At 68.5% G+C, this 57,199-nt stretch carries 54 protein-coding genes and 2 pseudogenes (1 of these 56 cut by a window edge); 30 read left to right on the top strand and 26 right to left on the bottom strand.

The window, feature by feature from the left end; genetic code table 11:
* Positions 1-28 carry the beginning of a hypothetical protein gene (locus tag AB0H64_RS34110; RefSeq protein ID WP_357632843.1) on the bottom strand. It extends 143 nt beyond the left edge of the window, so 28 of the gene's 171 nt are visible here — the first part of the coding sequence; the start codon lies at positions 26-28; the stop codon falls past the left edge of the window.
* Between the two features lie 396 nt (positions 29-424).
* On the opposite strand from AB0H64_RS34110, the gene AB0H64_RS34105 reads away from it, so the two are divergent.
* Complete coding sequence (locus AB0H64_RS34105) at positions 425-721, top strand: hypothetical protein (RefSeq protein WP_357632841.1); 297 nt, start codon at positions 425-427, stop codon at positions 719-721.
* Positions 722-1,217: 496 nt separating this feature from the next.
* Here AB0H64_RS34105 and AB0H64_RS34100 read toward each other — a convergent pair whose 3' ends face one another.
* The 7 genes from AB0H64_RS34100 to AB0H64_RS34070 form a co-directional block, all read right to left on the bottom strand.
* The gene (locus AB0H64_RS34100; RefSeq protein ID WP_357632840.1) at positions 1,218-2,261 is read right to left on the bottom strand and encodes a serine hydrolase domain-containing protein; all 1,044 of its coding nucleotides are present in this window, start codon (positions 2,259-2,261) and stop codon (positions 1,218-1,220) included.
* Positions 2,262-2,310: 49 nt separating this feature from the next.
* The gene (fxlM, locus tag AB0H64_RS34095) at positions 2,311-3,537 is read right to left on the bottom strand and encodes a methyltransferase, FxLD system (protein ID WP_357632838.1); all 1,227 of its coding nucleotides are present in this window, start codon (positions 3,535-3,537) and stop codon (positions 2,311-2,313) included.
* Between the two features lie 111 nt (positions 3,538-3,648).
* A complete protein-coding gene (locus AB0H64_RS34090; RefSeq protein WP_357632837.1) occupies positions 3,649-4,914 on the bottom strand; it encodes a lanthionine synthetase C family protein in 1,266 nt (421 codons plus the stop codon).
* Complete coding sequence (locus tag AB0H64_RS34085; RefSeq protein WP_357632835.1) at positions 4,907-7,858, bottom strand: lantibiotic dehydratase; 2,952 nt, start codon at positions 7,856-7,858, stop codon at positions 4,907-4,909. The genes AB0H64_RS34090 and AB0H64_RS34085 overlap by 8 nt, the downstream gene beginning before the upstream one ends.
* Before the next feature lie 386 nt (positions 7,859-8,244).
* Entirely contained in the window at positions 8,245-8,562 is a 318-nt protein-coding gene (locus AB0H64_RS34080) for a hypothetical protein (protein WP_357632833.1), read from the bottom strand.
* A 1,038-nt stretch (positions 8,563-9,600) separates the two neighbouring features.
* Positions 9,601-10,476, bottom strand: a complete 876-nt coding sequence (locus AB0H64_RS34075; RefSeq protein WP_357632831.1) for an SAM-dependent methyltransferase — start codon at positions 10,474-10,476, stop codon at positions 9,601-9,603.
* A gap of 47 nt (positions 10,477-10,523) precedes the next feature.
* Complete coding sequence (locus AB0H64_RS34070) at positions 10,524-10,832, bottom strand: hypothetical protein (RefSeq protein WP_357632829.1); 309 nt, start codon at positions 10,830-10,832, stop codon at positions 10,524-10,526.
* A 174-nt stretch (positions 10,833-11,006) separates the two neighbouring features.
* Here AB0H64_RS34070 and AB0H64_RS34065 point away from each other — a divergent pair, with 174 nt between their 5' ends.
* The 9 genes from AB0H64_RS34065 (at position 11,007) to AB0H64_RS34025 (ending at position 19,343) form a co-directional block, all read left to right on the top strand.
* Positions 11,007-12,314, top strand: coding sequence for a hypothetical protein (locus AB0H64_RS34065; protein ID WP_357632827.1), 1,308 nt, complete (start codon positions 11,007-11,009; stop codon positions 12,312-12,314).
* A complete protein-coding gene (locus AB0H64_RS34060; protein WP_357632825.1) occupies positions 12,311-13,210 on the top strand; it encodes an aminoglycoside phosphotransferase family protein in 900 nt (299 codons plus the stop codon). Before AB0H64_RS34065 ends, AB0H64_RS34060 begins: the two co-directional genes overlap by 4 nt.
* Positions 13,211-13,387: 177 nt before the next feature.
* Entirely contained in the window at positions 13,388-13,642 is a 255-nt protein-coding gene (locus tag AB0H64_RS34055; RefSeq protein ID WP_357632823.1) for a hypothetical protein, read from the top strand.
* A gap of 355 nt (positions 13,643-13,997) precedes the next feature.
* A complete protein-coding gene (locus AB0H64_RS34050; RefSeq protein WP_357632821.1) occupies positions 13,998-14,927 on the top strand; it encodes a hypothetical protein in 930 nt (309 codons plus the stop codon).
* 266 nt (positions 14,928-15,193) lie between these two features.
* The gene (locus AB0H64_RS34045) at positions 15,194-16,198 is read left to right on the top strand and encodes a hypothetical protein (protein ID WP_357632819.1); all 1,005 of its coding nucleotides are present in this window, start codon (positions 15,194-15,196) and stop codon (positions 16,196-16,198) included.
* A 133-nt stretch (positions 16,199-16,331) separates the two neighbouring features.
* Positions 16,332-16,514 carry a hypothetical protein gene (locus tag AB0H64_RS34040; RefSeq protein ID WP_357632817.1) on the top strand — a complete coding sequence of 61 codons (183 nt, stop codon included), beginning with the start codon at positions 16,332-16,334 and terminating at the stop codon, positions 16,512-16,514.
* A 200-nt stretch (positions 16,515-16,714) separates the two neighbouring features.
* Positions 16,715-17,404 carry a hypothetical protein gene (locus AB0H64_RS34035; protein WP_357632815.1) on the top strand — a complete coding sequence of 230 codons (690 nt, stop codon included), beginning with the start codon at positions 16,715-16,717 and terminating at the stop codon, positions 17,402-17,404.
* Positions 17,405-17,428: 24 nt separating this feature from the next.
* A protein-coding gene (locus tag AB0H64_RS34030; RefSeq protein ID WP_357632814.1) for an IS3 family transposase occupies positions 17,429-18,603 on the top strand; the annotation gives its coding sequence in 2 pieces (ribosomal slippage) (positions 17,429-17,690 and positions 17,690-18,603; 1,176 coding nt in all).
* Positions 18,604-18,917: 314 nt separating this feature from the next.
* A complete protein-coding gene (locus AB0H64_RS34025; protein WP_357632812.1) occupies positions 18,918-19,343 on the top strand; it encodes a hypothetical protein in 426 nt (141 codons plus the stop codon).
* Between the two features lie 207 nt (positions 19,344-19,550).
* On the opposite strand, the gene AB0H64_RS34020 is transcribed toward AB0H64_RS34025, so the two are convergent.
* The 4 genes from AB0H64_RS34020 to AB0H64_RS34005 form a co-directional block, all read right to left on the bottom strand.
* Entirely contained in the window at positions 19,551-22,391 is a 2,841-nt protein-coding gene (locus tag AB0H64_RS34020) for a hypothetical protein (RefSeq protein WP_357632810.1), read from the bottom strand.
* A 334-nt stretch (positions 22,392-22,725) separates the two neighbouring features.
* The gene (locus tag AB0H64_RS34015) at positions 22,726-24,357 is read right to left on the bottom strand and encodes a hypothetical protein (protein ID WP_357632808.1); all 1,632 of its coding nucleotides are present in this window, start codon (positions 24,355-24,357) and stop codon (positions 22,726-22,728) included.
* A 154-nt stretch (positions 24,358-24,511) separates the two neighbouring features.
* A complete protein-coding gene (locus AB0H64_RS34010; protein ID WP_357632806.1) occupies positions 24,512-24,904 on the bottom strand; it encodes a hypothetical protein in 393 nt (130 codons plus the stop codon).
* 92 nt (positions 24,905-24,996) lie between these two features.
* Positions 24,997-25,188: a recombinase family protein gene (locus AB0H64_RS34005; protein WP_357632912.1), complete on the bottom strand. Its 192-nt coding sequence runs from the start codon at positions 25,186-25,188 to the stop codon at positions 24,997-24,999.
* Positions 25,189-25,331: 143 nt separating this feature from the next.
* Between AB0H64_RS34005 and AB0H64_RS34000 the strand changes: the two genes are divergently transcribed.
* Positions 25,332-27,716: a hypothetical protein gene (locus AB0H64_RS34000; RefSeq protein ID WP_357632804.1), complete on the top strand. Its 2,385-nt coding sequence runs from the start codon at positions 25,332-25,334 to the stop codon at positions 27,714-27,716.
* Between the two features lie 15 nt (positions 27,717-27,731).
* Positions 27,732-29,048 carry a hypothetical protein gene (locus AB0H64_RS33995; RefSeq protein WP_357632802.1) on the top strand — a complete coding sequence of 439 codons (1,317 nt, stop codon included), beginning with the start codon at positions 27,732-27,734 and terminating at the stop codon, positions 29,046-29,048.
* A 441-nt stretch (positions 29,049-29,489) separates the two neighbouring features.
* On the opposite strand, the gene AB0H64_RS33990 is transcribed toward AB0H64_RS33995, so the two are convergent.
* The 4 genes from AB0H64_RS33990 to AB0H64_RS33975 form a co-directional block, all read right to left on the bottom strand.
* Entirely contained in the window at positions 29,490-30,566 is a 1,077-nt protein-coding gene (locus AB0H64_RS33990; RefSeq protein ID WP_357632800.1) for a hypothetical protein, read from the bottom strand.
* Positions 30,567-31,187: 621 nt separating this feature from the next.
* A complete protein-coding gene (locus AB0H64_RS33985; protein WP_357632798.1) occupies positions 31,188-31,331 on the bottom strand; it encodes a hypothetical protein in 144 nt (47 codons plus the stop codon).
* Between the two features lie 278 nt (positions 31,332-31,609).
* A complete protein-coding gene (locus AB0H64_RS33980) occupies positions 31,610-31,843 on the bottom strand; it encodes a hypothetical protein (RefSeq protein ID WP_357632796.1) in 234 nt (77 codons plus the stop codon).
* A 182-nt stretch (positions 31,844-32,025) separates the two neighbouring features.
* Positions 32,026-32,937 (bottom strand): group II intron maturase-specific domain-containing protein, encoded by a 912-nt coding sequence (locus AB0H64_RS33975; protein ID WP_357632910.1) that lies wholly within the window; start codon positions 32,935-32,937, stop codon positions 32,026-32,028.
* A 32-nt stretch (positions 32,938-32,969) separates the two neighbouring features.
* Here AB0H64_RS33975 and AB0H64_RS33970 point away from each other — a divergent pair, with 32 nt between their 5' ends.
* The 8 genes from AB0H64_RS33970 to AB0H64_RS33935 all read left to right on the top strand — a co-directional run bounded on the left by AB0H64_RS33970 (position 32,970) and on the right by AB0H64_RS33935 (position 40,091).
* Positions 32,970-33,254, top strand: a complete 285-nt coding sequence (locus tag AB0H64_RS33970; RefSeq protein WP_357632794.1) for a hypothetical protein — start codon at positions 32,970-32,972, stop codon at positions 33,252-33,254.
* Positions 33,255-33,618: 364 nt separating this feature from the next.
* Positions 33,619-34,494 carry an alpha/beta hydrolase gene (locus AB0H64_RS33965; RefSeq protein ID WP_357632792.1) on the top strand — a complete coding sequence of 292 codons (876 nt, stop codon included), beginning with the start codon at positions 33,619-33,621 and terminating at the stop codon, positions 34,492-34,494.
* Positions 34,495-34,602: 108 nt separating this feature from the next.
* Complete coding sequence (locus AB0H64_RS33960) at positions 34,603-35,208, top strand: hypothetical protein (protein ID WP_357632791.1); 606 nt, start codon at positions 34,603-34,605, stop codon at positions 35,206-35,208.
* A gap of 515 nt (positions 35,209-35,723) precedes the next feature.
* Positions 35,724-36,248: a pyridoxamine 5'-phosphate oxidase family protein gene (locus tag AB0H64_RS33955; protein ID WP_090946971.1), complete on the top strand. Its 525-nt coding sequence runs from the start codon at positions 35,724-35,726 to the stop codon at positions 36,246-36,248.
* A gap of 343 nt (positions 36,249-36,591) precedes the next feature.
* Entirely contained in the window at positions 36,592-36,885 is a 294-nt protein-coding gene (locus AB0H64_RS33950) for a hypothetical protein (protein ID WP_357632789.1), read from the top strand.
* A gap of 118 nt (positions 36,886-37,003) precedes the next feature.
* Positions 37,004-37,222, top strand: a complete 219-nt coding sequence (locus AB0H64_RS33945; RefSeq protein WP_357632787.1) for a DUF4158 domain-containing protein — start codon at positions 37,004-37,006, stop codon at positions 37,220-37,222.
* A 446-nt stretch (positions 37,223-37,668) separates the two neighbouring features.
* Entirely contained in the window at positions 37,669-38,778 is a 1,110-nt protein-coding gene (locus AB0H64_RS33940; protein ID WP_357632785.1) for a MerR family transcriptional regulator, read from the top strand.
* Positions 38,778-40,091, top strand: coding sequence for an MFS transporter (locus tag AB0H64_RS33935; RefSeq protein ID WP_357632908.1), 1,314 nt, complete (start codon positions 38,778-38,780; stop codon positions 40,089-40,091). The genes AB0H64_RS33940 and AB0H64_RS33935 overlap by 1 nt, the downstream gene beginning before the upstream one ends.
* 110 nt (positions 40,092-40,201) lie before the next feature.
* Here AB0H64_RS33935 and AB0H64_RS33930 read toward each other — a convergent pair whose 3' ends face one another.
* Positions 40,202-40,651: a VOC family protein gene (locus AB0H64_RS33930; protein WP_357632783.1), complete on the bottom strand. Its 450-nt coding sequence runs from the start codon at positions 40,649-40,651 to the stop codon at positions 40,202-40,204.
* 441 nt (positions 40,652-41,092) lie between these two features.
* Here AB0H64_RS33930 and AB0H64_RS33925 point away from each other — a divergent pair, with 441 nt between their 5' ends.
* The 8 genes and pseudogenes from AB0H64_RS33925 to AB0H64_RS33890 all read left to right on the top strand — a co-directional run bounded on the left by AB0H64_RS33925 (position 41,093) and on the right by AB0H64_RS33890 (position 47,020).
* A complete protein-coding gene (locus AB0H64_RS33925; protein WP_357632906.1) occupies positions 41,093-41,443 on the top strand; it encodes a helix-turn-helix transcriptional regulator in 351 nt (116 codons plus the stop codon).
* Between the two features lie 5 nt (positions 41,444-41,448).
* The gene (locus tag AB0H64_RS33920) at positions 41,449-42,042 is read left to right on the top strand and encodes a hypothetical protein (protein ID WP_357632782.1); all 594 of its coding nucleotides are present in this window, start codon (positions 41,449-41,451) and stop codon (positions 42,040-42,042) included.
* Positions 42,043-42,280: 238 nt separating this feature from the next.
* A pseudogene (locus AB0H64_RS33915) lies at positions 42,281-42,718 on the top strand (S8 family serine peptidase); the annotation flags it as partial.
* Entirely contained in the window at positions 42,633-43,406 is a 774-nt protein-coding gene (locus AB0H64_RS33910; protein WP_357632780.1) for an AAA family ATPase, read from the top strand. The pseudogene AB0H64_RS33915 and the gene AB0H64_RS33910, both read left to right, overlap by 86 nt.
* A gap of 33 nt (positions 43,407-43,439) precedes the next feature.
* Positions 43,440-44,693 carry a YwqG family protein gene (locus AB0H64_RS33905; RefSeq protein ID WP_357632778.1) on the top strand — a complete coding sequence of 418 codons (1,254 nt, stop codon included), beginning with the start codon at positions 43,440-43,442 and terminating at the stop codon, positions 44,691-44,693.
* A 254-nt stretch (positions 44,694-44,947) separates the two neighbouring features.
* Positions 44,948-45,687, top strand: a pseudogene (locus AB0H64_RS33900) (transposase family protein).
* Between the two features lie 14 nt (positions 45,688-45,701).
* Positions 45,702-46,406 carry a hypothetical protein gene (locus AB0H64_RS33895; RefSeq protein WP_357632776.1) on the top strand — a complete coding sequence of 235 codons (705 nt, stop codon included), beginning with the start codon at positions 45,702-45,704 and terminating at the stop codon, positions 46,404-46,406.
* Between the two features lie 95 nt (positions 46,407-46,501).
* Positions 46,502-47,020, top strand: a complete 519-nt coding sequence (locus AB0H64_RS33890) for a pyridoxamine 5'-phosphate oxidase family protein (protein WP_357632774.1) — start codon at positions 46,502-46,504, stop codon at positions 47,018-47,020.
* Positions 47,021-47,178: 158 nt separating this feature from the next.
* On the opposite strand, the gene AB0H64_RS33885 is transcribed toward AB0H64_RS33890, so the two are convergent.
* From AB0H64_RS33885 to AB0H64_RS33855, 7 genes are all read right to left on the bottom strand, one after another.
* Positions 47,179-47,817: an alpha-ketoglutarate-dependent dioxygenase AlkB gene (locus AB0H64_RS33885; protein WP_357632772.1), complete on the bottom strand. Its 639-nt coding sequence runs from the start codon at positions 47,815-47,817 to the stop codon at positions 47,179-47,181.
* Positions 47,818-48,604: 787 nt separating this feature from the next.
* Complete coding sequence (locus tag AB0H64_RS33880) at positions 48,605-49,435, bottom strand: hypothetical protein (RefSeq protein ID WP_357632770.1); 831 nt, start codon at positions 49,433-49,435, stop codon at positions 48,605-48,607.
* Complete coding sequence (locus AB0H64_RS33875; RefSeq protein ID WP_357632768.1) at positions 49,432-50,181, bottom strand: ParA family protein; 750 nt, start codon at positions 50,179-50,181, stop codon at positions 49,432-49,434. The genes AB0H64_RS33880 and AB0H64_RS33875 overlap by 4 nt, the downstream gene beginning before the upstream one ends.
* Positions 50,182-50,478: 297 nt before the next feature.
* Positions 50,479-50,967: a GNAT family N-acetyltransferase gene (locus AB0H64_RS33870; protein ID WP_357632766.1), complete on the bottom strand. Its 489-nt coding sequence runs from the start codon at positions 50,965-50,967 to the stop codon at positions 50,479-50,481.
* A gap of 111 nt (positions 50,968-51,078) precedes the next feature.
* The gene (locus AB0H64_RS33865; RefSeq protein ID WP_357632765.1) at positions 51,079-51,945 is read right to left on the bottom strand and encodes a thermonuclease family protein; all 867 of its coding nucleotides are present in this window, start codon (positions 51,943-51,945) and stop codon (positions 51,079-51,081) included.
* 424 nt (positions 51,946-52,369) lie between these two features.
* Entirely contained in the window at positions 52,370-52,978 is a 609-nt protein-coding gene (locus tag AB0H64_RS33860; RefSeq protein ID WP_357632763.1) for a hypothetical protein, read from the bottom strand.
* Positions 52,978-53,892 (bottom strand): hypothetical protein, encoded by a 915-nt coding sequence (locus AB0H64_RS33855; protein WP_357632761.1) that lies wholly within the window; start codon positions 53,890-53,892, stop codon positions 52,978-52,980. Before AB0H64_RS33855 ends, AB0H64_RS33860 begins: the two co-directional genes overlap by 1 nt.
* 334 nt (positions 53,893-54,226) lie before the next feature.
* On the opposite strand from AB0H64_RS33855, the gene AB0H64_RS33850 reads away from it, so the two are divergent.
* On the top strand, positions 54,227-55,600 hold the full coding sequence (locus tag AB0H64_RS33850; RefSeq protein WP_357632760.1) for a pentapeptide repeat-containing protein: 1,374 nt from the start codon (positions 54,227-54,229) through the stop codon (positions 55,598-55,600).
* A gap of 306 nt (positions 55,601-55,906) precedes the next feature.
* Complete coding sequence (locus tag AB0H64_RS33845; protein WP_357632758.1) at positions 55,907-56,038, top strand: hypothetical protein; 132 nt, start codon at positions 55,907-55,909, stop codon at positions 56,036-56,038.
* 226 nt (positions 56,039-56,264) lie between these two features.
* On the opposite strand, the gene AB0H64_RS33840 is transcribed toward AB0H64_RS33845, so the two are convergent.
* Positions 56,265-56,588: a hypothetical protein gene (locus AB0H64_RS33840; protein WP_357632756.1), complete on the bottom strand. Its 324-nt coding sequence runs from the start codon at positions 56,586-56,588 to the stop codon at positions 56,265-56,267.
* A 143-nt stretch (positions 56,589-56,731) separates the two neighbouring features.
* On the bottom strand, positions 56,732-57,199 hold a 468-nt coding region (locus AB0H64_RS33835), incomplete at its 5' end, for a hypothetical protein (RefSeq protein WP_357632754.1).

Genomic DNA, 57,199 nt, shown 5'->3' with positions numbered 1-57,199 from the left:
CGAGGTCGATGTCGAACTCGGCGCTCACGACGACCGCCAGGGCATTGAGGTCGTCTTAACCGGCTCCCCAGTCGGCCCGGAGATCGTCGTCCAGGCCGAGGGGCGCCGCGGTGGCGGCCGGTCATGTCCGCCACGATGTCCAGCACTGTGCCGACCACCTCGTCTGCTCGGTCCTGGTCTGCCGGGCTCATGCTCATCGCTCTCCCTTGCGATCGGTGCCGCTGCCTGCGGTCACCAGCAGGTTCTTGCCGGACGGCAGGGCTGCCAACCGCAGGCGGCCAAGGCATTGCCCCCACGGCGAGGCCACCCGACGATGACCTCCATACGTGCCACGCCGTACGGCAGTGGCACTTCCCGGTGACGGGCTACTTTGCCCCTCGCCGTAGCTTCGGGAGTACTGGGCCGACGAAGTGGGGCTCTCCTGATGGCCGCCCCAGAACCCCCGGCCGATGCTGTGGACGCCGCGCGGGCCTGGCTGGAGGACGTGGCCGAGAGCCACGCCAGCGGAGGAGCTGCCGAGCCGGCCCCGGCCCAAGTCCGCGAAATCTGGGTCAGTCTCGGTCCTCCACCGGAGGAGAACGTGATCGTGCCGTCGACCACGTCGCCGACCGTGCTGGGCCGGGCGCGGCCGCGCCTGATCTTCGGGGCGATCCTGTACGACGGCCGGACGGTGAGCGTGGTGCGCGAGGCGACCGACGAGCGGATGGCGAGGCACCGCTGATGCCGTACGTGCAGGTTTCGCGTGTCCGCGTAGAGCGACCGCGCGAACACTGATATGCAGGTGGCGCGGGCCGGCTGCTGGAGGGGTCGCCGGCCCGCGTCCGGCGCGAGGCGTCCCGGATGGCTCACAATCATGGGACGCCCGCGCTCCTCGATGCTGGGACGCCGGCCATGCCGCATGCCCCCGCGGGATAACGAGCGCCTGGCCTGGGGCAGGCGCACAACCTCGACCAGGGTGGCCAGATTGCCGATGTACCGCTCCACCTGGGCCACGGTGCGGCAGTCGGCCACGACGATGCGCCGCCCGTACATGCTCCACCGGTAGACGGTGAGCACCTGCCGGTCATCGAGGATGCGGCCCTCCACTTCCAGGCCGTTCTCACCCACCCACAGGACCGGCATGCCGAAAATCGTACATAACGCCACACATGTCGCATGCCGCTGCCCGTTTGGGGACCGGCCGTCCTCCTGCTGGCTCGCGGCTCCGCGCCAGCGCGTCAGTCGAAGGCGAGGGTGCGGAAGATGTTGCGGATACTCATCAGCGGCTCGCGGTCCCGTCCGTAGAACAGCTTGTTGGTGAGCAGAACAGCCCAGCGCCCCAGCTTCGGGCAGATCCACATGCCGGTCCCGGTGAAGCCGTAGTGGACGTAGATGTCCTCCTCAGGGGTGGTGCCCGCGGCGGGGTGCCAGAGAAGGCCGCGGGCTGGCGTCAGCTTGCCGGTGTGGATCTGCAGGGACTCGGCGACCCAGGCGGGCCCGAATCGGACCTCAGCGGGGTCGGGGCCGGGGGACAGGAGATGCCGCAGGAACACGGCGAGATCGTCCATGGTGGAGAAGACGCCGGCGATGCCGCACACGCCGCCGAGCAGGCGGGCGGAGTAGTCGTGGGCCACGCCCCGGAGGTGGGCGCCGGTGTCGGGGTCGAGTTCTGTCGGCGCGCACCGGGATCGATCAGGGGCTGGCAGGGGGCCGAAGCGGGTGTTCGTCATGCCGAGGGGCTGCCAGACTCGTTCGGTAGCAAGCTGATCCAGCGGGAATCCGGAGAGGTATTCGGCGAGGAAGCCCAGGATGAGGGCAGCGCGGTCGGTGTATTCGACAGCCTCTCCCGGCGGTCGATGCAGATTCTCGTGCAGGACGCCGTCACGGATGTCCTGCGGGTCGGTGCCGTAGCGGGCCTTGAGGCCGGCTCGCAGGGGCACGCCTGCGGTATGAGTGAGGAGCTGGCGGGCGGTGACCTGGCCGAGCGGGTACCCAGCGACCTCGGGCCAGAAGGCGGCGAGTGGGTCGTCCAGCGGGAGCCGCTGGTCCTCCCACACCGTCCCGATGACCGCCCACACGGCCAAGATCTTGGTCAGACTGGCGAGGTCGAAGACGGTGTCGAGCCGCATCGCCGAGGCGGGCTCGACGGGGTCGGCCATCCCGCAGGCGCCAGAGTGCTCGACGCCGTCAGCGTCGCCGACCGCCCAGACCGCGCCTGGGAACACTCGCTCGTTCATCCCCTGGTCGAGCAGGCGAGTGATGGACTCGTGGACGTCGGCCATGGTGTGTTCCCGGGGGTCTGGGTGGGTCGGGCCTGGCGGTGTGTGGTCCTCAACGTGGGACAGTTTGGGCGACACGGACGATCGCCCGCAGGTCGCCTTTGGCGATGGTCATGCGGGTGTCGTCCGGGAGGGGGCCGCTGCCGTTGGCCGGGTGGAGCTCGACCAGCAGGTGCCCGGTGCCGCCGCCTGCGTGTTGCCAGGCGTGCACGCGGTCGGCGACCTGCCGAGCCAGGGGCTCAGCGTCCTGGCCGTAGGCGGCGATCCCGATTTCGACCCCGGGCTTAGCCTCGTTCAGCGGGCGGAGGGTGAGGTAGGCCAGGGCGGTGTCGGTGGCGGCTCCCATGCTGCCCCAGCTGTGCTGCGGCGCCGCGAGACCTGCGGCGGTGGCGTGGCTCATGATCAGCACGCGGCAGAAGCTCGGAAGGTCGGCCAGCCACAGGTCCAGGTTCTCGCATTGGCCCCACGCATCGCTCACGCCGGTCCACAGCAGGGCCGGGGGACGGTCGAGGGCATCATGCAGGGCGCGGGGGTTGATCGCCCTGTTGTCATCGGTGCGCAACACCACCAGGGGCTGCCCGGCTGGGCCGATGGGGGTGTTGTGTTCGGCCACCCCACCGTGTCCGCGCATGGGGATGAAGCCGAGCTCGGCCGCTGACCGGCTGCGCCAGATGCCGTCGTCGTCGAGCTCGAAGGCCAGCGAGCGGGTCAGTCCGTTCAGGCGCAGCGGCACCACGATCCGGCCGCCGGGGGCGAGCTGGTCGCGCCAGGCGGGCGACACCTGCCAGGCGCCGGCGGTGACGATGATCCGGTCGTAGGGGGCGTGGGCGGGGTAGCCATGGTCGCCGTCCGCGCATATCACGCTCAGATGGGAAGGGCCGAACTCGGCGAGCGTCTTGGTGGCGTCCGCGGCGACTTGGGGGTCGATCTCCACCGTCGTGACGGCGCCGGTGGGGCCCACCAGATCAGCTAGCAGGAACGCGTTGTAGCCGGGGCCCGCACCGATCTCCAAGACCCGCTGTCCCGGCTGGACGTCCAGTTGCTCCAGCATGGAGGCCACCACGGCGGGCGCCGAGATGGAGCTGATCGCTGCCCCGGCCGCGTCGGTGTGGGTGACTACAAGCTCCTGGGCGTAGGCGCGGTCCAGCTCGGCGCCGTGCGAGAACAGGTGGCGCGGGACACGACGCATCGCGTGCGCGACCGGGCTGTCCGCGGTGATGACGCGCCAGTCGATGAGCTGGTCGACCATGGCGTTCCGGAGTACCTCAGCGCGGGACATCGGCTCAGTGTAGGAGGTGGTGCTGGGATCGGCGGCGGTTTCATCGGTCATCAGGTCGTCCTGTCCGTCGGCGGTGATCGCGGTGTCGGGTGTCGGGTGGCGGGCGCGGCGTCAGGACAGCAGGAGCAGGCTGTCCCAGCGGGAAGCAAGCGGGCGATGCGGCAGTTGCGCGTATTCCGCCAGGGCCAGCGCCACTCCGGCGGAGCCGGTCAGCAGGCCCGGCAGGTCGTCGGCGCGCGTCTGTTCCCAATGCTGCCAGCCGAACCGGTGATGACCGGCGAACTGGCGGGCGATCGTTTGTGCGGCGTGGTCGCGGCCCGGATGATCGAGTGGTAGGGCGGACAGCACGCCGGCGTGGCCGTGGCAGAACGTCACGCCTTCGGTGTCCCAGGTGGCCCGTGGGCGGGCGTACATGGTGGCGGTCGCGTAGTCGGCTGCCGTGCGCAGGGCGGGCTCGCAGAGCGCGGATGCGGCCAGCCGGAAGGCGTGGGCGATCCCGGGGGTGCCGTAGCACCAGGCGTGTCGTCGCCCGTGCTGGGACCCGGCGAATGCGCCGTCGAGCTGGTCGCCACAGATCAGAGGTGGCCAGGTGCCGTCGTGGCCACGCCAGGCCAGCAGCCACTGGGCGGCTGCGCTGATGGCGTGGCGCTGGGCTGGGCTGGATCGGCCGGTCAGCTCGGTGATGGCCAACAGGGCGAGCGGGCCGGCCATGCCGTGCGCCAGACCGGTGTGGGCGGCTCCGGAGGCCGGAATCCCGGCGCTGCCCGGGAGATGACCGGTGCGGGGGATCCACCAGGCCGGCCGGCCGTCATGGCGGGTGGTCAGCAGCTCGGCCAGGAAGCCGGTCGCTGCTGCCAGAGCGGGCTCGGCGTGGCTGTGGCCGGTCATGGCGGCGGCGAGCAGGACGCGGGCAGTGCCGGTCAGGCCGGTCAGGGCGTCGTAGTGACTCCAGCGCAGCGCGCCAGGCGTGCGCAGCAGGGGGCGGTAGGCGGTGGCGTATTCGCTCGTGCGCACGGCCAGCCAGGTCACTGCCTGATCGGTAGCCTCGACGAGCGGTCCGGGATCGGCCAGGTAGGGGGTTCCGACGACCAGGGAGGCGGCGATACCGCCCGGCAGGCCGCAGATGCCCACATCCTGCCCACCGGTGGTTCGGGCGGTCTCGATAGCCGCTTGCCAGTGCCGCAGGGCGGCGGCCTCGAACGCCGGGTCGATGGCGGCCAGCCGGGCATGCAGTAGTGCCGTTCCGGCCAGCCCGTGGGAGAGGGTGGGCGCGTCGTGTTCGGGCAGGGCGTGCAGGACCGTCGCAGGCTCCAGCAGGAGTTCAGCGCAGGCCAGGGCTCGTGCACGGCACGCTGCCGTCAGGGCGTCATCAGTCATGGCGCCTGTCCCGGCGGGCGATGAGGTCGGCGGCCAGGGCTCGAGCCAACGGTTCTGTCGCGGGGTCGAGGCCGAGCCGGTTGGCGTGCATGTGGATGACCGCGGAGGCGGCCCCGGCCCGCCGCTCGGGGTCCAGTCGCTCGCGGTAGCAGTTCAGCGCCGCGATCAGCGCTGGTCGGTGCGCGCCGCCGGGCAGGCCCTCGGTGCTGTGGTGGCCGGCGGGATCGTGGCCGGCTGCGCGTGCCGCCGGGCGGAGTGCGTTCACCCGGTTACGGCCGGCGCGGTCCAGGTGCCGCCCGGTCAGGGCCTGCGGATCGGTGTCGGCCAGGATCCGGGCGATGAGCGCTGCGGTGTGCGCGGCGAAGACGATCCGCTCCTGGCCACCGAGTAGCGCGGCGACGGTGGCCAGCACGAGTTGGCTGTCGGCCGCGAACACCGCCTCGGCCAGGCCGATGGCGTCCGGGCCGCCGTAGCGTTCGATTTCCGGGTCGTAGGAGGCGAGGGTCAGATCCCCCAGCAGCCGTTGGGCGATCATGTCGCTCGCCCAGGCTGATAGCGCGGGGAGCACCTGGCCGCTCAGGGCGTGCGGTTGGCCGTGGAAGCGGACCCGCAGATGCGGGCCGTGCCGCGGATCGTCGTAGCGCAGATAGAACCAGTGATCGACCAGATGGTTGACCTGCGGCAGCCACATCGACAACGCCGTCAGCAGGTCGTCGTGCTGGGCGGGCGCGGCGGGCAGCACGCACGACAGCCACGATCCGCCGGGCAGATGCAGGTGGGTGGCGCGTGGCCGGGCGGCCGCGAGCCGGTCCTGGGACAGGGGCCGGGACGCGACAGGGCGGTGGTAGGCGAGGGGGATGACCACCTCGACGGCGTGGTGGCCGTCCGGTCCGGCCACCACGGCGCGCGTGGCGGCGGGACCGCCGGGCTGTTCGGTGACCGCCGTCAGACCGCGCCGGACGTAGCGGCGCAGGAGCTGCCGATCCTCGGGGCGCTCCAGATCCAGGGGCAGGCGCCGGTCGCCGGCGGCGGTGACCACCACCCGGTCCGGCGGGTACGCCCCCTCGGCACGCCAGGCATCCAGCGCCTCTTCCCATCGGCCGGCTGAGGTGGCGCTGGCGATGAGCGCGGCGGGCAGCCGCCAGCGCGCCGGGGCCAGGATGGTGGCGCCGTACCGGACCCGGGGCTGGTACGGCAGCGCCGCCAGCGCTCCCCACTCCCAGTCCTGCCACGGGCGGCCGTGCTCTCCGATCAGCCGCAGCAGGTGGGCGGCGGGCGGCAGAAAGCGGCTGGTCAGCCGGGAGAACAACATCGGCGCCAACCGGCGGCCCAGCCGCTCCGACCAGGCATGCAGACGCGCACCGTCAGAGACGATCAGCACGTCGGCGGCCGGGATGGTGTCGGTGTCGGGACCGTCCGGCAGGTCGATGGGCAGCGCGACAGCCCAGCCGGTGGGCGGAGCCAGCGCCGCCACCTCCGCGACCCGCGTCCGGACGGTGATCTCGCAGGTCTGGCTGTCGTCCTCCCAGGCCGGGCCGGGAGGGTCGGCTGGCAGCAGGGACGCGAACCGTCCCAGGCTGGAGCCGGCAGTGTGGGTGATCGCGGTGATCGCCAGTTGGAAGCGGCCCTGGTCACGATCTTGGTCGCTGTCGGCGATGACATAGGCGTACACCTCCGCCGAGGAGGGCGGCAGTTCCTGGTCACCGGCCGGCGTCAAGCTGATGACGTCGGCGTCGGCGAGCACGATCTCCCGCTGCCCGGCGGCCAGCGCCCGGCCCAGCAGGTGCGCCAAATGCTGGAGGTGCTGGGGGCCGCGGTCGGCTCGCTGGGACAGCGTCGGGGCGCCGAGGCCGAGGGTGGGATCGACGACCTCGTGCAGCGGTACGGGCCGATGCGGCCCGTACCGCTCCACGAAACGCGCGTGGTAGTCGTCCAGCGGATCGGGGCCGGAACTGACCTGGGCCAGGACTCCGGCGGCTTGGGCTGCGTCGGCCAGCAGGCTGTCAGCGAGATGAATGCGGGCGTCGGCGACCGTGTCCACGATCAACGGCCGTTCGTACTGGATGACCTGATCGGCCACTTGACGCGCCTGCCGTAGCAGCGTGAGCCGGCCAGGGCACCCCGGCGGCTGCTGGTCCGCCCGGTGCAGCAGATCCCGCAGCCCAGTCAAGGCCTCGCGGTGGCGCGAGTGGGCGGGTAGCTGCTTGACCAGCCATGCCAGCGGGTCGTCGGTGACGTCGGCGGGCAGCAGGTCACTGAGCAGGAACCCGTCGGCGGCCAGGGTCGTGACCGTGTCGCGGATCAGCTCTGGTGTGGCCTGGGGCCAGGCGCCGCGGATCGTCTCGATCAGTTGGCCGCCCGATGCTCCCCGTCCGCAGCGGGTCAGGATCAGCTCGGTGACGGCGGTCGCGGCCACGGTGACCCGTCCAGGGCCCGCGCCGGCATCCCCTGCGGCTTGACCCTCAACCTCCAGCCGGCTTCCCCGGCGGGTTGTCGCGGGACAGGTGGTGAAGATCGCCGTGTCGAAGGTGCATTCCTCGGCCAGCAGCAGAGAGCAGGTCAAGCTCAGCCATCCCGGGGCGGGATTGGTGCGCGGCCGGTGAGCGGTGCCGACCGTCATCGAGGAGACCGGCCCACCGGCGGTAGCGGGGCTGACCCCGGCGAACACCCCGGATGGCACGCACCGATGACGGGCGCGCAGCTCATAGGCTCGGCGGGTCGCGGCCATCCGCTGGTAGGTGCTCGCCTCAGCCGCACCGTGCTGACCCTCGACCTCCAGGTGCCGCGAGGTCAGGAACAGACCTTCGGCCAGCAGCGGGCCCAGGGGCGCCGCGGCGTGGCGTTCGGTCAGCGAAGCGGCGGGCGCGAGCGGAACCCGGGCCCAGACGGCTGCTCCGGGGGCGCAGACAAAGCCCTCGCGCCGCGGGCTGGTCCTGGAGGTCATGATGTGCTCGCCTTTCCGGGCAGGGGTGGGGGTGGAGGGGCCAGGACACTTTCCTGCGCCCCTCCACCATCGGATGGCTAGCAGCCCTTGCTGCACCCGCACGAGTTACACGTCGCCGTGCAGCCGTTGTTCGTGCAGTTGTCCGAGGCATGCCGCAGCGTGCTCGATCCGGCGTCATCGACGCGGCGGTCGAGGTCGAAGAGATCGGCGACTGATGCCGTCAGGGGGGTCATGATCACTCTCTTTCGTCATGGATGGATCAGTGTGGATCGCCTGCGGGGGTGCCCCGCAGCGAGGCCCCTCAGTGAGGGGTGGGTGCGATCATCACCTCCTTGCGTGGGGAAGACCCCACCGCGCGTCGCGCACCGGTTTCGGGGAGCTCAGCGTCACGACGGCGCCCGTGTCGCGGACTGCGAATGCGCGGCCGGGACGGCATGCTGCGTGCCTCTGCCGGGTGGCCAGATGCTGTCGTACGCGGTGGGCCCACTCCAGCCCTCCGCGCGCAATTCCGACTCGCGCTGGGCCTGCCAGTGCTGCGGCGTCTGGCCGGGTTGCAGGCGGATCAGCCGGCTGTGCGCGTGCCGTGGCGGGGAGGCGCTCGTCAGGTGCTCCTCATGAAGCAAGCCACCGGCCACCGTGATGACCCAGTGCTCAATCCGGCCGCCCTGCGAACGGGTGAACACGTAGGAGGTGATCTCGCCCACACTCACCGCTCCCCACGCGGGGGAAGGATGGGGGCGGACGGGCGTGGCGTGCCGCCCGTCCGCCCTCGCTCGGCCGGCCGCGCCGACCGGCCGAGTTCATCACCGTCCGCGCGGGGATGGTCCCCGGCACGGACGGAAAGGTGGCGCGGGCCGCACCCGGTATGCATGGCGGTCACGACCGCCGCGGCCCGCGCCCGGCGCAGCCGAAGGACCCCTCCCTCAGGCTGCGCCAGCGTGGAAGGCCCGCACCCTTGGGAGCGCAGGCCGCCCACGCTCGTCATCAGCGCCCCTCTGGGCGTCGGTCGGCCCCCGTACTGCTGCCGGCGGCCGGAGCCTCGGGTAGAGCGGTGACCATGTGATGGATAAGGTCGCGATCCACCTCGTGCATGCGGCTCCACAGCTCGTCCGGAGTCTTCGCGTCCACCATGGAAGCCCTCTTGGGGTGGAAGCGGAAGAACGCGTAGTAGCAGCGGTCCCCGAGGCTCCAGTACGCCAACCAGCGGCGCCCGGTCCAGTGCCAGATGTTGGAGGCATAGGCCCTGGCCGCCGCGTCGATGGCGGCTTGGAGCGGCGGCGGAACCTCGTAGGGGGGGACAGCGGGCTGACGATGAGGAGCCGGCGCGACGGGGTGACGCCCGAACGGAAGCAAGCTCAGCAGAGTGCCGCCCGTGATCGTGCGAGTGATGGCTCCCGACCCGGCAGAGCATGAGTCGTCCCGGGGCGGGAGGGTCAGGGGGATGAACCGTGCTGTGCCGTGCTGGCGGCTCGCCGAGCGTGACCCGGCGGGGCGCAAGGGGAGGTTGGAGCTGGTCTCGTCGCCGTGCGGCATGAGGCCCTCCGGCAGTGGTTGAGGCGTGGATGGACAGGAGAGGGGGCGGCGCGGGCCGTACGGCCTTAACCCGGCTGGGGCGATGAGGTACGTACGGCCCGCGCACGTGGTGCGATCCGGCGGGAGAGTGACCATCCGGGCCGGCCGCACAGGGCGTGGCATGCAGCGCAGGAAGGAGACGCTGTACCTGCCACGTCCAGCTCAAGGGATCAGCCAGGCGACGCGAGCGGGACCACCGCGGCGTACAGGTGAGGCGTGTCGTCGTCCACCCGGGGCCGCGGCATGTCTGCCATGTCGTCGGCCAGCTCCGGCAGAGCGCGCCCCCACTCGTACGTGCGCACGAGACCCGGCCCGCCCAGCCGGCCGGGCGGAAGCAGATCGTTGATCTCCTCGGCGGTCCGCATGTGGATCGGCGAGACGTTGTCCTCGTACAGCTCCGTGGCGGCTGTGATCTTCTTTTTCGGCATGCCGTCCGGCGTGGCATGGCTGACCACGAGATTGCTACCGTGTGCCAGCCGCTCGCGCAGCACGCCAAGAACGTGCTGGACTTCGGCGTGGGTGAGGAAGTGCATCATCGATCCGAAGATCACTCCGGTCGGCATCTCGGGGTCGAGCACCGCCTGAGTCATGGGGTGGTCGAGCACCGCCTCCGGGGTGCGGATGTCGGCGAGGATGGCCGCCACGCCGGGCCCGCCGCAGTGGACGCTCAGGTGCTGGCGGGCGACGGGCTCGTAGTCGACGTACACCATTCGGGCGCACGGAGTGACCCCCTGGGCCACCTGGTGCAAGTTCGTCCCCTGGTGAGGCGGATCGGGGTAACCCGCCCCCAAGTCGAGGAACTGCCTGACACCCCGCATCGCGAGGACCTTCACCGCCCGCTGGAGGAACCGCCTGTTGTGCACGACGAGGTCCTCCAGGCCGGGGAAGATCTCCTTCAGCCCCGCCGCGATGGCCCGCTCCGCGGCCCGGGCGTCCTTGCCAGCAGCCGCCGCCTCGTAGACGCCGGCCTGCCGCGGCCCCCGATTGCGCTGTACCAGGAACGACGGTGAGCCGCCCGGCGAGGTATCTGCGTTTCCAGTAGTCATCGTTGACCTCGGGATATGTGGAACCGGAATGAACAAGTGGGGGCGAGTCACTCGGGTTGGCCGTCGCTGCGGAGCGTCACAGCCGGGGGCGTCCCGTGGACCAGGACCTCGTCGGCTTCGAGCTGCCACGCCTGTACCTGCCACACAACGGTGGGCGCGGCGGTCATGGCGGTCATCAGGAAGAGACGCGCAACCGTCTCCGGCCGGCCCGGCGGGACCGTGAGCGTGCCGCTGTTCAGCCATGTCCTGCCCTGATCGGCCGATACTTGAAGGGCCACCACGCAGGACCCGCCCGGCAGCCCGAGAGGGCTCGTCGGACGATCAAGGCCGCGGGACTCCGCGTCGAGCGCATGCATCGCCTGCCACTCCTCACATGCGGTGAAGGATCGCTTCCACCTTGGAGCGCCGTGCGGCCGGTGGCAGCACCATCGAGGCGGTCAGTCAAGGGTCAGACCCTGGTCAGCTTGGGGTCAGCTTCGCGAGTCTTCTCACGCCTTGCTGTGCGACGATGCCCGCGAAGGGAGGATGCGATGCCGGAACCGAACTTGCGGTTTCAGCGGGCGCGCGAGAGCTTGCCTTCCCCCTCAGTCCCGGGTGAGCCTGCCTCGCGCCAGGATCTAGCTGACCTGGTCAACGCCTGGATATTCGAGAAGCATCAACGAGTAAGACAGCTCGACCAGCAGTACATCGGCAAGCTGGAGCGCGGCGAAGTGCGCTGGCCCAACGCCGAATATCGCGAGGCGCTGCGCGCGATTCTCAACGTAAACCAGGACAATGACCTCGGCTTCAGCCGATCACGGCGCAGCAAACCGGCCGCTACCGTGGCAGATGTGGATCGGAAAGGGTTCCTTCGTACTGCTCTGGGGGTGGCTGCGGCGGTTCCGCTCGCCGACTTGGTGCCTGCCCGGTCGGCCAACCTGCCCGCCGTCGTATCCGCCGCCGACATCCGCGAGCTGAAGCACATGGCCAGCGTCTTCCTCACATGGGATCACACCTACGGAGGCGGTCTGGTCCGTGACGCAGTCGCCGCGCAACTGCGTTACTCGGTCGCACTGCTTGAGCACGCCCGCTGCCCTGCCGCGCTGCGCACCAACCTGTTCGTCGCGGTGGGGTGGCTGGGCCAGGTCGCCGCCGCCATGGCGTTCGACTCCTACGCCCACGACGACGCGCGCAAGATGTTCCGGCTGGCGCTGACGTGCGCGGAGGAGGCCGGCGACTGGCACCTACGAGCCAAGGTCCTGTCCTCGATGGCACGGCAAGCCATCTGGTGCGGTGACGCCGATAACGGACTCACCCTCGTCGAGCTCGCCATGGTGCGCGCGGACCGGCTTACACCGGCAGAGCGCGCCATGCTGCTGTCGGCCAGGGCGCGGGCACTGGCCAAGCTAGGCATGGTGCAGGAAACCCTGGAAACGATCGGGCACGCCGACGACCAGTTCACCCGCATCCACCCGACCGAGGAACCACCGTGGATGCGCTACTACGACGCCGCCCAGCACGCCGGCGACACCGGGCATGCCCTGTTCGACCTGGCGATCAACGGCCAGTTCATTGGGGAAGCATCCACGCGGCTGGCGAACGCGGTAGCAGGGCACAGCGCCGCCTACGTCCGATCCCGGGCGATCAGCGGCATCAAGCTGGCGTCGCTCACCATGGCGACCGGAGATCCCGAGGAGGCCGCCTTGATCGGCGCCCGCGCAGTGACGGACGCAGGAACCGTCAGATCCTGCCGAGCGCAAGACGACATGCGGGAACTCGCGCGCCTCGCCCGTCCTCACGAGACACGGACACCCGTGGCCGAGCTGCGGCACCGCATCCGAGCGGCGATCCAAGCATGACCGACGCCAGCACCGCCGAGTCGGCCGCCAGAGCAGTACTCGACATCGCCAGCCGCCGCGCCGGCCTCGATCCGAGCAGGGCCGAGCTGATGCGGCTCGGCGAGAACGCCCTCTACCGACTTCCCGGCGGCGTCATCGCCCGCATCGCCCGCCCGGGCCAACTCGCCGCCGCCGCGCGTGAGGTCGCGGTGGCGCGCTGGCTCGAAGCCAACGAGGTCGACGCGGTCCAGGCCCTGCCCGGCATTGACCAGCCCGTCGAGGTGGACGGCCGGGCGGTGACGTGGTGGCGGGAACTGCCGCCACACCGCAACGGCACCGCCCTCGAGGTCGCCGGCGCGCTACGGCGGCTGCATGACCTTCCCCTGCCGGACTTCGAGCTGGGCCACCTCGACCCCTTCGTGCGTCTGGAGGACCGGATCGACCGCGCGGTCACCCTCGACCTCGCGGATCGGGATTGGATGTGGCAACGCCTCACCGAGCTCCAGGACCGGTACGCCTCCCTGCCCGAGCGATTGCTGTCGGCCAGCGTGGTCCACGGCGACGCGTGGATCGGGAACGTCGTCGGGACCGAGGACGGCCGCGTGGTGCTGCTCGACCTGGAGCGCTGCTCTGTTGGGCCACCCGAGTGGGACCTGGTCTCCACCGCGGTCAAGGCGTACACGCTGGCCGGGATCAGCGTGGAGGACTACCAGGCGTTCGTGAAGGTGTACGGCTACGACGTCACCGGCTGGGACGGGTTCGAGATCCTCCGGGACATCCGGGAGTTCCGGATGACGTGCATGGCCGCGCAGGTGGCCGCCGAGAACCCGGCACGCCACGACGAGGTGATGCTGCGGCTGGCGTGCCTGCGTGGCGAGCGCGGACCGCGCCCTTGGCGGTGGACGGCTGTGCCATGATCAACTCAAGTTGATCAACTCTCGGTAACGGCACGAATAACTCGGCGTGTCGCACCGCAAGATCTGGCCCCGAGGATTCTGAATCCGATAATGTCGGCGGCTATGAGTGGACTGCAGACCGGCCGCCGCGGACCGGGTCGCCCCCGCAAGGGCGGCCATCGGCACAGCGTCCGATTCATGCATGACGATGTCTACAACCGTGCGTTGGAGACGTGGGAACGCCTCGGCTTCGAGTCGTTCAGCGACTACGTCGACTTCACCTTCGCACTTGCCCATGGCAAGTGGCGGGAGCTCGGTTTCGAGAGTGCCGAGGAAGGCGCGGAGTACCTCCGCGGGCTTGGCCAGGGGTCGCTCGTGGCTCCGCCACGGCTGCGTGCTCGGGCCGACAACGCACAAGAGATGCTGCCACTCACCAACGACGTCGCCGCGTAGCAGCTGCGCGGCTCACACGGAGGCTTCGTAGACGAGGAGATGTAGACGCCCAGGACGGCGTCTAGAACGCCACGAGGGCCCTCGCGCCATCCACCGCCAAGTAGGTGCGCAAGGACCCTCGAAATAGCCGCCCGGTTCCCGGCGGGCTTTCGCATGCCTGGAGCCGGTCAACCAGAAGCTGGTGACCACGATAGACGATGGCCACCCAGCTCTGCCAGTCATGCCCGAAACCGGCGTGTCGCTTTCGGGCATACCCGGCATTGCTGGTCCGCACAACCTCATACCCGCCCCACGTGGGGGGCAACCCGGTCATACCGCGGAGCGAGCTGAGGCTGCCGAAACTTGGGCGGCCCTGGTGCCGCTGCTTGCGCAGGCACCGAGGGTGCGCTACTCGGCTGATGGCGGGCAGAACTTCCCGGCCCGCTACGAGCGGCGGCTGACCCGCGCGCTGCCGAACCGGCCGACGACCATCCCGACGTTCAACCGGGCGGCCGGGACCGGCCGGATGCTGCTGACCGACCACGACGTGAGCCGGGCCCGCGCCCTGGGCGTCGCGGACCCTGTGGGGCGGGTGGCGGCCGAGGCCGCCGGCGTCGTCGCCGCGGTGGAGCGCTGCGGCGGCCGCAGCATCGTCGTCTTGTCCCCCTCCGGGGGGCGGCACACCATCACCTTGTTCGACCAGGACCGGCCGTGGACGGAGCTGTACGCGCTGGCGTGCGCGCTGGCCCGCCGCTTCCCGACGATCGACATCAGCCCCATGTCCAACGCGGCTGGGCAGGTTCGGCCGCCCGGCTCCCCGCACAAGGTGCGCGACGGCCGGTTGACCGGCTACATGCGGCTGGCCATGCCGCTGCCCGAGGCGCTCGACGTGGCCGCCCGGCCGGGCGGCGCGCGGGTGTGGGAGCGGCTGCACGACGAGCTGGCCGTCGAGCTCGGCCTGTACGCCCTGACCCGCGCGGCCGTGATCCCCGCCCCGGCGCCGCCCGGGGACGCGAGCGGCGTCGCGGTCGACGAGGAGGGGATGCCGTGGCTGCCGCGCCGTGGTGGCCGCCGAGCCCCACGCCCGGACCTGGCCCAGCGTGCCCGCACCGGGGACTGGTCGGGCTACCGCTCCCGCTCGGAGTACGTGCTGGCGCTGCTCAGCAGCTTCGCGGCGGCGAGCTGGGCCTTCGCCCAGGTGATGGGGGAGGCCGAGCACGGCATCTACGGGGGCCTGGTGGCGCTGCTGGAGCACCGTACGGCCTGCTATCGGGCCTACCGGCTGAGCGGGGAGGCTTCGCCATGATAGCCGGCGGCCACGGGGTCATGCCTGCATGCGCGGATTCAGGAACCGTGGCGTGCGGAACACCCGTACCTAAAACGCCCGGCCAGCAGCGCCAAAGCGGCGTTCGCTGGACCGTGTTTACTGGCGCGTCCAACATATCGGATCTTGCAATGCGGCCCTCGAGGGCGCTCATCGCGGCGGCGGTGCCGCGCGGGATGCGCCGGGCTAGCTCGCAGAAGGAGTGGCTGCGCGCGCTGAAGGAGGACCTGGAGGTCCTGGAGCTACGCATGGACGGCTACTCCAATCTCACCCGCGTCGCGAACAGGATCTGTTGGGCGGCCGACTGGAAGACGATGTGCTCGCGGCCGACGGTCGCGAAGATCGTGGAGCGGACTGGCCTGGGCAAAGCAACTGTGAAGCGGTGGGTCCGCTGGCTCCGAGAGCGCGGCTGGCTCGGCGTCGTGGAGCAGGGTACGACCGTCCGCTACCGCAAGGGCACGAAAGCGGGCCTGGACGACGACGGTTACGGCAACAGAGCGGCGGTCTGGGTGCTGTGCGTGCCTCGGCGCCCTTTCGCGAAACCGGAGAACGATCAGCCCGCTGACCTGCATGAAGGAACAAGTGAACCCCCTTCTGTTTCTCTCCGTAGGAGAGAAACAAAATGTCCCACGCGCGCACGCGAGGCAGATTCCTCCTCTCGTGATCATTCCCGCATTTCGCCTGCCTGGACCCTGCATGCGACGGCGAGGACCAAACGAGATCGACTTTGGGCCTGCGAGCGGCTTCGTCAGGAGTGCCTGCCGCTGCGTCGGATGACCGCCTGGTATCTGCGATGGATGCTGAAGCCCTTGTTCGAGGCGGGATGGACGGTGGCTGACGTCCTGCACGCACTCGACGTGCGTGCAGACGATAGCGTGTGGGCCTACACGTGGTCGTCGACCAGCGAGCTGCGGCATGTCCCGGGCTGGGTCCGGCATCGCCTGTCAGCGTGGCTGGACAAGGACGGCGAGGTCCTACCCTCGCGCTCACAGCGGGCAGCGGCGGCTTTGGCCGCGCAGCGGGCGGAGCAGGAGGCGCGCAGGCGGGAGTGGGAGGAGAGGGCGGCCGCGGCCGGCGTCGAGCTGGCGCCCGGGCCCCGGGTGAGTCGCGAGGAGGCGCTGGCCCCTGTTCCTGTCGCGGTGCGGGCGGAGGGACCGAATGAGGCGTTCAGGCGGGCCCGCGCGGAGTTGGAGCGACGCCGTCAAGAGCGGGAGGCGCAGACCATCGCCTCAGCACTGGCGCGGGCGCGATGACACCCGAGCAGGGGGTGGCCATGCTGCGCTCTGGGCTGGCGCAGGCCTCGCCCCGGGCGGCGGCAGCAATGCGCGAGCAGGAGTGGGAGCGGGCCGTCGACGGCGGGTGGCGTGGGATCCAAGCCGGTGGCGAGTGGCGGACGCGGCGGGGGAGGAGGCGATCGCGCGGGCGGCCATCGAGCGCGAGATGCACGTGCTGGTGCAGCAGGTGCAGGCCCAGGATGCGGAGCACGTCGAGGAGGAAGCGCGCCAGCGTGCGGTGTCGCCGGCCCGGGCCCGGGCGCGTGCTCGGGCCGAACGCGCCGCGCGTGACTGAGATGGTTCTCGCGCAATGGGTGTGAGCACCGCGCGGGGGTGCGATCGTTGAAGGCATTATGAGGAGTTCGGCTATCGAGGCATGCCTGACCCGGCACGCAGCCCCCCGCGAGCGCACCATGGACGACCACATGTTCGTCGTCGAACCTCGCGGGTCCACGGCCAACCTTCCGGCTGCAGTTGTTCACAGCGTCCGGCGTTGTGCCGGTCGCGGTGGCCACCCAGACCGATCAGGAGGGTCCCTCCCTGGTCAACGCTGCGGAAGACTATGCGGCGGCGGCCTGGCGCCGGCTGTGCCCCAACGAGATCGAGCCGCCCATTTGGATACAGCGTCAGCTTTTGTCCAGTGGAAGCTTCGACCGCTTCGCTCTGGTTACCTTCAGCCGGACCGGTCCGTTCGAGCTGACGGAGCCCCAGTGGTCCGAGATCACCGAGGTCGAGCTGACGAGACTCGTTGGCGTTGCGGTGGATCCCGGCCGCGGGGATGGTTACGTGCCGCGCCCGGCGGAACCGGAGCTTGAACCGCGTTACCGCACCTTCTGGACGGTCCGGCTTCCGCGCCCTGAGCCGTTCCGGGCCAAGGCCTGCATGCCCACGGGGATCAGTTGGGGCGACCGAGGCCTGCGCCAGCTCACTCCCCGCCGCCAGGCACGTCGGTGCTGCTGGTACCACGGCGGAGACTGGCATCGCGTTTGCGCCGCCGCGATCCGCCTGGTGCGACAGGCCGAGCGCGCGGGCGTGGCCGGTCATGGTGGCAATGACTCCGTCCATGATGCTGCTCGGGGCGAGGGCCTCGGTGGTTGGGAGTTGGACGCGCTGGATGCGCTCATCAATCCGGTCGATGGGATTGAGGCGCCCAGCAGATTCCGGACAGTCGGCTACATAAGCTGACAGAAGTCTGGAAGAGGTAGGTACGTGACGAGGCGTCGCAGGCAGTTCTCGCCGGAGTTCAAGGAAGAAGCCATCCGCATGGTGCTGGAGGGCGATCGGACGGTCGCGTCCGTGGCGCGGGAGTTCGACATCAACGCCAGCACGCTGGGCAGCTGGGTGAACCGGCATCGGATCGCGAGCGCGCAGGAGGAGCGGCAGGCGCTCTCCGGGCCGGAGCGGGCGCGGATCCGGGAGTTGGAGCGGGAGAACGCCGAGCTGCGCGAGAAGCTGATCTTCCTGAAAAAAGCGGCCGCCTTCTTCGCTTCCGAGACTCGATGACGCTCGCCAAGTACGAGCTGATCGACGCGGAGAAGGCGCATCACCCGATCGCGCGGATGTGTGCCTGGCTGGGCGTGTCCCGCTCGGGCTACTACGAATGGCGCGAGCGGCCGGCCTCGGCCACCGCGCAACGCCGGACGCTGCTGGCCGCGTCGGTCGCCGAGATCTTCGCCGGCTCGCACGAGACCTACGGCTACCGGCGGGTGCACGCCGCCCTGGCCCGCCGCGGTGAGCACTGCTCGGCCGAGTTGGTGCGTGCCCTAATGCGGCAGCAGGGCCTGGTCCCGGCCCAGGTGCGGGCGTTCCGGCCCGCCACAACGATGCAGGGCGACTACCGTGGCATCCCTGACCTGGTCAGCCGTGACTTCACCGCCGCCCGTCCGGGCACCAAGCTGGTCGGCGACATCACCTACGTCCGCACCTGGGAGGGCTTCCTCTACCTGGCCACCGTGATCGACTGCCACAGCAAGGCGGTGCTGGGCTGGGCGATGGCCGACCACTACCGCACCGACCTGGTCAAGGACGCGATCCGGATGGCCGCCGGCACCGGCCTGCTCCAGCCCGGTGCCCTGTTCCACACCGACCGCGGCTCGAACTACACCAGCGACGAGTTCGGCCGCTTCCTGACCGGCCTGGGCATCCGCCGCTCGGTCGGCCGCACCGGCGTCTGCTACGACAACGCGATGGCCGAGTCGTTCTTCAGCGCCCTCAAGAACGAATGGCTGCACCGCTTCGTCTTCACCACCCGAGCCAAGGCAAAACGGCAGGTCATCCGCTACATCGAAGGGTTCTACAACCACCGGCGCCTGCATTCGGCGCTCGGCTACCGACCACCTTTCGAAGTGCTCAACGAGTCCCTTTCAACCCCGGCGGCCGCATAAGCTACGCCCACAAGACGGCTGTCCGGAATCTCCATGGCCCCTCAGATCCAGCTCATCGCGCTGGCTGGGCATCGACGCTCCTCATACATCAACGGCCAGCACAGCCATGTTGGACGCAGGCGTCCGACGCACCATTGTGATCGACTGGGTGATACCCATGGCGACAGAACGATCCATGCGTGAGAACAATGGAGCGGTATGGCGCGGAGTAAGGCAGGTCAGGCGCGCTGAGCCTGGAGTCGTTCGCCGGACGCCCGCGCCGCTCGGGTGCGAGGATGAGTCGATCCGCCCCGGCAGTGAAGGAGCGCGCGCCCGTGTCTGCTTTGTCTCGCCACAGGAAAGTCAGAGCGGCTCGTGAGCGGCTTGCTTCGCGGTTCGGCGACGAGGCGACTAAGCGTCTGGCCGCGAAATTTGCGTACGAGCTGCCCGCGGTCGAGGCTGTCACGAAGGTGGCGGACGTGATCCGGCTTCCGGACCGCGACGAGACCGTCGATCCGTGGCCCGTGCCGACGCCGGAAGACGTCGATGACGCGCTGCTCGCGGTGAGTGGAGCTCGGGTGCAGCTACTGGTGGACGAGGAGACACTGATCCAGGCGGCGCTGGCGAACGGCCGGTCGTGGGTTCAGATCGGCAAGATGCTCGGCTTGAGCGAAGCGGTGGCGGAGGCCCGCCCGGAAGCGATCAGGCGTGCTATCGCGGACCTGACCCAGCGCGACCCCGGCTCGATCACCTGGCGCTGATGCGGGGACTCAGGCGGGGTGCCAGGAGGCACTCTGACCAGGTGCGGCTAAGCGCCGCGCGTCTGACGCTACAGCGGCCAGTTCACCCCCACTCACTGCACATCTACGACCCGACGTAAGACCCACTCCGGTACGCGGCCGGCATGTCACGCGCGTGCCAGGGAGCGCTCATACGAGCATGGCAGGAGGGCATGGTTGCTGGATGAGCTATCGCAGCAGTTCACCCACGGGTGCACGGTGAACAGCGGGAAGGACCTCGTCCCGAAGTGTCGCGACGAGCCTCGGTTCATGCGCCACGACATGATTCAATGCCGCAGCCAGGACCTGCGCCGCCTGGTCATCTTCGAGGGCAGTCCGTAGCTCCACGGTGAGGATAGCCTCCGCGTCCGGTGCGGATCCGCCGCCTTGACTGAATTGGCGGATGGCGGTCGCAGCAGCCGTCACCTTGAGGAGCGAGTCCCCCGACAGGGGAGAGGTCTGAATCTCTTCCTCGAAATCAGCCCAGCCATCCGGGGGCGGCTCCGGCGTGTTCATGCTCGCCCGTGGGACGATCTTCGACAGCGCTAGTGCCTTCGGCAATGCGTCAGGCTCCTTGGCTAAGGCGCTGAGTAGGGTCAGGAAGTCCACAGCCGTGGCCTGAGCGGTTGGCGTGCCGCCTAGGGCGTCGCGCACCCCTTCGGCAACCAGGTGATGTTGCGTGTCGCCAGAGCCGGCGGCACGCACGAGGATGCGTGCGATCGCGAGGAAATCGAGATCAGCCGGCCCAGGTCCCTGGAGAACGCTCAGCCCGCAGGCGATGAGGCGGTCGCGCCATTTGGGCCACGAGCGCGCCATCCCGTCGTCGATGAGATCTAAGGCCAGCCTCGGCCCGATGGGGACGACGGTGCCCAGCCGGGCTTCGGCTCCCTCGTCGATTGTTTCTACGAGTTCGACCACGGCCTGGTGCTGATGGTCTTGCGGAGTGGAGTACAAGCGGCCGGCGGCGAAGATCCAGGTGTTGCGCCAGTGTGGACTGGCGGCTGCGGTGCGTAGGCGCTGTGTCACACGCTCCAGTGGGCCGGTGGTCAGGTGCATCGCGGCCATGAGTTCCTGCAGGGAGCGCACGTCGAAGCCGTAACCCTCATCGCTGCGGGGCGCGATGAGCACCAGGCGCCGGGTGGCCGCCGTGACGATCTTGACGCGAAGATCGGCGTCGGCTCCGGAGGGTTTGAAACCTGCTTCGTCCAGCACCTGCCAGGTGAGGTTCTCCAGCTCCTGATGGGTCAGGACGGCGTTAGAGCGGTCGCCAGATTCGCTGCGGGCCTGGAGTTCGAACCCGATGCGTTCATGCAGCTGCTGGATCTGCAGCCCGTGCTCCTGCAGGATCCGGTTGAAGCTGGTCTGCTTGTCTCGCTCGCGTCTGAAGACGATCTCGTAGTACGTCCAGAACAGGCTGAAGCGATCCGGCGCGAGGCTGCCCGCCCCGCCGAGGATGATCGTCATGATCAGTACTTGCAGCGGTGTCCGCAGCAGATTGCGCAGCCCCTCGTCGTCAGCGGCCTGGCGCAACTGTGTGGCAATCTTCTCGACCCGGTCCTGGTCCTTGCCAAGCCGCACCGTTGTCACCAGCGTGCCGTAACGCACGGCCTCGTCGGGCTGGAGATAGTCCAGGTCGATGCGCTCGAACTGGGTGGGGGCGATGTTCTCGGTGTAGCCCATCGGGCGGGTGGTCAGCACGACGAACAGGTCACAGTCGTCACCTTCAGCGGTGGTCACCAGTTCGGTGACCCGCTCGATAAGCCGCTTGCGCACGGTCGGCTCGGTGACCTCGTCCAGCCCGTCCAGCACTAGGAACCAGGGCCAGCGGCGCATCCACGCCGACAGCGCGCTGGGCATGACGTTGCCCAGATCGGAACGCTTGGAGACCCGCTCGGCGATGTAGCGGATCAGGGTGGTGTCTTCCTCGGTCCCGTGCTCGTGGGCGTACTCGGCCAGGTCGACGCGCATGGCCCAGCGCCGGTGGTGAGGCAGCGCGGCGCCGAGCCGCGCCAGCGCCTGCTCCATTCCCGAGATCACGTCCTGGTGTTCCCCGCTGAGGTTGCTCGCTCCGGCGAGCATGGCCGCCCGGTAGGCCTGCACCAGGAACTTGGAAATGGTGGTCTTGCCGTTGCCTGGGGCGCCGGCCACGATGAGATGGCGCGGGCCCCGGCGCGTGGTGAGAGTGGGCCGCAGCATGTGCTCGCCGCGGTCGAGCACATGCCGGATCACACTGCCGCGCTCGGCTCCGCCTCCGGCGGTGACAGGCAGGTCGATGGCGACCTCGTGGACGGGCAGGCCCTTGCCGTCGCTGCTGCCGGCTTCGTCGAAGTAGATGGTCCCTTCGCCGATCAAGGTGGTGCGAGCGTGGGCGCGCAGGCCCGGTTCGAGCTGATCCAGCGGCAGGGAGCCAGCGATCTCGGCCAGGTTGGCGAACACGTCGGTGGCGGTGAGGAAGCCGGGAAAAGCCTGCCGCACGCCCGGGTGGCGGTGCAGCAAGGCCTGGATCTGGTTGCCGTCCCACAGCCGCCACTTGCGCAGCCGGGACAGGCGGGCGAGCTTGGCCTTGCGTTCGGCGCCGTCACCGATGTCGCGGCTGTCGTCGGCCAGGGCGTCGAGATAGCGCTGGATGTTGTCGTTCAGGGTGTCATGGCCGCCGGAGCCGGGAACCGGGGTCAGCGGTACGTTGGTGATGATCACGAGGTGATCGGGGACCGGATTTCTGCCCTTGGCTGGGTCGGCCCACGCGTCGAGTTCCTTGCGGACATGCCCCCATAGCCAGGACGTATCGTCCTGAGGCCGAGCCGCCAACTGGTCCTTGTGCTTGACCTGGAACACCGTGTACCCGTCCCAGACCTCGCTGGACTGGTCCTCGGCCGACTGCCAGATGAGTGGGCCCTTGAAGTACAGGTCACGGCCGCCGTCGCGGCCGGCGCCCATCACCTGCACGCCCGCGCCGAACGTTTGCATGGCCAGCGCAGCCGCGAGATCTTGGAAGCCGATGGGGCCCAGCTGCTCCAGGTTGTAGACCACCCCATGCCCTTTCTGCGATCTCGTGAGGCTCGCGCTGAGTTGTGCTGGCGAAGATCTAACGTACCCCTGACGCCCCTGCGCTGTGGTGCCGAGCGGCCGAGGCCCACAATGCGCGGCTCAGCTCGTCCACGTGACGTCGCCGCGAGCACGTGATCGTCACCGGCCAGCCGGCCCAGAACGGGCCACACGCTCGAACGTGTGACCAATCACGGGTGGCGGTCCGGCTGGCCCGACACCCGCCTTCTCCACCGCGTGCTGCGTTGGGGCCTCCGGGCACCGGCGCGCAGCGATGCTTCGCTGCCGGGCCTTGCCTTGGACCCCTCTCCTCACGTGGTCAGCCCTCCGTGCTGTTCGGCGAGGACTTCGGCTGGATCTCGAGGACCTGATCGTCGGGACAGGTGAAGTGGGCGATGACGCTGGCGTGGTCGGAGGAGCGGGCCGCCTCGAGTTCAGCACGATTGATCAGACGAACGCGTTGTCCGTAGACCCTGACGTCGACGGGGGGAAAGCTGTGCCCGGCACAGCTCTGCTCCCACCTCATATCGATGGCCAGAGCGCAGTCGCTGTTGTCATTGGTTGTTTCCAGGAGCTTGACCCTCCCCTGCTCGTTGATCTCCGCGGAGATCGTTCCGCGGGGCATGACGGCCTTGCCGTCGGCGTGTAGTTCCCGCAGCGCGGTCAACATCGCCACCTCGGCTGGCGCGACCGCGGCGGGGGTGGGGAAGTGGATTCCGGTCAGCATTCGCAGATCGTCCAGGAGGATGACGAGCCGTGCGGCATCCAGAACCGAGGCCGAAAGCGGTTCATGCGCGTGGCCACGGGCCACAGGCTTGTCTCCAAGGTGCACCTCGATCACATCGTGCGCCTCGGCGGCGATGAGCAGTTCGGCAACCGGCCTGATCGCTGATGGCCAGTGCCCGGCCAGGCCGGACAGGTGCATATCCATGCCGCCACTCAACGGAGCGCCGTCTTTCGGATGGTCGATGCGGAGGCTCATCTGGACGACTCCGTGCAGATCGGTCCCGTGAACGGACGTTCCCGCATGCCCGGCGGTGCGGGTCGTCAACGAGATGTCCAAGGCTGCGGCGGCATGCCCGTCGGTGGTGAGCACCAGGAGGCGGCAGGGCACGGGCGCAGTGTCCTGGTGGGGAGTCATGACGTGGAGGTGGTTGCCGCTGCCGAACGGTTCGAGCTTCTCGACGAGGGAGTCGGCGTCGAAGACGTTCAGCGCCTCGACGAACCTGCCCTCGATGGCCGTCTTGCCTCCGTAGGCAAGAACCTTTTCCAGGTCGCGCCGAGCCTGGACCCCGTCGGGGTCGTCGGGATCGTCCTGCAACTGAGGGATGATCGAGACCTGTCCAGTGGCCGGGAACGGGGTCATCGTGATCTGCCGGCGGTCGCCGTGAGCGGTGAAGCCGATGCGGTAGAAGGGGGAGATCTCCTGGGCGCGGCCGTGGAGCGTGACGAGCCGGGCGTCCAGGTCGGGAATCCGCGCGAGTGCGGCCTGCTCCAGATGCATCTCCTGGCTGCGGGCGAGCAGTCCGTAGTCGCCGCCCTCCACGTAGCGGCGCAGATCATCGTGTTTGGCGAACTGCTCGTCAAGCCAGTCGATGCCCTGCCAGGCGAGCAGAATCGTGGGGTACTGCGCCTGGAGTCCGTCGAACCATGCCTTCTCGGGCGGGGTGTGTTCCAGCGGCAGGATCAGCCGCCAGGCGATCGGCTTGTGCCGCGCCGCGGTGGCGAGCGACTTCTCGATCTGCCGCTTCCGCGAGGGGGTGAGGCGCGTGGTGAACGACTTGACCTCGAAGATGACAGATCCGTGCTCTGTCTGCAGCAAGCTGTCGACGCCGCCGTCGCCACCGCTCCCGTCCATGCCCTGTGCTGTGGGATACAACCGCCGGATGAGAAGCTTCACGGCGCGTTCGAAGCGCGCCGGATCCTCCGCGACCGACTTCCACTGGATCACGTGTCCTCCCCGGACAGCGGTTCTGATCGTCAACAGCGCCGAGGCTACGCTTCGTGGCCGCTTGCGTCCGTCTGCGCCGGGAACGCAGCCCCTTGGAATCGCCACAAGGCCGATGAGGGCGTGCCGCACAGTGGCGCCCACCAGGAAGTCACTTCTACCGGTTGGCGGTCACGACGACCCTCAGGGGATGAGGTCGAGTTCCACGTCGCCGCTGATTGAGCGGCAGGCTGGCAGCAATTAGCCCCTGGAGTGTCTGGAAATCTTTAGGTGCACTTCCGAACACTGGTACCGGAAGTTGCTGGATCGTCGCAAGAGTATTCATTGCGAGTTGCGGGCCGTTGTAATACCCGGCATCGATATACAATTCTTCTAGATAAGTAAGCAACAGCTTTTCGCTGATCTTGTATTCCTGGCCCTCACCGTGAGCCTCCGCATGTGCGGTCACGACCAACTGCGCATAGATTGACGGCCTGCCTTCCTCCTCGTCCCCTTCTGCGTCAAGGCACACCTCGGTGGCGACAAGCCAACTGGCATCGATCGTCTCCATGTAACTCGTTGCCTGCATCCCCGTCCCCTTGTAGAGCTAGCCACATCCTCTGGCAGGTCGCGAAGGACATGTTGGAGGCACCACCAACACGCTCAGAATCGGGTTGTTGGGCTGCTTCGTCCGGGCCGACCGATGTGCTTCTTGCCGTGCAGCATCTGCCCGGACTCTTGGCGGCGCTTGGCTGCGGCGATACCTTCGACCTGCCGTTCGGCGTGCAGTTCCAGTTCATACTCGGCGGCCGCGGCCAGGATCGCGGACATGAAGCGGACTTCCTTAGTGTCCAGATCGAAGTTTTCCAGGACGGCTCACGTAAAGACGGTTCTCCATCGCCCAGGGACGATCTTTACACGCTTGGAGTGACAAGCTTCCTTGCCGGCGACCGAGGGGAAGCGTAGAAAAGTAACGCGTCAAAATCGGAGGTCTGACCGTGACTGAGCTGTCCCGTTTCTCGGACGCCTACGCGTCGATGACGGTCGCGGTCTATCAGCCGCTCACCGTCCGGTGGGTCTCCGGCTGGACGCTCGGCACGACGGTCGATCTGCTCGTGCCGCGCTTCGAGAAGGCGCGTTCGCTGGACGCGCGGACTCCGTTCTCCACCGCCGCGTCGCTGCTGACGGCCCGGAACTCGCGGCTGCCCGATCGGGTGCCGGTCGCGGACCCGGGCAAGTTTCCGGCACAGCGGCCGGTGGACCCCGCGGGCAATCCGCTCACGTCCGAGGTGCGGCCGGTCGAGCTCGCCGGCTTTCCCGACGCCGTGCTGGTGGCGGGTCGCGTCCATCCGTACGGGATCGTCGACGTCTCCGGCGAGGAGACGGGAAACGTCCGCGCCGGGGTGTTCACCGTTCCGGTCGTGGTCAACCGGCGGATCGGCTTCGCCGACCAGCGTGTGGACCCGCATCGGCACCGCGCTGAGCTGTTGAAGAACCTCATGGGCGCGGTCAACGCTCACATCGACGCCTCGGATGAGGTCTTCGCCGCGGCCGTGGCTGACAACCTCCTGATCGGCAACACAAAGCTGTACGAGTTCTTCCCGGTGCTGACCGTGCGGGAGGCCCTTTCGCCCATCGGGATCGCGCACTACTACCGCCAGCTGTACTTCCACACCGAAGAGGGGGTCGGGCCGCTGGAGGAGGCGTTCACGATCGCCCCGAACGAGACCCTCGAGATCATGTACGAGTCGGTCCGCCGCCAGGTGCACGAGGAACTGGTGGAGCACGGGTCCGAGTTCGTCAGCGAGTCGGCGATCGAGGCCAGGAATACCGACGAGGTGTCCGACAAGACCTCCTCGATGGTCCAGCGCGACAGTTCGGCCGCGATGTCGGCGAACGCGTCCGGTTCGATCGGGGTCTACTCGGCCGGTGCCACGGCGACCGCGAGCTTCGCCCTCTCGGCGCAGCAGGCGAAGGAGCAGGTGACCCGGCGGCTGAAGGACGTGACGACGCGGGCGTCGGAACGCATCACCAAGAGCTTGACGGTGCGCACGCGGTCACTGGACGAGGTGACCTCGACGAACATGAGCCGGCGGGTCATCCAGAACACGAGTTCCGTCCCGGTGAGCTACGGGCTGCGTCGGGTGCTGCGCAAGGTCAACGTCAAAGTCCAGGAACTGGGACCGCGCCTGGTATGGCAGCTCTATCTCCGAAACCCTGGCAGCGGCCTGGCCCGCAGCAGGTTCGTCCACTTCCGGGAGGCGGAGCCGATCACGGTGCCCGATCTGCCACCGGGCGTCCGGCCACGGCCGAAGGGCGGGACCGACACCGGCACCATCACCACCCACCTGGAGTCCCATGGCGACGCGGGCTACTACGCGAAGCTGCGGATCACCACCACGGGCGACCGGAAAATCACGGGGGTGACGGTCGACTCGGTGACCGATCTCGAGGGCGGCGGGAAGGACGACGAGGCGCCCGCTCCTCGGAACGAACCACCGCGCAACGCCTTCTGGCACTCGGCCACCCACACCTATACGGCCGACGTTGCGATAGCACCCGGCGACTCCGACGCGATCGCCATCACCTACACCTACGCCTACGAGCCGTCCGCCGCGGCGCTGGCGGAGTGGAACGCTGAACGCAAGGCGGCCGTCGCGGCGATCACCGAACAGCTCCTGAACGAGCAGTTCGAACGACAGAAAGCGATCATCACCGAGCGGAGCAAGATCCGGCCGCGGCCCGCGAACGAGCTGCGCGTCGAGGAGCGCTACGAGGCGATGAACCGGCTCGTGTCGAGCCTGTTCGGCCGTGGCGACGATCCGTCCGAGCCCACGCCGCTCGAGATCGAGTACTTCCACCGGTACTTCGACATCGATGGGATGTTCGTGTACATGCATCCGTCGTGGTGGGTCCCCCGGTTCACGGCCAACAGTGACGGCTTTCCCCGGCCCGCCTACGAGATCACCGCCGATTCCGAGCCCGCGCCGCTGGGTCGATCGCTCGGCTGGTGCATCCAGCTCGACGGCGACAACCGGCGGAACGAGTTCCTGAACAGCCCGTGGTACCGCATCTGCCTGCCTATCCGAGCAGGCCGGGAGCGTGAGGCGATTGCCTGGCTCGCCTCCCATGTGGAGGGCGAGATCGGCTACGACCCGACGAAGGAACCCCTGTCGGGGCTGCTGGCCGCGATGGATGGCCGCCGGGCCAACGAGGCTGGTCTGGGAGTCGATGGGCCCGACTGGGTCACCGTCGACGCCACCGTCGGCGCGCCGCCGAACCCGCTGTCGCCCGAGGGCGTGTATCCCGTGGTCCAGACGTTCGACGTCACGGTTCCCACCGAGGGTTTCGTCTACGACGAGATCACGATCAGCACGAGTTGACATCGAGGCCTCGCCATGACCCGGCTCGCCGACCTTTCGGGCACCCGGCTCGGAACGCTCGTCTTCGTCGGCGACGACCCCGCCACCGGGAGGCTGGAGTTCGATCTCACCCTCGGCCAGGAGATCGTTCCCTTTGATATGACGATCGCCGGGCGGAACGGGTGGACCACTGTCCTGGCCGCGGTGTCACTCGGGTGGTCGAGTAAGCGGATCACGGCGGTGATCCGCGACCGGGACGGCCGCTACCACGCCATGGAGACGAACGTCCCGCGCGTGATCTTTGACGCGCGGACGAGATTCCAGCCGGTCGACGGCGATTTTCCCTTTGAGCTCGTCAGGCTGGTCATCATCCCTATCAACTTTGCCGGCCCTGTGCGCCGGGATCGGACCGACGGCGAATGCCTGGTCGAGACCAACACCGTCGCCGGGCTCCCGTCGACGGTGAAGAGCATCCGGCTCGCGCAGAGCACGAAGGCCGCCGTCGAAAGGTGGAACACCTGGTGGACGGCGCATGTCGGCACGTTGCGCAGCCCCGAGCCGCCACCCGTGGAGATCAGCAGGCCGTTCGTCGAGGTGGCCAGGATCATCTTCGATCTCCCATCCGCGGAGATCGCGGTCATGCGGTCCAAGGACGAACAGGCACCGGACCGGCTTTCGCTCGACTTCTTCGACCGCACCATCCGCGGGGAGGCTGGAGCGCCGAAGAGGCAGTACGAGGACCGGCTGAGCGGCGGCGGCCGCGGGGCCGTCAAGGGGGTGCTGAGACTGAAGATCGAGTCCTTCGTAGGCTCTCAACTGCGGACGGTGCTGGCCACCGGCATCCATGAAGCGGCGCACTACCGGCATCATCTGCTCACGTCTGACCTGATCGAGCAGTGGCGTCGAGGTTCGGGTTCCCGATCGAGGGGACGCCGCGCGTTCTTCGAGTTCCTGGATCGCGAGAAGCGGGAGAAGCGTCTGTCGGCGATTGAGCGTGCGATCGTCCACGGCACGTTCGGCCCCATCGAGGCGACCCACCCCCTCTCCCAGGTTCATGCCTTCATCGGCGTCTATCCCTTGTACCTGCGCGAGCGGACGTCCTCCCGCGCGCCGCGGAAGCTGGTCGGCCAGGAGCGGTTCGGGCAACTGGCTGCGGCGGCGAGCTACTGGAGAAACGTCTCCTCGCCCGACGTCGCCGAGCTTGCCGTTCGTGCCGTGACGGACTTCGCCCACTCCGACGGCGCGTGCACCGTCGAAGACCTCAACGAGCTGGCCAAGGAGATCGCCGCGCTGCCGCACTACGGCTATCCCGAGTACTTCAAGGCGATGGCGAAGGGGCTACAGGCCGAATGAAGTCGGCTTGGTTGGTCGTCGCGTGGTCGGAGCATGCCGTGGGGAGCTACATTCACCAGTCGGCAACGACCATGAACCGCAATGGCGATCTCTCGCCCGGCTACCTGACGGCTGCGGCACGTTCGGGAGCGGAGGGCCAGATCGGTTGACTCAGCCTCTCCGAAGGCCGCAGTGCGCCGGGACGCTCCACAGAAAATCTACATAGTAAAGCCGCCGGGATCGCCTAGCCCTCCGCAACCGCCCATTGGTGCTGCTCCCCCTACCGGTGATACCGGACATGCGGGCAGAATTCCGGCTCTCGATGATAAGGAGCCGCGCCCAGTGCGGCGGGGGAGAGCCGTCCGGCTGGAGGTGGTTCGTTTGGTGGAGAAGAACCGGCCCCTTTACAAAGTAGATTGATTGCGTCTGCTCGGACCGACGGCACGCTGGGCGGCCCTCGAGTCAACCAGCCAACCACCGAGAACGCGCGGCCTGACCCATCGCCCGGCGACGCATAACCTCCGCAGCCCGCGGACTCGCAGACGCCAGCAAAGCCCGCGCACGAGCCGCCGGACCGGCCGCGTCCACGGCCACGGCCCGCAACGCCGCACGCTCGGCCGCCACCCTCGCTTGCTCGGCAGCCCGGCGCGCAGCCGCCTCCGCCAGACGCTGGGAGCGCGACGGCAACGGGACGCCGGTGTCCGCGTCGAGCCAGACGGCCAGCCGGTGACGGGCCCAGCCAGCGGGATGCTTCGCACTGCCCGCATACGGCCAGCAGCCGCCGTCGGGGTGGTGGTCCAAGGCATAGAGCACGTCGGTGGCGCTCCAGCCGGCCATCACCAGCGGCATGATCAGATGGCGGACGTGCTCAGCCGACAGCCGGCGCAGATCCAAGCTCGCGGCGCGGACCCGCTCAGCGACGACCAGGGCCCGCTCGCGCTCCCGCCGCCGAGCCCTGCGAGCCTCTCGGACCCGTCGATCTTCCAGGGGCCGATCTGTTGCCGCCCTCGTGACGGTGATCAGCCGATGATCATCAGCGATCGTGAGCTGTTGGAGGGAAGCGGCCTCGCGCGCGCGCGTGCGTGGCGAGGGTTCCCCTCCTGCGGAGGGGAACCCAGGGGGGGTCCGAGATTCCTCCACAGGAGAGAAGACGGCCTTCTGAGATCGGGACGCGGGCAGCTGCCGAGGCTCGGCGACGGTCGCGTCGTCGTCCGGGGCGGCCGGGACGGCCGGGACCGCGAGCACGTACTCGGCGGCGATGTTGCCCAACCCATCGTCGATCGCGCCGCACTGTGTGCCCTTGCGAAAACGCACCGTGGATCCTGGCGTCACGGTGCCCAGCAACCCGCGCTCGCGTAGCCAGCGCAGCCACAGCGCCACCGTGGAGCGCGAGCGGCCACTGCGCTCGATCAGCACCGCCCAGGTAGGCCGGCTCGTCATCGACGTCCAGTCCGCGCAGCGCGCCAGCACCCACGCGATCGCCATCAAGCTGGCGTAGGCGTCGCGCCGCAGCACCGCGGTGTCCGGGTGCTCGCGCACCGCCGCGATCCACGCGCCCTGCGAGCGGGCCCGCTTCGAGCCGTCCGGTAACGCGCCGAAGATGGCCAGCCGCCGCGGTGACCACCACGCGGGCAGCCCAGCGCCACACCTACCCTCCGGACGGCGGGCAGATCGGGAAGCGGAACGCCTCGGCCCCGGCGTGTCGTCGTCAGGGCATAGTGGGCTAACCGCTTGGCGCGATGCTATGGTCGTCTCCAAGCATGAAAGCCAGACGACGCGAGAAGGCCGATCAGCTCACCTCGGCGGCCAAACCTTGGAGCTGACGGCGGATTCGCATCATCTGAGTTATTTGGTTGGGAAGCGCCCCCTCTGGGGGCGTTTTCTTTTGGGCTGAGTGCCTCCTGGCCGTGTCCGGGACTTCAACGACGCATCCTTCCACGATCAAGAGCCCAGCGGGAGCGCCCACGCGCCCAACAGGTCCGGGCGTGTCGCGATCCGCGGGCACATCCGCCCCCGAAGGCAGGTCCAACGCCCACACAGCCGCCAGGAGTGGGGCGTGCGTGCGTGCTCGGATGAACGCCGCGGGCTTAGGGATAGCGGGGTGCCCGGGCCGGGCGCTCCGGGCACCCCGCCAGGCGGGGACCCGCAGCGCCCGCGTCCTCACGCGGCGCTCTCGGCACGGATGTCGGTCTCGGCGAGAGTGTCCAGGGAAGCGATCCGCTCTTCGGCCAGCGCCGCCTGCTGGTGCGCCTCGGTGACCACCTCGACCAGCCGATGGCGCAGCGCGGCCAAGCGGTCCTCCACGCGCCCCGCACGCACGCGGCGGGGCAGGTACGGGCGAGCTCGACCAGCTCGCCAGCGTCGGCGACGGGCAGCCGGGCCAGCAGCGCGGCGATCGCCTGCTCCTCCGAAACGTCGAACTGCGAGAGCTCGACCTCGGGCGTGTCCGGCGCGCTCACGCCGCGCTCCCCAGGGCCAGCGGCAGCGTGATGGCCAGCGCGACCAGCGCGAGCAGCATCAGGTCCACCGCCAGGCGGACCACGGTGTACTTGCTCAACGTGATCCGCGAGAGGCGGTGCAGGTCATCGGCCGCCCGCTTCTCCGGCCGGGCCGGTGGCCAGGGCGGTCAGCAGCTCGTCGCCACCGCTGGTGCGGGCGTGAGCGACGAACCCCATCCCGCCAGCGCGTGGGATGCGTGGCCGTACGACCGTCAGCAGCACCGCGGCGGCGCCGGTCAGAGGCAGCGTGGCCAGCAGCACCACCGCCGCCTCGGCGGCGCTCAGGCGGGGTCCGGTGGGCGGCCTTGGCGTCGACACGGGCCAACTCGGCGCGGGCGGCGTCAGCCTCGCGCTCCAGCGTGGCGACCAGGTACCGGCGGGCGTCGGGGGAGGCCCGGTGCTCGCCGGGTAAGGGCGGCGCATTACTGCGCCGCCCTCCCCTCAGAACCGTGCGTGCAACTCGTCGCTGCACACGGCTCAAGCAAGCCCCGTGGGGCGGTTCAGATCCGTGGAGCTGGACCTCTGCGTTGGCGGGCGAGATGCCCACGATGGCATGAGGCGTGAACAAGACGGGTTTGATCACCGTCCGGTGCGCCGGGACGCCCGTGATGGACGAGGTAGTCGCTGGCGATCGCTCGCCGGGCGACATGCAGCCACCAACGTTCCCACTGGCTGGGGGTCTGGGGCGGCTGCTCGGCGGTCAGCAGGTGGTCCCCACAAAGCGGGCAACGCGCGTCCTGCCTGGTGAGCAGGCGCAACGTATACCTGTCGATGGGGGGCTTGACCCGCTTGCGCCGTTCGGCCCAATACTCGGCCTGGGCAGGGTCATCGGGGGATGCCCCGCCTCTGACCAGGGTGTGCCGGACGATGTTGGTCCAGGAGAACTTGGGCAGGTAGGCGCCGCTGTCGCGGTCGCCGAACACCCACCGGTCGTTCCTGAACTTGTTGAACTTGCCGAAATGCTGATCGACGACCCAGTACGTCGGCTTGTTCGGATGGCTGTGCGTAGCCCATTTGAACGTGAGCTGCCACACGTAGTGGTCCAGAGCGGCGAACACTCTGGACGACACCATGCTGCGGTAGTACGCGGCCCAGCCCCGCACGATGGGGTCGAGCCGGGCGATGACCGCTTTGGCGTTCGAGCCGCGCAAGGAGCGCATCTCGGTCGCGAGCCGCAGTTTCAACCGCCTGACCGCCGGGGTGCTCGGTTTGGTCATCAGCCTGCCGTGGGAGTAGCGGCGGATGTTCACCCCGAGAAAATCGAACCCCTCGGAGAGGTGCACGATCTTCGTCTTGTCTTCGTTGAAGACAAGACCCCGGGGTTCCAGCCACTCGGCGAGCTTCGCCTTGACCTGCTGCGCCTGCCGCTGGCTATGGCAGAGCGCGATCATGTCATCGGCGTATCTGACCACGATCGGGCAGTCCGCCACCGTGTCACCCGCCCGTGATCAGTGAGGCGCCGGTCTCGCCCCAGGTCCGTGCCGCCGCCTATCGAGCGCTCGCCTCACGACCGGGAGTCGTCGATCTCGGCAAGACCGATGGGGGGCGACGCCTGCAGGTCCCGGTGGTTTCCGGCAAGGGCATCGGCAAGGGCATCATGGTCGTCGACCCGGACACCGGGCGGATCCGCGAAACCTCCGTATGGGCTCCCCTCTCAGGCGGAATCGCTTATACCGACAGCATGGTGACGATCGATACTGAATGGACGGACCAGCTCCCGCCCGGGTGAAATGTGCTTCTGCTCCCTGCAGGAGCGACCACCTGGCGATGCGCCCGGCTACAGGCCCGATCTCCGATGGTCGTCGAAACGAGCCGCAACGGGTTCGAGGAGCGGGCCTCGAAGTGGGAGGCACTCGGCGTGCTGGCCATCGAGATCAAGCTCATCGAACCCATCACCGCGTGAGTATCTAGGGTGCCTAGAAGGCAGCAGGCATGTGAGGCAAGTGGGGCTTCTGGAACTTGCCTGAGCAGTATTCAGGAGTTGTCAGGTCACGTAGGTCACCTGTGGAAACGAGCGAGCGTCCACACCTCAGCCCGACGAGCGCCCGTCGAAGGATCGTCCTATCGGATCTGGCCGCACTACCCTCACGTCCATGATCGCTACCATGATCGAGTTGGATGACGGTGCACAGCTACGTACGTGGACCGCGGGCTCGGCGATCCCGCAGAGATACCCCGTGGTCATCGTGCACGGCGGTCCAGGCGTCCCCGACTATCTCGCCCCGGTCGCCGACATCATCGACGACCTATGCCTGATCCACCGCTACGACCAGCGCGGCACCGGCGGTTCGTGCTGGGAGGGAGAGCACACGATCGGTCGCCACGTTCACGACTTGGCGTTGTTGCTCGATGCGTGGGGACACGACCGGGTTGTTCTGGTGGGGCATTCGTTTGGAACCAATATGGCCGGCTACTTCTTGCTGGCCCATCCCGAGCGCGTGGCCGGACTGATCCAGATTGCCGGGCCCTTCTTGGATCCATGGCGGGAAGCCGACCAAGCAGCACAGCGAGCACGACGCACTAACGAGGACCAGACCAGGCTCGATGAACTCGATGCGATCGAATCGCGCACGGACGCCGAGGAGATCGAGTACCTCACGCTGTCGTGGGTTACTGACTACGCCGACCGAACTCAGGCGTGGGATTGGGCGCTGGCATCGGCTCGCGCGCTGCGGCCCATCAACTACGCGATGAACACCCAGCTCAACGCAGCGAAGAAGGCCAACCCGCTCGAATCACACGTGGACGAACTCCGCGAGCACCTACCGCCAGGCGCGGTGATCATCGGTGGGGCCGGCGACAGCCGCCCTGCTGATGCCCTGCAACGTCTCGGAACACGCCTCAACTGCGAGGTCATCATCATCCCAAACGCGGGGCACCATCCATGGCTGGACGCATCAGACCAGTTCGGTCTCGTGCTCCGCACTGCAGTAGAGAGGCAGACCCAAAGAGCCAGTCAATTCGACTGACTCTCGGGGGATTTCAGGCATGTCGGGTCATGCCAGGGACGCTTGATCGGTACTACCGAGCCGAGCGGGCGGTGGCCGCTGACGAGTCGGTGTCGTGGGTGGTGGTCGATGAGGACCTTGAACTCCACGTCGAGGGTCGGCATACCTGGCGGGCTGCGCGGAGCGGGCCGGGCATTCAACACCGAGAGGACCTACGCCGGCCGGATCGCCTTATACCTGTCCTACTGCCGCGGTCACGGCGTGGATTGGGCGCGGCCGGGCCTGGCACAGCTGATGGCGATGATGCGCTGGCTGGCGGATGAACCAGTGCCGTCGCGCTCGCGCAAGCCGGGGACGGCTGCGCGCTATCGCAGTGAGGCCACCGCGAACGCGAACCGTCGGGGAATTCCTGTCGTGGTGCTGCCTGCAGGGCTGGGTGCCGGCGACCGTGGTCAACGTGTGAAGGACATGCACCTGCTGCCGGATTCGCGGGCGCTGGGCTGCCGGCATGAGGGGCCGCACGTCCACGTCCGGCGGCGGCTGAACGCCAACGGCGCGTTTGCCAAGGCCCGTGAGCCGCGGGTGATCCCGGTGGGCGAGAACACGATCGAGTGCTATGCGCGCTACCAATACGAGCGGGACGAGGTCGAGCAGGCCGCTGGGGGTGGACCTGGTGTTCGTGAACCTGTTCCATGCCCTGCTGGGTCGGCCGATGAAGTACGGCAGCGCCTATGAGCTGTTTTGCCGGTTGGCCGCCCGGGCCGGGTTCCGGGCCTGACCCCATATGCTCCGCCACTCGGCGATCACGAGGATGCGCCAGGCCGTCCGGGTCGCCTGGGTGGTCGCGGCCAACCGCGGTGATCGTCTGGGCGTTCTCCTCCCGAGCGTGGCCCCAGCCCCAAGGTGGAGTGATCGTCGCAGATCACCCCTCGTGACGGCTTCTCATGGCAGGTGCGGGTTTCGGTCGGGACAGCCGGGGATGAGTCCGGCGGCTTGTGTCGCGATAACGATGACGGGCACGTTTCCGCAGGTCGTGGTGCTCGCTAACTACTTTTATGTCAAGCCGCCCGGGAGTTCCCGGTTACTCAGTGCTACCTGGCGGCTTGGGACATGCTCGGGAGCGGAGAGCCGTTTTCGCAGGACGGCCGAAAAACATGACACAAGGCGTCGGGTTTTAGAGCGATCATCGGTTCACCGGTCAGCGCCGATGTGAGTGTGGACCGGGGCCTCACAGATAGACAAGGACCTCAATGCGCGAAACCCCCGAGGAGCTCAAGGAACTTCAGGCTCTCCTCGAAGCCTCCCTTTCCCGCTCTACCTTGCACCTCCGCTCGATCGTCACCGAGAACACCCTGACCGCGGAGCAGCTCACCCGGATCCTGACCGGAATGTGCACCCTCGCCCTGTCCACCGTGACGGCGAAGGGCGAGCCGCGGATCAGCGGTGTGGACGGGCACTTCCTGCACGGCAAGTGGCACTTCGGCACGGCGCGCGGCGCCGCTAAGGCCCGCCACCTGGCCGCCCGCCCCGCCGTCAGCGCCGCGCACATGCGCGGTGAGGACCTGGGCGTGTTCACCCACGGCACGGTGGAGATCCTCAACCCTGAGGACAGCGAACCGGCCGAGGACTGGCCGGACCTGCTCGCCTACTTCAAGGATTTCTACGGCGACTTCTCCGACTGGGACAACGACGTGGTCTACTACCGGCTGCATCCGCACTGGATGACCGCCTACGCCCCCGGCGTCGACAAGCTCACTTCGGTGCTGCGGTCCTGATCTGCAGCACGGGCCGCATCGAAACCGGCCACCCTGCCTGACCTGCGGTAGAGGCTTATCGTTCAATTCCGGCCATATAGCCCCAAGACCCCGGTACCAGCGCCGTGAGGCAGGGAGACGTCGCCTCGGCCGTGAGCCCCTCCCGGACACCAGCCGCAGGCCGACCACCAGTAGATGGAGTCACGATCTTCCATCGTTAGTTGAAGATCCCGCACGCAGAGCATGATCATCAGATTTTTGGACGATTGGATCCGGCTCGTTCTCGGCCCGTTCCCCGAACCCGATCAAACCTACTTTGGGGCTGGGGTCAGCTTCGGGAGCGGAGGGCCGTCTGGAAAGGTTCATGCCCTCGACCGACCCTGGCCGGCGCAGCGATCTGCGCAGGGTCTGGGTCACCCGCTACATGCGCAACGGGCTCGGTGATGAGTTCAGCGCCCGCGACGCGATGTCCGCCTCCCGGAACGCGATGACGGCCATGAAGGACATGCACCGAGCCATCACCTTTGCCTCCGGCAGCCCTGGCTCGATCGCCCGGCAGGAGTTCGACACCATGGCCAAGCCGCCGAATGCATCAGAAGATCGCCGCATCGACACGATCGGCCCCGAGATGGTCCGGCACTACAAGGCCTCCCTGTAGTCCCGGGAAATTTTGGTCGGATTTCGCTGACCTGCGCTGATGCGGGCAGGTTCCGTTGGTTGATCACTTCGGCTACGGTTCGTACGGTCCTGACCGGGTTGCGGTGTGGAGGTGGTCGATGTCGACCCGGATGTCCTCCGAGGACCAGCTGGAGCGGCTGCGGTCCTATCCCGACATCAGCCGCGAGGACCTGATCCGGTACTTCACCCTGACACCCGCCGACGTCGCCTTCATCAATCCGGGCCGCGGCCGCGGCCCGGATGACCGATTGGGGCTTGCCGTTCAACTGGGTCTGTCGTCAACGAAGCTGTCACCAAGTACATGCGAGCGCGTTTGACCTGGTCATTAACCCCGTCGCTGCCTGCGCACAAGACCCAGGCCGGCCTCCGAGGAGTCTGAGTGCAGAAATTGGCGGTAGCGGTGATCAGAGGTTGCTACCACGGCGGCAGTCCTCGGGTTAGCCGTTGACGCCCGTACGGCCCGCGACGCGCCGGGCGCCTGGGCGGCAACGTGCGGAGTTTTGGTCCCGGACGACCAAAAGTGTCCGACCTGGGTGCGGTAGCCAGGCGATCACCAGATGGTGTTTGAGCCCTAGATTGATCATGGTCTGGTCGCCGCGCATGAACAGTCGTCTCGATCTCGGGACCGCCGTGCAGTGATTGCCCGGGGGCTCGGAGCGGTCGTGCGAAGGCCGGGTGAAGGGGGTGATGTTGTTGACCTTCCCCTTGGGTGAAGCCACAGCATCGTTGACATCGGTCGTTGCGGTCGGGACGAGGAGGAGCGGTGCGGGAGCTGTTGACGATCGGAGCGTTCGCTCGGGCGGCTCAGCTGTCGCCGAAGGCCTTGCGGCTCTACGACGAGCTCGGGCTCCTGCGGCCGGCTGCGGTGGACGGTGATTCCGGATACCGGTTCTACGATCTGGAGCAGTTGGAGCGAGCCCGGTTGATCGCCTGGCTGCGGCGTCTGGGCATGCCCTTGGCCCGTATCCGGCGGGTGTGTGATCTCCCTGCGGAGGCGGCGGCCGAGGATATCGCCGCCTACTGGGAGGAAGTCCTGGCCGAGACCGCCGCTCGCGGCCGGTTGGCGACCTTCCTCGTCGACTACCTGACGGGAAGAGGCAGCTCTGTGGACGATTCCGCGACGGTGCTCGGGATCCGTTATGTCGCCCGCTCGGAGTTGGGTCTGGTGCGGACGAGCAACGAGGACGCCGCCTATGCGGGCCCCCGTTTGCTGGCGGTGGCCGACGGTGGTGGCGGGGCCGGGGACCTGGCGAGCGCTACCGCTATCGAGGCGCTCAAGCCGCTGGAGGCTCTCGCCATGCCCGCCGAAGACCTCCTCGGCGCGCTGGCTGACGCGGTGCACGATGCCGACGCAGAGATCGGGAAGATCGCCGCGGCGTCATCGGATGGCGAGGCGATCACCACCCTGACCGCGCTGCTGTGGTCAGGGTCTCAGCTGGCGATGGTGCACATCGGCGACACCCGCGTCTACCGCCTGCGGGACGGGGAGCTCTTCCAGATCACCCATGACCACACCCTCGTCCAGTCACTGGTCGACGAGGGACGGCTGACCACCGACGAAGCGGCCTGTCACCCGCAGCGCTCGTTGCTGGTACAGGCACTGACCGGCACAGGCGGGGCACATCCGGACCTGGCACTCCACCAAGCCGCCGCCGGCGACCGCTACCTCCTGTGCTCCGACGGGCTGTCGGCCGTGGTCTCGGCCGCGTCACTACAGCAGGTGCTGGCTGAGCAGGACGGACCGCAACAGGCGCTCGACGAACTGATCACACAAGCGTACGCCGCGGGCGCTCCCGACAACATCGCCTGCGTCGTCGCCGACGTCGTGCCGCTCGATGCCGCGGATGCGGCCCGAAAGGCTCCCAGCCGGTGATGCGCGCTCCAGGGCTCAAGCCAAGACGCGCCATCACCGTCGATCGTCGGCCACTGGAGGTCGACGCATTCCGGCGGTTGTGGCTGGCGTCGGTGGTGTGCGCGGTGGGCGGGTCGTTCAGCCTTGCCGCGATCCCGACGCAGTTGTTCACCATGACCGGGTCGTCGGCGACCGTAGGCGCCTCCGCTGTCGTGTCGTTCGTCGCGCTGGTCGTGGCGGCCTTGTGGACTGGTGCTCTCGCCGACGTCAAAGACCGGCGGTTGGTACTCCTGGCGGCGCATTGCGGCCTCACATTGACCTACGCGGCCTTATGGACCCAGTCCGTGCTGAACCTGCGATCCGTTCCGATCCTGATGCTGCTGGTGGCCTGCCAGGGACTGACCTTCGGAGCGATCATGACCACGATGGGTGCCGTCGTGCCCCGCCTGGTCCCGGTCGAGCTGCTCCCCGCGGCCAACAGCCTCAGCTCGCTGGTCCGCTACGCCGGGTCGATTGTGGGCCCCGTGCTCGCCGGTCTGCTGATCCCGCTCGTCGGGCTCGGCACCCTGTACCTGTTCGACGCCCTCGCATTGCTGGCCGTCGTGTGGGCGGTCGCCAAGTTGCCCCGCCTGGAGCCGGCCCGAGCATCAGGAATTTCCGCCGCACCGCGGCGAGGGGGACATCCGACCATCGCACAGATCCTGGCTGGATTTCGGTACCTGGCCACCAGCCGCCTGCTCGTGGCCGTGCTGGCGGTTGACCTGTCGGCCATGGTCTTCGGCATGCCGGTCGCGCTCTTCCCCGAACTCGCCCAGCGCACCTACGGCGATCCGGCCGGCGGCGGCCCGGCACTGGGCCTGCTCTACGCCGCCTACCCGGCCGGGGTGTTCGCGGTCGGCCTGCTGTCGGGCACCTTCACTCGCGCGCGCCGCCATGGCGCTTTCATGGCGGCGGCCGCGGCCGCATGGGGTGTCACCGTGGTCGTACTCGGCTTGGCGGCACAGCTGTGGATCGCGCTGATGGCGCTGGTCCTCGGCGGAGCCGTGAACTTCGTGCTCAGTACCTTCCGCAACGCCATCTCCCAAGCCCTTACCGATGACGCCATGCGCGGCCGGATCCAAGGAGGACTCACCGTCGTCCTCATCGGTGGACCGCAGCTTGCGAACCTGCTGCACGGGACCGCTGCGTCGATCTTCGGGCCCCGAACAGTGATCTGTTTCGGAGGTCTACTGACCACAGTGGCCGTCGCCTCTATCGCGTGGAGATTTCCCGAGCTACGTTCCTACACGGTGTCCACCCCCGAACAGCGGCCTGCGCCAGAACGCTCAGCGTGATCAGTACCTGCATTGCCCCAGCTCCCTTCTAAAAGGGCGCGCGCATCCGCGACCGCAGTGCAGGGTCGCACCCGCCACGGCGGCCACGGATGAGCCGCAATTGACCGGATCTACACCACGTCAAACTCGTTGCCCTCCGGGTCGGTCATCGCCACTGCGTAGTGGTCAAGGCCGGGCTGCGACAGCACCCGCACCATGGCTGCGCCTGCGTCGACGAGGCGCTCCACCTCGGCGTCCACCCGTGCTCGGCGGGTCTCCAGCGGCACGTCCTCCCGCTTTCCGCCCACCTTGATGTCGAAGTGGAGCCGGTTCTTGACCGCCTTGCCCTCGGGCACCTGCTGGAACCAGATCCGCGGGCCGCTGCCTTCGGGATCGACGATGCTGTCATCGCCGTCGCCCTCGCCCAGCTCGTCCTCCGGCACGCCGATACTCCGCCAATATTCTCGCCACGTGCCGAAACCGCCCGGCGGCTGCTCCAGCGTGTAGCGCAGGGCGTCCGCCCAGAAACGCGCCATCCGGTCAGGGGCGGCGCAGTCGACGACCAACTGATACGAAACCATGGACCCATCCTTCACGACGCGTACGACAGATTCGCCGAGGGCGTCCGCGCTCCGGCCCCTTACGTGATCTTGAAGGAAGATCGCCGGTTCAGGAAGGCACTAACTGACATCGCGAGCGCATCCCGGCCAGGATTGACATAGCGACGCCCGTGTCTGGGGTGCCGACCGCGTGTGCATGCGCCTACTTCGTGACAGTCCGCGTCCGAGCGGAGAGAACATCCGGTTGGCACCCCAAGCAAAGGCGGCGCATAGTCATCGGGCCGGGATGGGCTGCGGGTCACTGGGCTCCGTCTGACTCCTTGGCAGCCCGCAGCAGGAGCGGGCGCTTGCCGAGCGTTCGGACGAACATACGACACAGATGAGCACCTGTTCGATGCGATTCATGCTGGCGCGTCGGGATTCTTGGGGAAGAACGCAGCACCCGACGAATTGCGCGCCGCCGTGCGGACTGTGGCGAGGGTGAGGCGCTGCTGTCGCCCGCGGTCACCCGGGGGTGATGGCGGGGGGCGGCGGCCCGTCGATGAGCGGCTGCTGCGGCGGCTTGACGGGCGGGAGCGGGAGCAGCTGACCGAGATCGCGGCGGGGCTCGCCGACGACGAGATCTCCCGGCGCTTGTTCCTGAGCCTGGCGGCCACGCGGACGTATGTGAGCAGGCCGCTGACCAAGCTGGATGCCCGGGATCGGGCGCGTATGGTGTACGACTCCGACTTTCGGCGTAGGAGTGCGCGAAAGTCCTACCCGCCGGGTGCCTTTTCGGCCGAGGTGCGCGGCGGCCGGATGCCGCGAGGATGATCCGCATGTCACGATCACTACGTCGCGGCGCCCTGGCGGCCGCCGTCGCATTCGCCGCCCTCGCCGCCTCTGCCGCCGCTTGCGCCACGGCTGGGGCCCCGTCCACGCCCACCACCACACTCGTCACGAGCGTGCCCGCTCCGGCCGGTGCGCTCGCCCTGCCCCGGCTGACAGGACCGCACGCGGTGGCCATGACGACGCTGCACCTGGTGGACGGCTCCCGCCCCGACCCGTGGGCACCCGAGCAGAAGACCCGCGAGCTCATGGTCTCGATCTGGTACCCCACCAGGCCCGCCAAGACGCGACCGGCGCCGTACACGAGCCTCAAGGAGGCGGAGCTGCTGCTGCAGGGGCAGGGCATCGACGGGCTGGGAGAGCCACTGAGCCGGACGCGCACCAACGCGGTCGTCGACGCCGCGCCGCTCGGCCGCCAGCGCGGTCTGCCCCTCGTGCGGTTCGCACCGCTGTCCGCGCCCGACCGCGACGCGTTGACCGGCGAGGGCAGCGGACTTCTGGACTTCCTCGCCCCTGACACCTCACACGAAATCCGCTTCACCGTCCCGGGGCGCCAAGGCCACAGCAATCTGAGCACCCGATAGCTGGCGGGGTTCTCACTGCTGCGGAGCTTGCCCTGAATGCCATGGCTCTTGCTCCGCCGCGTTCAGGACACATCGCAAGGAGGTCGGTGCCTGGCTCCCAAGCGGCGATCGCGGGACTGCCGCGGCTGTGGCGGCTGACCACCGGGGACGAGCGGGTGACGGTGGCCGTGGTGGACGGACTGGTCGAGCAGGATCACCCTGCCTTGGCCGGGGTGAAACTGAGCGAGCTGCGTGAGGTGTGGCCGGGCGGGCCGGCGTCGGGGCGCACGGTACGGCGGTGGCCAGCGTGCTGTTCGGCCGCCACGACGGCCCTGCCCTCGGGGTGGCGCCGGGCTGCCGGGCGGTGAGCGTGCCGGTGTTCGCCGAGGGGCGGCGCGTCGCGCAGCTGGATCTGGCCCGTGCCATCGAGCTGGCTGCCGACGCCGGCGCCTATGTGATCAATGTCAGCGGCGGGCAGCTGGCCGACGCGGGCGAGGCCGAGGATGCCCTGGCCCGGGCGGTGCGCCGCTGCCGCGAGCAGAACGTGCTGATCGTGGCCGCCGCCGGCAATGACGGCTGCCTGTGCGATCACGTGCCCGCCGCGCTGGAGGGTGTGCTGGCGGTCGGTGCCTGTGACGAGGCCGGCCGGCCGCTGGCGTGCAGCAATTTCGGGCCGGGCAGCCGCCGCCAGGGTCTGCTGGCGCCCGGCGACAACGTGCTGGTGGCGAGGTCGGCGTCGGCAAGGCCGTCGCACCAGAGCCGCGATCGCCTCCCTGGATCCCGCCCGGCACATCCCGATCTATATCGGCAACCCGGACGTTGGCGTCCGCGGCATCCACACCGCCATCGTCACCGCGCTGGGCGGCGTCCCCAAACCGCACAAGGCCACCCTGATCCCGCAGGCCAACGACGCGCTGGCGACCGAACTGGCCGAACGCGGTCGCACCCCGGTGCTCATCCTGGACGAGGCGCACCTGCTGGGCCACGACCAACTGGAGTCGGTCCGCATGCTGACTAACCACGAGATGGACTCCTCCAGCCCATTCGCCTGCCTGTTGATCGGGCAGCCGACCCTGCGCCGCAAGATCAAGCTCGGCGTGCTGGCCGCGCTGAACCAACGCATAGCAGTCCGCTACCACATGAACGGCATGACCTGCGAGGAGGCCTTCGACTACCTCCGCCACCACCTCGCCCTGGCCTGCCGCACTGACCCGCTGTTCACCGAAGACGCCGCCACGCTGATCCACACCGCCAGCCGCGGCTATCCCCGCGCGATCAACAACCTGGCCATCCAGGCCCTGCTGGCCACCTTCATCGCCGACAAGACCATCGTCGACGAATCCTCAGCCCGCGCCGCCGTCAACGAAGTCATCGCCTCCGAATAGATCGGCTGGTACTTTGCGGATCATGATTGTCCCGTGAGGGAACAGGATGTGAGCGTGGAAACGCTGGAAGCGCTGTTACGAGCAGGCTTGCCCGCCAAGCATGAGCAGGCACGCTTGGAGCTTGCCGAGCCCGGCCTCTTTCTCGCGAGCGACGGATCCCTCGGCGTGAGGTTGTGCCTGCATAACGACGACACCGGCGAATGCGCAGAGCAGACTGTCCAGCTGGTTCCGGCAGGGCAGACACTCGGCCGAACCTACGCCTATATTCAGGGGTGGGTTCGGTCGCTGCCGTCCCTACTGGCCTGCGTCGTCGACCGGACAGGCGGACTGTCCATGACGCCCGGCATGCTGGGGTTCTCCCAGGTTGTGCTGAAAGACGACCAGGCACAGACCACGACGCAGTTTCTCGAGCGGTTCGCCGATCCGCACACCATGCAGGCGTGGGCCGCGGAGGCCGAGGCCGCCAACGACGAGCACTGGATCCGGGCTGTGTGCCAGGACCTCAGGCTAGGCGAGCACGCGGACGCGCTGGTGGCTTTGCGCCGGACCGGGATCGCCCTGATTCCCCGCCGCGACGGCATGACCGCAGGTCGCACCCACCTGGGCGGCGTCCCCGAGCTGCCGCCGGGCGCACTCTGGCCACACCGCCGAAACCACCCCATGACCCTCCTGGCGCAGATCGATCTGGCCGAGACGAGTCGCTGCGATGACGAGCGAGTGCTACCCCCGGCCGGACTGCTGCAGATCTTCGCCGACCTCACTGGTGACATCGCCTGGGATGACATGACCTACGGCTCAGGAGTCCTGGTCATGACCCAGCCGCCCCAGGCCCACGACCTGATCGTCACAGAACCGCCCGCAGGAGCCGAGACACTCCCGCACCGTGTGATGATCCCGGCAGTGGATCCCACGTTGCCCCCACTGGACAGCCCCTTCTACCACGACCTCACCGGCTTGGACCTCAGCGGCGATGACCCGACCCATCCGAGCGAGGAATTCGCGGCGTTCATAGAGTTCCTCAACGAGTTCCATCCCCCGTTAGATGAGGATGACCGGCCCCGGCACCGCCTGCTCGGCTACGCCGACCCCCTGCAGGACGATCCGTGGCGACACTGCGCAACCGCCGAACCGAGCACGCCACCTACTCAATGGCAGCTCCTGGCCCAGATCGACTCCGAACCGGACGCTCAACTCGGCGACAACGGCCTGGTCTACATCTTCATCCCACGCGACGCGCTGGCAGCACGCGACTTCACCCGAGCTCACGGTGTGTGGCAAATGCATTGACTGCCTTCAGGTCTCTGCCGTTCTCAGTCGGAACGACATGATGCACATCAAGCCGTCAGCCTGCACACCAAGGCCCCAGCAGCTTCACGCTGTTGGGGCCTTCTTATGCGTGCCCGTCCTCACGTTGAATGACATGTTCGTCACCAAGTTGAGTGTCCGCGAACAGCCTTTTGCTGACACTGAACCTTTTTCAGGCTTCCCAGCGAGTGCCCGGGGTCACAGCATGATCGCGATGCCGGTGTTTGGCCGGTGACGTGAAGAAGCTCCTGGTAGACGGGTTGATCACCACAACCCCCACCGTCGTGATCGGGTCGATCTGGCGGCGGCTCAACCCGGACGGCAGGCTCTGCTGGTGTTGGTCTACTTGCGCAAGGGCGAGACCTATGCCGAGCTCGCGGCCGGTTTCGGGGTGTCGACGGCGACCGCGTGGCGGTACGTGGAGGAGACGGTGGCACTGTTGTCGGCGGGCTCGCCCAAGCTGGGCCCGGCGCTGCGCAAGGCGAAGCGAGACGGGCTGCACTACCTGGTACTGGACGGCACGCTGATCCGCACCGATCGGGTCAAGGCCGACCGTCCCTACTTCTCCGGCAAGCACCGCGTGCATGGCATGCATGTGCAGGTCATCGCCTTTCGGGACGGAACGATCCTGTGGACGTCCGGAGCCCTGCCCGGCATGGCCCATGATCTGAGTGCCGCCCGCATCTGGGGCATCCTGCGCGCGCTGGAGCAGGCGGGCATCGTCACCTTGGCGGATAAGGCGGATCAAGGGGCCGAAGGCCCGGTTCTTACCCCGTACAAGGGCAAGCACAAGCCAGAGTCCCAGAAACGGGCCAACCGCGCCCACGCCAAGCTCCGCGGACCCGGCGAACGCGCGAACGCCCAGCTGAAGAGCTGGAAGATCCTCCGCAAGCTACGCTGCAGCCCGTCCAAGGCCGGCCACCTGTGCAAGGCCATCGCCGTCCTTCAAAACCACCGCGTCGCACAGGCAGCCTGAGGTGAAAGGAACCGATGATCGTGCAGGTGAAGATCACCATTCACCGAGTGCAGCTGGGAGCCTCGGAATTCCGGGTGATCCGCCCGGCCAGACCATTGGCCAATGGGGCACTCTACGATACCGGCAAGCGGTATGACATGTATGTGGACCGGCCCGATGGCCGACGGATCGGCGCGCTATGGCTGCTCGCAGCCCGATCGCCACGCTCTCTGGTCTACCTGCCGATGCGCGCCACTCCGCCCGCCCCTGGGATCAACCCCGACTGGGACAAAGAGGAGAGGTGCCCGGACCGGCCGCTTGATCTCGTGCTGGTCCACCACTCGCTGCAGTTCCCGCCCTCCCGCTGGAAGCAGGTACGCAAGCGGATCACCGCGGGAAGCCCTCCAGGCGAAACACGGACGGCACGTGTGCCGGACACCGACCTGCCCGCCGACGAGGAGATCGACTACCGAGCCCTGAACTACCAGGAGAACAAGGACACACTCCACCAGCGCGTGCACGCCGAGACGCTGTTTCTGACCGGGAGCGCTGCGGCTTTTCGGCAGCCGGCCCGTCACTTCTTCGCCGTGGCGAAGGAAGGGCCGCCCGCTGCCGCGACCTCGTTGTACATCTCGGGCGGCTGCAACTATCACGTCTGCCGGCTGTTCTACTGGCCGAATCTGGATCCAGGTGGCGGGCAGGACATCCACCTGGAGTACGCCCCGCGATGGACGGTCTGACAAACCCACGAGCTGCGACTTCAGTTTGGAAAACCCTCACTCTTGCTAACAGGGGCACCGTGCCGGGCCTTGTATGTCCTATGAGACCCTCTGCTATGCCCGTAACCAATGAATGGCTGGCTGGTCCGTCACCAACCAAGCGCCTGGACAGAGAGCTGCTGGAAGAGCGCATCCTGAACCTGCTCTCATCGCAGAACATGTGCGTCCTGGCGACATCGGGAGCTGACGGGCCGCTGGCGACCCCCGTGCGCTACTTCCACCTCGGCTTCGCGCTCATGTTCACGGCGGTGCCCACGTCTCCCAAGATGCGGAACGTAGCCGCAGACCCCAGGGTCTCGATCGGCATATTCGCTCCGCTGGTGGGACAGGCCAGCAGCCGAGGCGCCCAGGTCTTCGGACGAGCCCGCGTTCTCGGTATCGATGACCCGGAGTTCTCGCACTACTGGCCCGCGTTCAGGTGGCAGTCGGATCATGTGGAGCGTTCGCGTCCGCTCGACGAACCCCCGTCCGGCCCTCTGACCGTTGTCGAAGCTGATCGGATCGTCTACACAGAACACTGGCTTCGACGAAGCGGGTATGCACCGCGTCAGTTCTGGAAGCGGCAGGAGGACTGAGGCTGAAAGCAAGAAGGGTGTAGCTCTTCCGCAGTGACTGGTTGAGCTGGGTGTCTGGCTGTATGACGACGGCTAAGAGCGCAACGTGCGCGATGACGGAGTGCCGTGTCGATCACCCTGACCGAGGCGTGAGCCTTGGGGAGAGGGCTGCTGGCCGGTTAGGGCGCGGGGTCGATGAGGGTGCGGAAGGTTATGGACACACGCCGCGTGCGCAGGATGCGGCCTGCCGCAGTGGGGTCGCTCTTGCGCGCGGTAATGCTGTGACGCCAGGTGTATCGGGCAGGTCCTGACATGACGCACAGGCTGCCGGGAGCGAGAGACATCGGCACCTTCGTACCGTCTGCAGGATGGGTGAAGTCCATGACGCAAGCGGAGCCCAGAGAGATCGCGGCGACGACCGGGCCAAAGCAGGGCACGCAGTCGACGTGTGCGCTGATGCCCTGCCCCGGCTGATACTCATTGATGATCACTTGGTTGGCTTCGCTGTCCATGATTCCTTCGCGGACCAGGCGCATGGCCTGCTGTTGTGCCCATGCCGGGATCGGTGGAGCAGCGGCGACCAGGGGATTCCTCGCCACACTTCGGCGGCCGTAGTCGTAGCGGTGGCCGTAGTGCTGCACGCGTCGTCGCAGTTGTGTCGACCACTCGGCGGCGTCGATGAATGAAAGTAACGACGCGCAGGCGTCGGGAGCAAGCCAGCCGGCGATGTAGCGCAATCCCGGCACCATCTCATCGCGAGATGCTGCCGGGAGACCGTCACCAGCGTCAAAGGACAGTTGATCGAAAGACTCCGGCATACCGGAAACAGTAGCCAGCACGACTGTCAGACTGTGCCGTTATGCAGCCGACCACGAAGAGGGCGCCCTCACGGTGATTGGCGAGCAGGTCGCTGATGGCCGGCTCCCGCCACATCCAATCAGTGATCCATCCGACAGGGTCACCCAGTGGCTCCACTGGTCGGTATCAGTATCGACGGCGCGATGACCCCGGGCCGCCAGAATCTCTAACGCCGTGGACTTGCCGGTGCCCAACATCCCGGTGACCAAGATCTTCGCCATCAGCCGAGACTACCGGTCCGGCCTGATCGTGCTCGGCTTCGTGTCCCCCACGCGGGCGTTCTTCTCGCCTGCGACCCCGGGTTTCCTTATCCCCGCAACCTCGGGGGATACGGAACCCCAGTCGGCTCGCTATGCTGGCCGCCGCCAGTAAGCGATCACCGTGTTGCGACGGAATCCGCCCGTGCGAGGTTCTGGTGACCCCGACCTCGGACCAACTCGTCTTCGGCGCTGGCCTGCGGCATGCCACCCTCAGATGGATTTGGGGTCGTCCCGGCCCCGCTGGCGGCTGGCATCCGAGCTTGCCCGGCGCTGCGGAGGGCGAAGTGCTGCGGCCCCCGAGGGACGGTATGTCGCCAGAGGAGGTCGCCGTCTGGCTGGAGGAGGTGCTTGCCGAGCACGGCTGGGTCAACATAATCCCGGAGCCTGGCGTCCGCGGTCGCCCATGCCGGTCTCACGGATCGCGGTGCTGCCCATCTGACATGCCGAGGGCGCGTGCCGTACGGCACGCGCCCTTCGCGTTTGCCGACTACAGGCTGTGCGGCGGCGTGCCCTCCAGCACGGCTTTCTCCAACTTGGCGCGCAGTTCATCCGGCAGGTCGTCTTTGATCTCCTCAAACGCCCGGGCCAGATCGAACGCCAGCTCCATGCTGCGCTCCGGCGCTTCACGGGTTAGATCCGCCAAGGCACGCAGGTCACGCACCACCGGTAGTACTGGCTCGAACCGCTTCCACACCGCGGGCTTCTCCGGGGGCGCGGGCGGGGCTGCGGGCTCCTCGTCCTCTGGCTGGGCGTCGAGATAGCCCTTATCGCGGGCCGCCCGCTCCAGTGCCTTCGCCGAAGGGTAACCGGAGCGTGCGGCTGCGTCCCACACCTCCCGCACGGCGTGCTCGCCGTGCTTGAGCACCGGCACCAGAACGCGGGCCTGCCCCTCCTTGATCTCCCGGTCGGTGCGTCCCTCGAGAGCTTCCACGACCGGGACGGCCTGGATGAGGCGGGTAGCCTGCGGCGCTCCCATGTCGAGCCGGTGACGCAGGTAGGACCCGAACGAGTCGAACCCGGCCTGACTGTACAGCTCGTGGTCGCGGATTGCCCGCAGTGCGCGGCCGACGCCGATCAACCACTGGGTGGTGACGGTGCGGATGTGCTGCTCGCACTCCTCCAGCGTGGGCGGCTCCAGCTCGTTGCCAAATTTGGCAACAGCCGGGGCAGGCACAACGGTGCCGGTGATCTCACCTTCGGAGGCGACCGGCGCGGCCTGGGTGGGCACCTTGCCGATCAGCTCGTCCAGGACGCTGGTGGCGGCGGTCGGCTTCGTGGATCCGATGTTGAAACGCGGCCCTGACGATTTGCTACTCATGCGGCGCCCGCCTCCACGAGCTGTGCGGCTAGGTACTGGAAGTCCTTGCGGACCGTCGCGCTGGGCGCGTACTCGTGCAGCGGCAGCCGGATGGACTCTAGGGACGCCTCCCGCGCCTTGACCGACTGCCGGATACCCATGACGAGCGAGCCGGGGTAGTCGTTGCACAGAGCGTCGAACACCTCGCTGGTGAGGTTCGACTTGAGCACTTCCGACAGCAGGACGGCAACGACCTGAAGTTGCGGGGCAAGCCGCTGCTTGGTGAGGGCGAGGGTGCGGTTCAGCTCGGTAAGGGCGTTCAGGTCGAACCCCGACGCCTTGAGCGGGATGACAACGTTCGGCGCGCCGACGAGCGCCGCCACCGAGAGCTGTCCGAGCGCGGGCCCGCAGTCGGTGATCTCGACATCGAACGGCTCGCTGGTGTGGTTGATAGCCCAGTCGATGACTTGCTCGACGCCCGGCGGCGGGGCGAGCTCCACCTGCTTGAGCGACGTGTACGACGGCACGACGTACAAGCCCGGCACGCGCGTCGGGTAGGTCACCTGGTCAGGCGACGCCTCGCCCATGAAGAGGTGAAGCAGGTTCGCAGGCTCGCCGGCACCGTCATCAACCTGCGGCCTGAGCCAGTGTGTGGTGCCGCCGAGCTGAGCATCCACGTCCCAGATGCGGACGCGCAGGCCCTTCAACGCGAGCTCGCAGGCGAGACAGACTGCGGTAGTGGACTTCCCAGAGCCGCCCTTCTGCATGATGCAGCACAACCGGGCCGGTGTGGCGAGGCGCTTGAACCCTGCGGGAACTCGGGGCTGGAGCCATTCGGGGAGTTCGTCCCCTGTAGGAGGAGGAGGCGCTGCCGTGTCGGCAAGACTCATTGTGACCACCCGCCCGTGTGCAACATCTTCATCGTTCGTCTCCTGCGAGGTCGTGCGCGCCCGGGGCGGCACGCGGCACCATCCTAGAGACACCGGGACGAAAACACCGGGAACAAAAGGCTGAAGGGCCACCATCGGTAATGGCGGCTCTTCAGCGGCCTTCGTGGCGACAAGTCAGTCGCGCGGCAACCCCCGGTCGATGGCCGCAGCGTCCGCCCGGTAGAACACCTTGGTCGGAAGCTGGACTTGGTCCAGCGCCTCATAGAACGCCTGGGCGCCAGCGTTGCCCGCGTCCGTGGTCCATTCCACGCGACTGCACTCGTACTTGGTTGCCAGCTCGAACAGCGCCTCCATCAGCGCTACGCCAACGCCGCGGCGCTGCGCCGACTCGCGGACGTACAACTCCTTGAGGTACAGAGAGCGAGTGAGACCCTCGGCCGGCCACAGGAAGGCATAGGCGGCCATGCCGACCAATTCGTCATCGTCCCAGGCGAGAAGGGCGTAGCCGGCGGGCAAGTCTGAGAACAGGGCTTGTTGGATCTGCCTAGTGCGGACGTCGAGCGGGTCGAACTCTGCCGCTCCGTAGAAGCGGTCCATTTCCTCGAGCAGACCGGCGATGGCAGGGAGCTGGTCGGGGGTTGCGGGCTTCACCGTGATGGTCACGTCGGGGGCTGTACCTTTCGTCGGCGTCCTGATGGCGCCACGTCTGCCACGCGGGCCCGAGTGGAGCGTCGAGCAGGTCGTTCGCTCGGCCTTGAGCCGCTCACGACACCATCAGAGGGTGGGCTCGGGCAGGGACAGGTCCTTGCGGGCTTGCTCCAGGTCGGTGGCCCAGATCCACAGCCGCTGGGCGGGCGGGACCTGGTGGTAGCCGTACAGGCCGACTTCGGTCAGGGTGCGCAGGTCCACGCACACCCGTTGGAAGGCGCTGGCGATCGTCTCTGCGGGGTCGTCGAGGTGGCGGGTGCCGAGTTTGATGCAGGTCCGGTACTCATAGCCCAGCAGCAGATCCGGCCCGAACTGGGCCCAGGCGCCGCGCTGCTGCTGCCAGGCCTGCTCGGCCTCCTCCAGCAGCAGGTTCAGGTCGGCGGTGCGTGGGATGGATGGGTAGATGATGAAGGTGGCTGCCCAGCCGAGCGCGACCATGTCGAGGTTGAAGGTCCTGCGGTCCGGGTGGTCGCGGGGCGGCAGCGGGTCCGACGGCGTGCGGGAGAACCAGGGGGCGGTGTAGGCGAGCAGCCGGCCGTTCTTCTCCACCAGCTCGCCGGTGGCGATGACGGCCATCTTGCGTTGTGAGCCGTCCGGCCGCGCCAGTCTGGTGGTGACCATGGTTTTGTGGGCTTCGGCGGCCAGCTTGCCGGCGGTCAGGTGCCGCTGGGCGGCGTCGGGCGTGATGCGGGCGATGAGGTAGTCGCGCAGGTCTTGGGGGAGGGCGTCGTAGGCGCTGTCCTGCAGCCGGGCCTTGGCCCGCTCCAGGGTGGCCTGGGCGGTGGGCGGGCTGCCGCCGTACTCGCTTTCCGGGGTGTCGATGGACACCATCCGGATCGACATCTCGATCGCTGGGGTGTCGCCATCGGTCACCTTGAGGAAGCGGTAGTCCTGCGCGGGGCGGTTGGGGCCGACGAATCCGAGATCCACCATCACTGCGCTCCTGCACCATCGAAGGCTGAAAACCTGCCAGCAGCAACATCGCAGCTGATCAACCTTTCGTTGCCTAGTGACACGCATGCCTCAGGGTTACTGCTCAGTAGCCTCAGACCGGGGCTGCCATGTCAGATATGACATCGCCGGAACGATCGCACTATCTAGAGCATGATGGTCAGCGCCACGGGCCTGCAGATCGGCGACGCACAGATGGGCTAGGTCACGATCCCGACAGATCCAGGCAAGCGTCCCCAATTAGGCTCCTTGACCTCTGGCACGGGTCCGGCCAACTCCAGGTGTCGGCAACGATGTCGGGCGTCGGCCGTCAGCCGCAGATCTAGCAGCCGCAGATGTCCTGCGCCCTCTCGGTGATCTGAGCGGTGGTGTAGGCCACGGAGGCGCTCCTTGCGGTGGGGGTAGGTCAGGTGCGTCCGCCGTCGTAGCGGAAGCGTTCGATCGGGTCGCCCATGCCGTTGAGCCGGTCGACGGTGCGCCGGTAGGCGTCTTCTTCGGCCGGGGTGAGGACGACGTCGTCGGCGGGGCCGGCGGCGGCCAGGCGCTCGCGCAGCAGCGCGGTGTCGGGGGTGTCGTCCAGGTCCAGCAGGCCGGCGAGCCGTGCGGCGCGCATGATGAGTTCGCCGGCGGGCATGTCGGCGCGGCCGAGTTCCAAGGTGTCGCGGACGGCGTCGCTGGGGTGAGGGGCGCCGAGCGCGCGGGCGGCGGCCGACAGGGTGGCGACGTCGTCCTGGTCAACGTCGACCAGGCGCAGCGGGACGAACTCGTAGCCGTCGGCGGCGACGAGGCGGCCGGTGAGGCCCGCCGCGATGGCGCGCTGGCCCTGGGTGGGGGCGATCGCGTCCCACAGCCGCCGCAGCGCCTCCAGGGCCGTGTCGTCGGCGAGTGGCGCGGGCAGCTCACCGGGCTCGACGTCGTCTTCGTCGGGGAGTCCCAGCAGGAGCTCCTCCAGCTGCGTCATGGCGTGGGTGTGGTCGTCGTCCAGGTCCGGCAGCAGGACGCGGCGCGCGGTCATCAGTCGCTCTCCTTCTCGGCTGGGATTGAGGTGCCGATCCAGACGTTGCAGTGGGCGCACCAGTCGCGGGCGCTGGCCAGGTCGGGGAAGAGCCGGTAGGGCCCCCAGATCTCTTTCGGCCATCGCTGGGCGTGCTCGGCGGCGTGGCCGGCGGGGGTCTGGGTGTCGGCGATGGCCTTGAGGTGGGCGTCTTGGGCGCGGTAGGTGGCGGCGCGCTCGCGGGCCTGGGCCGCGTGTTTGGTGGCATCGCGGGCCGAGCGGCCGCCGGCGGCGGCGATGCGCTCCCAGAGGACCGCCTCTCGCTCCTGGATCTCGGCCATCAGGTGCGGCGGGGGTGCCATGAACTCCTCCCGGATGGCGGCTGAACGGTCGGTGAGCGTCATCAGCTCCGTCAGCGGATCCATCCGGACCATGCGTCCCGACACCGGCCGGTCGTCGATGTCGCGGCCGTCGGCGGCCGCGTGCGCGATGGCCCACCGGTCCAACCTGGCGGCGGTCTCCTGCGGGCTGGCGGTGCCGGCGGGCATCCGGTTGTCGACGTAGGTCTCCAGCCTGCCTGTGATTCCGTACATCTCGGAGACCACCTCGGGGCGCTTGATCGCGGCGTCCCATTCCTCGGAGGCCTTGCGGAACCTGGCGTGAGCGGACTGCTTGGTGATCTCCAGGGCGGCGCCGATGTCCTCCCACGAGTCGCCGGCGGCTCGCTGCGCGATGACCGCACGCTCCAGCAGCTCCTGGGCGCGGGCGAGGCACCGGGCGGCATCCTCCACCGCGTCCGGGCGGCCCGGGTACACCGCGACGAATGAGGCGGCGAACTCGGCGAGCTCCTGCGCGGTGGCGGCCAGGGCGAGCTTGGCCAGGGACAGCTCGGTGTACGGGGCGTCTTCATAGGTCGGTTCCGATGTGTCGCTCATACGCACCTCCAGATCGTCAGCCTAAGGCTGACATCTCGATTCGTCAGCTATTTACTGACGAAGGGCGCGTTGGTGCGAAGTCGGCGGGGGATGGTTGTCCGTCTTCCCGCGCCAATACAGCGCGGCACCCCGACGCTGACCGGGCGGGAGGCGGTCCGGAGGGGCCGGACGATAACTTGCGAGAGCGACGTTTCATGCAGGTCCGGCTAGGGCGGCGTAACGACCTCCCTACCTGCACGTATGGGCCTATATGGGCGAGATGGAAAAGCCGGTGGGGAGCGGGAGACCGGCGCGGCGTCGAGAGGCGGGGCAGGATCTCCCGGGCCTGCGGTTGATGCCGGTGGGACCGGCGCTCGCCCTTGTGGGCGGCGCGGCGGCCGTGCTGCTGACGGCTGTGATCGTCGGCGGGCTGGTGTTGCTGGGCGCGGAAGGGATGAAGCCCGAGGCGCAGGTCAGCGCGGCCACCCTGTTCGACCTGCTGAAGATCGCTTTTGCGGTGGTGGCCGGGCTGGGCGGCCTGGTGGCGCTGGTGGTGGCCTACCGACGGCAGAAGGTGGCCGAGGCGGCGCAGCAGCTCGCCGAGGCCGCGCACGTGCTGGCCCGGCAGGGCGAGGAGCGGGCCCACCGGGGCGAGGCGCGCGAGGCCACCAAGCTACACAACGACCGCTTCACCACCGCGGCCGGCCAGCTCGGCCACGACTCGCCCGCGGTGCGGCTGGCCGGCGTGCACGCGCTGGCCGGGCTGGCCGACGACGCGCCCACCCGGGAGCTGCGGCAGACCTGCATCGACGTGCTGTGCGCCTACCTGCGGATGCCGTACGCCCCTCAGCCGGCCGACGACGCCCCGCAGGACGAGGGGCTGGCCTTCGCCGGGATGCGTGAGGTCCGCCACACCATCATCCGCCTCATCGCCGCCCATCTCCGCGACGGTGCCGGCGTCTCCTGGCAGGGCCACGACCTCGACTTCACCGGCGTCGTCTTCGACGGCGGCGACTTCACCCGCGCGAGGTTCTCCGGCGGCCGGGCCTCCTTCGACGCCGCGATCTTCTCCGCCGGCCGGGTCTTCTTCGGCGGCGCGACGTTCTCCGGCGCCCGCGTCTCGTTCAACAACGCCACGTTCTCCGGCGGCCTCGTCTTCTTCGGCGGCGCGACGTTCTCCGGCGGCCACGTCTCCTTCGACCAGGCGGAGTTCTCCGGCGGTGGCGTCTTCTTCGGTCGTTCGACGTTCTCCGGCGGCGACGTCTCCTTCAGCTTCGCGAAGTTCTCCGGCGGCCAAGTCGCCTTCACCCAGGCGACGTTCTCCGGCGGCAGGGTCTCCTTCATCACGGCGTTGGTCTTTGGCGGCCAGGTCGCCTTCAACCAGGCGAAGTTCTCCGGCGGCCAGGTCGCCTTCGGCTTCGCGAAGTTCTCCGGCGGCCACGTCGCCTTCAACCAGGCGACGTTCTCCGGCGGCCACGTCGCCTTCGACCAGGCGGACTTCTCCGGCGGCCAGGTCGCCTTCAACGACGCGGAGTTCTCCGGCGGCCGGGTGAACCTGTCGAGCCCCGAGGAGTGGAGCGTGCCGCCGATGGGATTGCCGCGGCCGGCGCCGGCCGGGCTGGTGCTTCCGGCGGGGTGGCCCGACGCCGGAGCGACGCGGGACCCGGCCGGCGCCGGCCGGGCGGACGGGGCTGCGGAGGGGCCGGGCAGTAACTTGCGGGAGCGTTAGCGCGACTGAGCTAGTACAAGCGTAGGTCAAAGCCTCGGCCGGCGTGGCATTGAACACCGGCCCGCCGCAGCCCTCCGAACATCGCGCCCGCCGAAGGTGATGTTGAACGACAACGGATGATGTCGCTCGGCGTCGCCTGGTGTCGCCTGGTGTCGATTGACCGGAGCGACGAACCCTTTCGCTCCGGGTCGCATGTGACGAACGCCACATCACAACGTCATCTTCAATACGCCCAGGGCATGGCTCACTCGCCCGCCTCGTGATGCGTTTACCCGGTGACGCCGGGCTTCCCCGCGCGCTGCTCATGTGCGACAGCTGGCCACCTTCGCCCGCCTGGCCGCCGAGCTCGACCAAGCCGCCGCCCACCTCGCGGCCGCGCGCCGGGTGCGGGCCGGCGGCCCCTCCAGCGACCGGCCCGCGCCTCCTGCATACCAGTGATCGCTCGGTCACTCTGCGCGGACACGAGAACCGTCCGGACCGGGACGCACCCTGCCGTGCGGCCCTGTCAGCGCGGCGGGCGCTCCCGGGGGTCCGCAGCTCGACCGGGGCGCCCCGGGCCTCGGCGAACCGGCTCCCCCAGCCGGGCCGCACAGGCACCTGAATACCAGTAACCGGCCAGGCACGCAGGGTAAATGGCCGGTATCGCCGCGCAGGCGGCCCGCTTTCAGCGCAGCCGGGTGATGACGATGATGTCGCCGCTGCCGGGGTCTTGGGTGATGGTGTGCCCAGCCTGGGCCAGCAGGCCCACCAGGGCCAGGTGAACAGCGGTGCGCAGCGTCTGCTCGGCGGGCTCGGCCCCGTCGCCCCGGCTGGGCAGAGCGCCCACGTGGTCGGAGGGCCGCCAGTGGACCACCACCCCGCTGTCGACGGCGTACACGTGCAGACCGGCCCGCACGGAGGTGCCGCTCTCCGGGTCGTCCAGGTGGAAACCGGCCCGGATGAGGTCTTCGCGCACGCGGACGATCAGGTCAGGGCCGGACTCGGACATGTCGGCACGTTACCCCGTGGCGCATCCGTCAGCCCCGATGTGGCGGACTCGTTCATCTGATCCGCGCGGGCCCATCGATGACCGCGCCGGCCCGATCCACGGGACCACAGGATGCCCGTGGTCCCGTGCCATGTTCGGCCAGGTCAGCGGCCGGTGTAGCGGTGTTCCGGCTCCAGCTCCAGGTCTTCGAGCCATTCGCCTACCGCGTGCGCGCCGGCGTGGTCGGCGAACAGGCTGCAGCCCTCGTCGTCGACGCCCTTGGGGTCCGGCCCGCGTCGCACGGCTCTGCAGTTGGGCAGCTCGACCAGTTCCCGGGTGCCGTCGCCCCAGCGCAGCCATGTGTCCCGAGACGGCGCTTCGCCTTGCGCCTGGGCGGCATGCATGCCCGGGTGTCCGGGCTGCAGCTCGCAGCCGTAGGCCAGTCGGCGGGCGAGGGCGCCGTCGGCCAGCGGCTCCCACTCGGCATCGGTGAGCAGGTTGTAGGCCGGGCACCTCGCGGGGCGGGGGTGCCGGTGCCAGGCCGACGGCGACGGCGAGGGCCTGTGAGGCCGTCTCGGTGACCGCGTAGATGGCGTCCTGGACTCGGGCGGCGTCCTCGCCGACCAGGTGGG

The organism is Nonomuraea sp. NPDC050733 (assembly GCF_040654215.1).
Taxonomy (GTDB): Bacteria; Actinomycetota; Actinomycetes; order Streptosporangiales; family Streptosporangiaceae; genus Nonomuraea.
This window is presented reverse-complemented; position numbering and strand designations above follow the sequence as displayed.

Bases quoted from the DNA above. Each gene is read 5' to 3' on its own strand.
- AB0H64_RS34105 (WP_357632841.1), top strand. From the start codon at position 425: ATGGCCGCCCCAGAACCCCCGGCCGATGCTGTGGACGCCGCGCGGGCC.
- AB0H64_RS34100 (WP_357632840.1), bottom strand. From the start codon at position 2,261: ATGGCCGACGTCCACGAGTCCATCACTCGCCTGCTCGACCAGGGGATG.
- fxlM (WP_357632838.1), bottom strand. From the start codon at position 3,537: ATGTCCCGCGCTGAGGTACTCCGGAACGCCATGGTCGACCAGCTCATC.
- AB0H64_RS34090 (WP_357632837.1), bottom strand. From the start codon at position 4,914: ATGACTGATGACGCCCTGACGGCAGCGTGCCGTGCACGAGCCCTGGCC.
- AB0H64_RS34085 (WP_357632835.1), bottom strand. From the start codon at position 7,858: ATGACCTCCAGGACCAGCCCGCGGCGCGAGGGCTTTGTCTGCGCCCCC.
- AB0H64_RS34075 (WP_357632831.1), bottom strand. From the start codon at position 10,476: ATGACTACTGGAAACGCAGATACCTCGCCGGGCGGCTCACCGTCGTTC.
- AB0H64_RS34070 (WP_357632829.1), bottom strand. From the start codon at position 10,832: ATGCATGCGCTCGACGCGGAGTCCCGCGGCCTTGATCGTCCGACGAGC.
- AB0H64_RS34065 (WP_357632827.1), top strand. From the start codon at position 11,007: ATGCCGGAACCGAACTTGCGGTTTCAGCGGGCGCGCGAGAGCTTGCCT.
- AB0H64_RS34060 (WP_357632825.1), top strand. From the start codon at position 12,311: ATGACCGACGCCAGCACCGCCGAGTCGGCCGCCAGAGCAGTACTCGAC.
- AB0H64_RS34055 (WP_357632823.1), top strand. From the start codon at position 13,388: ATGCATGACGATGTCTACAACCGTGCGTTGGAGACGTGGGAACGCCTC.
- AB0H64_RS34045 (WP_357632819.1), top strand. From the start codon at position 15,194: ATGGACGGCTACTCCAATCTCACCCGCGTCGCGAACAGGATCTGTTGG.
- AB0H64_RS34010 (WP_357632806.1), bottom strand. From the start codon at position 24,904: ATGGAGACGATCGATGCCAGTTGGCTTGTCGCCACCGAGGTGTGCCTT.
- AB0H64_RS33995 (WP_357632802.1), top strand. From the start codon at position 27,732: ATGACCCGGCTCGCCGACCTTTCGGGCACCCGGCTCGGAACGCTCGTC.
- AB0H64_RS33965 (WP_357632792.1), top strand. From the start codon at position 33,619: ATGATCGCTACCATGATCGAGTTGGATGACGGTGCACAGCTACGTACG.
- AB0H64_RS33960 (WP_357632791.1), top strand. From the start codon at position 34,603: ATGAGGACCTTGAACTCCACGTCGAGGGTCGGCATACCTGGCGGGCTG.
- AB0H64_RS33955 (WP_090946971.1), top strand. From the start codon at position 35,724: ATGCGCGAAACCCCCGAGGAGCTCAAGGAACTTCAGGCTCTCCTCGAA.
- AB0H64_RS33950 (WP_357632789.1), top strand. From the start codon at position 36,592: ATGCCCTCGACCGACCCTGGCCGGCGCAGCGATCTGCGCAGGGTCTGG.
- AB0H64_RS33945 (WP_357632787.1), top strand. From the start codon at position 37,004: ATGTCGACCCGGATGTCCTCCGAGGACCAGCTGGAGCGGCTGCGGTCC.
- AB0H64_RS33935 (WP_357632908.1), top strand. From the start codon at position 38,778: ATGCGCGCTCCAGGGCTCAAGCCAAGACGCGCCATCACCGTCGATCGT.
- AB0H64_RS33930 (WP_357632783.1), bottom strand. From the start codon at position 40,651: ATGGTTTCGTATCAGTTGGTCGTCGACTGCGCCGCCCCTGACCGGATG.
- AB0H64_RS33920 (WP_357632782.1), top strand. From the start codon at position 41,449: ATGTCACGATCACTACGTCGCGGCGCCCTGGCGGCCGCCGTCGCATTC.
- AB0H64_RS33895 (WP_357632776.1), top strand. From the start codon at position 45,702: ATGATCGTGCAGGTGAAGATCACCATTCACCGAGTGCAGCTGGGAGCC.
- AB0H64_RS33890 (WP_357632774.1), top strand. From the start codon at position 46,502: ATGCCCGTAACCAATGAATGGCTGGCTGGTCCGTCACCAACCAAGCGC.
- AB0H64_RS33885 (WP_357632772.1), bottom strand. From the start codon at position 47,817: ATGCCGGAGTCTTTCGATCAACTGTCCTTTGACGCTGGTGACGGTCTC.
- AB0H64_RS33880 (WP_357632770.1), bottom strand. From the start codon at position 49,435: ATGAGTAGCAAATCGTCAGGGCCGCGTTTCAACATCGGATCCACGAAG.
- AB0H64_RS33875 (WP_357632768.1), bottom strand. From the start codon at position 50,181: ATGCAGAAGGGCGGCTCTGGGAAGTCCACTACCGCAGTCTGTCTCGCC.
- AB0H64_RS33865 (WP_357632765.1), bottom strand. From the start codon at position 51,945: ATGGTGGATCTCGGATTCGTCGGCCCCAACCGCCCCGCGCAGGACTAC.
- AB0H64_RS33860 (WP_357632763.1), bottom strand. From the start codon at position 52,978: ATGACCGCGCGCCGCGTCCTGCTGCCGGACCTGGACGACGACCACACC.
- AB0H64_RS33855 (WP_357632761.1), bottom strand. From the start codon at position 53,892: ATGAGCGACACATCGGAACCGACCTATGAAGACGCCCCGTACACCGAG.
- AB0H64_RS33850 (WP_357632760.1), top strand. From the start codon at position 54,227: ATGCCGGTGGGACCGGCGCTCGCCCTTGTGGGCGGCGCGGCGGCCGTG.
- AB0H64_RS33840 (WP_357632756.1), bottom strand. From the start codon at position 56,588: ATGTCCGAGTCCGGCCCTGACCTGATCGTCCGCGTGCGCGAAGACCTC.